The sequence below is a fragment of the Brucella sp. JSBI001 genome, assembly GCF_026014005.1.
Lineage (GTDB): Bacteria > Pseudomonadota > Alphaproteobacteria > Rhizobiales > Rhizobiaceae > Brucella > Brucella anthropi.
The window spans coordinates 4,291,498-4,347,197 of record NZ_CP110339.1 but is presented as its reverse complement, the minus strand read 5'-3'; the positions used below and the strand labels follow the sequence as shown (position 1 = coordinate 4,347,197).

Below are 55,700 nucleotides of genomic sequence, written 5' to 3'. Positions count from 1 at the left end.
GTTCAGCAAGGCGATTTCATCGTCGCTGAGTTTCAGTTCGGCTGCGGTGATCAGCTCACCGAGCTGAGCCGAGCGTGTGGCGCTGGCAATAGGGGCTGTGACTGACGGCTGCGCGATGAGCCATGCGATTGCAACCTGCGCAAGCGTGACATCGAGATTTCGTGCTACGTCATCGAGTGCCGCTATGATCCGCGAACCACGATCCGTCAGATATTTTTCGACTGATTTGCCGCGGGCGCTTTGTCCAAGATCGTCAGCGGAACGGTATTTCCCGGTCAGGAACCCTGCTGCGAGCGAATAATAGGAAATAACGCCGAGTTCGTTTTCGTGGCAGATTTTCTCTAGCCCATTTTCGAAATCTGCTCGATCATAGAGATTATAAAGAGGCTGCAGGCTTTCATAGCGTGGCAGATTGTTGGTCCGGGCGACATCAAGCGCTTCAGTCAGTCGCTCAGGCGTGAGATTGGACGCACCGATGGCGCGCACCTTGCCTGCGTCGATCAGTTCCTTATAGGTACCGAGCACATCTTCGAACGGTGTTTCGGGATCGTCCCAGTGCGATTGATAGAGATCGATATAATCCGTCTGCAGCCGTTTGAGGGAGGCATCGACCGCTTTGCGGATATAGGCCGGGGAAAGACCTTTTTCGTCAGGCCCCATCTCGGACCCAACCTTGGTGGCAATGACGACTTTGTCGCGCAGGCCGCGAGATTTCAGCCAGTTGCCGATAATGGTTTCGGATTCGCCGCCCACATTTCCGGGTGCCCAGGCCGAATAAGCATCCGCTGTGTCGATGAAATTGAATCCGGCATCGACAAAACGGTCGAGAAGCGAAAAAGACGTCGCTTCATCGACCGTCCATCCAAATACATTGCCGCCGAAGCAAAGCGGCGAAACATTGAGTTCGGTACGTCCGAGCTTCCTGAACTCCATAGACCTTATCCCCTTCCTCTGAATACGAATCGCGGGCGATCCGTCGGGTTTCGATTTCGGGAAGAAGGAAGGCTCCGGGAAGAGCCGAAATCAGCTCATGCCAAGCGCATCCATATAAAGCTGCAGCATGGCTTCTTCTTCCTGACGTTCATGGTCTTCTTTTTTACGCAGACGAATAATGGTCCTCACGACCTTGCTGTCAAACCCCGAGCCCTTCAATTCCGCGTAAACTTCCTTGATATCGTCACCGATAGTCTTTTTTTCTTCTTCCAGGCGCTCGATGCGCTCGATGAAAGCACGCAACTGGCCGACAGCAATGGTTTGGGCTTCGCTGGTAATGTCGTCGCTCACGAGGAGTTCTCCAATTCAAAATCTGTGATGATGCGGACACGCATTGCGCGAAAACCGCTTATCGAAAGTCTGGACCGTTTTTCCCGCGAGTCGCAGGCAAAATTAAGAGCCTTTTTCGATGCACGACCCGATTTGGCGGGTCAAGCCCTGTGGATAGCGGGTAAAGCCTCTCCTGACAGGCCTGTTACTCACTGCGATCAGCACGCGAGCCGAAATGCTGGGCCGCATGAATGCCGGGCAAGGTGTTGATGTGCGCGATCATTGGCGCCAGCCTGTCAGCCCATTCAGCTGCTCCTTTGTCATCGGCAATCAGGTCCTGTCGTACCTCGATCAGGACATGGGCGAAGCCCTTTGCCGTCGCGTGGCGATACATGGCATCGTTCTTGAGGGCACCGTCATAAGGTTCGTTGTCGCCAACCGTCAGATCGACGTTTTCACGCAGCAGCGACAAAAGCGGCTTTACGGCGCGGTCGTCCTTGTCCCAGAGAAGGCCGATCTGCCAGGGGCGGGCCTTTTCCTTCCAGCGCGGCGTGAAGGAATGGATCGAGACGATGAAAGGCGCTGCCCCGCTTTCAGCCACCACGCGCTCGCTCGCTCGCGCGACCGTGTCGTGATAGGGACGATAGAAGCGTTCAAGCCGTTCCTCGCGTTCACCTGCCGACATTGGGTAATTGCCGGAAATGACCGCCCCATCGGACAATTGCATGATAAGCGTCGGGTCGTCTTCACCACGATTGGGATCGATCAAAAGGCGCGAAAAGCCGCCAAGGACGGCAGGCACGTTCAGGCAGGTTGCCAGTTTGCGGGTCAGATTCTCGACGCCAATGTCATAAGCGATATGCCGGTCGAATTCACTTGTCCGCAAACCAAGCGTGCCATATTCGGCTGGAACATCACGCCGTGCATGATCGGCGGTCAGGAGCAGGCCGAGACTAAAATCGCCGTCGACACTATGTGCTGGCGAGAACGGCGACGAAGCGGTTGATCCGGATTGAAGCGGCATGGAGCGAAATCCGAGGCTAAATAAGGGGATTATTTCTGTGTTGTGCGGGAAGCTGTTTCAGGTCTGTCATGAGAAAGCCCGGATTGCAACGATCATTCTTTGATGAAGAGTACCTGTTCTCAATGGGATTGCGTTGACATCAAAGGCGAAACTGCCGAAAAGAGAGCGACCCGAAATGGGATTTGCCCGAGATGGGATTTCCCTGTGCAATATAAATTGTTCGATAAAACCGATAGCGGGCTGAAGGGGTTCTGCGTATGCGACTTCCACTATCTCTAGTTTTGTTTGCCGGTGTGCTGATGACTGCGCTGGGCATGACATCCATAGAGGCTCGTGCGGATTTCCGCGTATGCAATGCAACCCAGAACCTGGTTGGTGTGTCCATCGGCTACAGAGCCAAAACCGGCTGGGTGACCGAAGGCTGGTGGCATATCGACGGATCAAGCTGCAAAACCCTCATCGAGGGGCCGCTGACATCGCGCTATTATTACCTCTATGCAGAAGACGCTCAGGGCGGCGGACGCTGGGAGGGCAAGGTCAATATGTGCGTGGCCGAGAAAGAATTCCGTATTACTGGCGTCCAGGATTGCTTCGCGCGCGGTTTCCAGCGCAACGGCTTCCAGGAATACGACACCGGGGAACAATCGAGCTGGATGGTTCAGCTCACCGATGAAACGCCGACAGCAAATCCCACCGTTACAGGAACGAATAGTCAATGAAGCGCAACCGCAAGGTCAAGATTCTCGCCACGCTAGGTCCGGCATCGGGTGAAGAAGCCGTCATCCGCAAGCTGTTTGAGGCAGGCGCGGATGTGTTCCGCATCAATATGAGTCATGCCGACCATGACCTGATGCGCACCCTCGTCAAGCGCATCCGTAATGTGGAAAAGGAACTGGGCCGTCCTATCGGCATTCTGGCCGACCTTCAGGGCCCGAAGCTGCGTGTTGGCAAGTTCAAGGACGGTAAAGCCGATCTCGTTCCCGGCCAGACCTTCACCCTCGACAACAACGAAGCGCCCGGCGATGAACATCGCGTCTATCTTCCGCATCCGGAAATTCTTGAAGCTGTCGAACCGGGTCATCGCCTGCTGATCGACGATGGCAAGCTGCATCTGGTCGCCGAGGCGAGCGACGGCAAGTCGATCCGCTGCAAGGTGATTTCCGGAACGCGTATTTCGGACCGCAAGGGCGTCAGCCTGCCGGACACGACGCTCGGCGTCGGTGCGCTGACGGAAAAGGACCGCAAGGATCTCGATGCCGTCCTGAAGGAAGAAATTGACTGGGTTGCGCTTTCCTTCATCCAGCGTCCGGAAGATCTGGCCGAGGTACGCAAGGTTTCGCGCGGCAAGGTCGGCCTCATGTCGAAGATCGAAAAGCCGCAAGCCGTGACGCGTCTCGATGAAATCATCGAGCTTTCGGACGCATTGATGGTTGCGCGCGGTGATCTTGGCGTTGAAGTGCCACTTGAAAGCGTTCCAGGCATTCAGAAGCAGATTACCCGCAAGGCGCGCCGCGCGGGCAAGCCGGTTGTTGTCGCGACGCAGATGCTGGAATCCATGATCACAGCTCCGGTTCCGACCCGCGCCGAAGTGTCCGACGTTGCAACCGCTGTGTTTGAAGGCGCCGATGCGATCATGCTTTCGGCGGAATCGGCTTCGGGCCAATATCCGGTCGAAGCCGTTGCCACCATGAACCGCATTGCCGAACAGGTTGAAAAGGAACCGACCTATTCGACCATCATCGATGCGCAGCGTGCTGCGCCAGAACCAACGGGTGCCGACGCGATTTCGCTTGCTGCACGCCAGATCGCAGAGACGTTGAAGCTTTCGGCCATCGTCACCTACACCGCTTCAGGCACGACCGGTCTGCGCGCCGCTCGCGAGCGTCCGCGCACGCCGATCATCGCCCTGTCGCCGGTCGTCGATACTGCACGCAAGCTGTCCCTCGTCTGGGGCCTGCATTGCGTGGTGACCGCCGATGCGCATGATTTGGAAGATATGGTCAACCATGCCTGCGAAATTGTCTTCCATGAAGAATTTGGCAAAGCTGGCGACCGCGTCATCATTACCGCAGGTGTCCCATTCGGCACGCCGGGCGCGACCAACATGCTGCGCATCGCCTATATTGGACCAGACGGAAAGTCAGGCATTTAAACTGAAGATATGCCAGCCGTGACGGCCGGCAAATGGCGTTGTTCTGCGCTGCCGGTGCTCATGTGTATTTCTTTGACGCATAGTCTAATCCGAAAATTCTGCGACTTCTCGGGACTATGCGTGGAAGTACATTCCGCTCGGGCTCTCAAACTCCACCAGTTTGGTCGCTAAAGCGCCCATCGTCGATTCCGGCTCGCCACAGCCGCAATCTCATCCAGTTATGGCAGATAGCATTTAAAGAAACGCGCTCCTTCGGAGTGCGTTTTGTTTTGGTCTTGATGAATTTTGAGAATGTTTTGGGGGTAAGCCGGAGCCGTTCTAAGAGCCTGAATCAAAAAGCGATACAGGCGACTTCTGGAACAGGCTCTAAGTCCGCGTATCCGTCAGTTCGTCGGCCAAATCGTTGAAGTTCTTCTGTGCGTCGCGCATCATCGGATAGACGATGAGAGCCTGCTCATAGGCTTTTAGTGCCTGTTCCTTGAGGCCGCGCAAGCGCAAGATGGCCGCCATGCCGGTCAGGGCGCCATAATGGCGCGGTTCCAGCTCCAGGGTACGATTGATATCGTACATGGCGTGGGCGTAGTCTTTTTGCAGAAAATAGACCGTAGCGCGGCGATTCCAGGCCTCCGCATATTCCGGGTCGAGCGCGATCGCTTCATTCAGGAAGTCGATTGCCGAGGGATAACGCCGCTCGAGCATCGCCGCATTAGCCCATTGCATCAGGAGATCGACTGTTGCGCTGCCTGACTGCGACCACAGCGTATTGATCTGTGAAGCAATGCGCCGCGCCTTGGCTTCGTCCGTTGTACGGCGAAGATCGGCAAAGAGCTTGTCGAGACGCTCTTCAGGCGTCTGGGCGGTCGCTGGTGCGGGCTTTTCGGGGGCAGGTTTCTGTTCGCTGTCGGGACCGGTTTGAACGGGTGTCAGAGGTGCGGTGAGCGGTATTTTGCCGGGTGCCACTTCGGCATAAGCAAGCGGCACCGTCGTACCAAGCGACGCGAGCACAGAAAAAGAAACCAGACATGCAAAAACGTTCCGCATGCGCATAGATTTTACCATGCGCAGCGAAACGTCAAATGCAAAATCAGAAATAAGATTAGCCCTGACGAGCCTTGTAGCGCGGGGCGGTCTTATTGATGATGTAAACGCGGCCCTTGCGGCGGACCAGCTGGCAGTCACGATGACGGCCCTTGAGCGCTTTAAGCGAGTTCTTGATCTTCATGTCAATCACCGGTCTTGTTGGCCCGTTGACGTGCAGATGCCGCGGGGCTTCATAAAAACAGGCGCTCGAGGCGCCAATTGATTACAGGCACTGTTAGATGCCCGAAGGGTTGGCCGAAATACACAAGGTTTCAGGCAAATGTCAACTCCTGAGCCGCAGATTCAGGGCACTGGAGCTGAAATTCTTGGCAGGTGGCAAAGATTCATCGGGAATCGACGGGATTCCCGATGAACATTATTTCCCGCAGGGGTGAATGCGCGTCACATGGCCCATTTTGCGGCCCGGACGTGCTTCCTTTTTACCGTAAAGATGCAGCACGGCATCCTTTTCAGAGAGAATCGCTGGCACCTTCTCGACATCGTCGCCGATCAGGTTTTCCATCACGCAATCCGAATGCCGGTCGGTGTTACCCAAAGGCAGACCGGCGATGGCGCGGATATGCTGTTCGAATTGCGAAATGGCGCAGGCCGCTTCCGTCCAGTGGCCCGAATTATGGACACGCGGGGCGAATTCGTTTGCCAGTAGCGTGCCATCCTTCAGGACGAAGAACTCAAGTCCGAGCACACCGACATAATCAAGCCCGTTCAGAAGCTTTGCAGCGGCCTTGCGGGCTGCTTCTGCCGTGTTTTTGGAAACGGCAGCCGGTACGGTCGAAGTCGCAAGGATGCCGTCCTTGTGAACGTTTTCGGCAATATCGAAGATTGCGACATTGCCAGAGCGGTCACGTGCTGCGATCACCGAAACTTCGCGCTCGAAATCGACGAAGCCTTCGAGGATGGCCGGGGCACGATTGATCGCGAGAATCGCCTTGTGAGCTTCGGACTCGTCGAGTGATGTCAGGCGGACCTGTCCCTTGCCGTCATAACCAAGACGCCGCGTTTTCAGGATGCCGCGCTCGCCAAGTGCGCCCAGAGCTGCAATCAGGGTCTCTTCATCGTCCACAAGACGCCAGGGTGCCGTCTCGATGTCGCTGGAGTTGAGGAACTGCTTTTCCGTAAAGCGATCCTGCGAGACTTCAAGCGCTGCCGGGGGAGGAAAGACCAGAGCGATTTCGGCCAGCCTGTCGGCAGCGCTGACCGGCACGTTCTCGAACTCGTAGGTAATGACGTCGGACGCTGCTGCAAGTTCTCCAAGCGCTTTCGGATCGTCATAGGCGGCAATGATCTGGCGATTGGCAACCTGTGCTGCCGGGCAATCGGCCTGTGGCTCCAGGATCACCGTTTCAAAACCGAGACGTGCTGCGGCCATGGCAAGCATTCTGCCGAGCTGACCGCCGCCGATGATGCCGATCGTTGCACCGGGCCGGAGTGCAGAATTGAGTGCGGAGTTGTTCATATCAGGCCTCGTTTGAAGGGCGCTCAGCCACGCTTTCCGTTTGCGCAGTGCGCCATTCATCGAGGCGGGCTGCAAGCGCCTCATCGTAAAGCGCCAGAACGGCGGCGGCGAGAAGGGCGGCGTTGACCGCACCGGCGCGACCGATGGCGAGCGTGCCGACGGGAATGCCAGCTGGCATCTGCACGATGGAGAGGAGCGAATCCTGACCCGAAAGGGCCTTGGACTGGACCGGAACGCCGAAGACAGGCAGCGGTGTCATGGCTGCAGCCATGCCGGGCAGGTGAGCCGCGCCGCCCGCACCTGCGATAACGACCTTGAACCCTTCCGCCTTGGCGCCTTTGGCAAAGGCAACGAGCCGGTCAGGCGTGCGATGCGCGGAAACGATCCGGGCATCGAAGGAAATGCCGAGTGCTTCCAGTGTGTCCGCTGCATGGCGCATGGTTTCCCAGTCGGACTGGCTTCCCATGATGATGGCGACATCGGCAGTAACGCTCATTGATCTTCCTGCTCCGCTTCTTTCGTGCATGTTTCGGGTGATATTAAAATGATAAAGCCGGGCGAACCCCGGCTCTGTCATCGATCATTATGGACATTCAGGCGATGATGTCGGGGATCACCCGATCTTCCATCTCCTGCAGCTTGTCCTTGATTGCGAGTTTTTTCTTCTTCATGCGCTGGACGCGCAATTGGTCGCAGCCAACCGCTATCATGGCGTTTATGGCAGCATCGAAATCCGCGTGTTCCTGTTTCAGTCGTGCGACGGCCAATCTGATTTCGGCCTGTTCCTGATCGGACATGCGGTGCCCCGTTCTGTTGAATAGTTTTACGGGCCGCGCCAAACCATAAAAGGTGCGGCGTCAGCCCGTTTCCGGCGAAGCCCTTATCACATTTTTCGCGTCAGGAAAATGCTACCACGACAAAATCGACTTTGCACCAAACTCATGCCAAACTGTCATGGTTCTGTCATGGACGGCGGCTGTCGAAGGCGACAAATATACCGTATCCCTGGCAGCCGGGACTGCGTGTTTGGCCCGGAATACAGGAGGTGTGCCGGGCGTTCATGCAGGTTGAATGACGGGATAGCGGGTAAACGGACAAACGAGGTCTGCGCTGTTCCGTAAATAAGGGAAATCAACCAAAGGAGATCTGATGATGGCTATCGAGTCCCATCTTGCCACGCTCGAAAAAAAGCACGGCGCTCTGGAGCAGGAAATTTCCGAAGCCATAGCGTCACCGGCAATGGACGACCTGCACGTTGCATCTCTCAAGCGCAAGAAGCTTATGCTCAAGGACCAGATTGAAAAACTGAGATCCCAGGTAACACGTCACTAACAGGGAAGCCGCGCTTAGATCGCGGTTTGATAAGGCGTCTCAAGCCATCGACATTGGAGACCGAACGGCTCTGGCGAGCTGGTATTTCTTTGTCGTGAATGCAGTTTGCATTCCAAAGCGAAGATGCCAAAATTCAGCATTGGCGGCTGTGACACAGCCGCCGAACATATTGATTCAACTATTTAACCGGCTCTATTTATCGACGGTCATTTTCAGCGCCCGTCACCCTTCTGTCTCAGCTCTTGGATCGAGGTTCAGCGCTTCCGGTGTTGCTCCACGTTCGGAAGGCATGCTCTTGAACTGGTCTTTCTCTTCTTTCGGGACGGATGCACGCTTGCGGGAACGGAACAACGCATAGCCGGTGATGGAAATATGCGCGAGCATGGTGATGGCGAAGAGGCCGGATGGCCAGAAAATATCCATGGCTGCTGCTGCCAGCAGTGGTCCGAGCATAGTGCCGAAGCCGTAAAGCAGCAAAAGCCCGCTCGATACTTTCACAAAGCTTTCCGATGTCGCATGATCGTTGGCGTGGGCGACGGCAACGGGATAGAGTGCATAGGCAAGTGCGCCATAGCATCCGGTCATCGTAATGATGACAGGGCCGCTGGATGGAGAGACGAGGAAGGCGATGAGGCCAACCAGTGCCGCCAGCGCCGCAACGCTTGCCAGAACGAAACGCCGGTCGACCAGATCGGAAATGCGTCCGATCGGAATCTGCATCAAGGCACCAGCTGCAATGGTGACACTGACCATCAAGGCGATTTCGGTGGTAGAAATGCCGGACTTCGCACCGAAGACAGCTCCGAGCGTACCCCAGGCGCCATTGGCGATGCCGATCAGGATGCAACCTACGAAAGCTGCAGGTGAGTTATTGTAGAGCGCCTTGAGATCAAGCTGCACTTCCGTCAGTGGCTTGGGGCTGACGGCTGTGGAGATCGCGGTCGGGATGAGAGCCAGGCAGAAGAATATGCCGCTTATCATGAACAGATGATCGGAGCGTACGTCGCCTGCTGCTACCAGCATCTGGCCGGACATGGTGGCTCCGTAGTTGACCATCATGTACATGCCGAAAATCTTGCCGCGCGATTCGTTGGTCGCACGCTCATTCAACCAGCTTTCAATGACCATGAAGGCGCCAGCCATCGAAAAGCCGGTGAAGGCGCGCAGGATCACCCAGATCGTGGCATCCACGAAGATGCCGGAAAGCAGGGCGATGACCGCAGCTGATGCGGCAAAGCAACCGAATGCCCGTACATGACCGACGCGGCGCACAAGACGCGGTGCGAACAGACAACCGGCAACGAAGCCGCCTGCCCAGGTCGTGCCGAGCATGCCGAGCGATGCCACTGAGAAACCTTCCACACCGCCGCGCAGCGGCAATAGAAGACCGTGAAGTCCCGAAGCTATGAGAAGGAAGGCTGTGCCGCAGAGGAGGGCCAGAACCTGAATGTAAATGCGCAAAACTCTATTCCCGAAGTCTGAAGCCGAATTGTCAGTGCTGAGGCTGATGAGTGATCGCTGAGATCAATGATTGTTGTTCCTAAAGCGCGTCGCCCGGAAATGGTTCCGGCTGCGTGCTCCGGTATCCATTTCCGTTGACGACCCCATTCCTATCGAAACAATGCTTCTGCCGCAGCGCGGCTATCGCCCTTCTTGAGGCGTTCTGTCTTCAATCGCTCTATTTCGGATTGCAGCAGGGCTATGCGCTGGTCGATCTCGATGACCGAAAGCAGCGATAGCTCCTCTTCGCTTAGCGCCACGCTGTTGCGGGGCTTTACCACATCCTCATCGAAACCGCTCATAGCCGTCCTCCGTGGTCAATGATGGCTCAGAAAAGATTTAACACCTTGAATCGTCGCATATATATTTGAGAAAATCGATGACGATTTCCCTAACGTGACGTCTTGCATCCGCCGTGCGGCATTTCTGCGACGATGCGTAGGGCCAGAAATCTGAATGGAGTTTTGAATATGATGGCCGACTTGCCTTCCCAGATGACTGCTATCGAAATCTCCGAACCGGGCGGAGCCCATATGCTTCGACCCGTTCAGCGCTCGGTGCCTGAACCCAAGGAAGGTGAAATTCTGGTGCGGGTACGCGCCGCCGGGGTTAACCGACCGGACGTCCTGCAGCGACAGGGACAATATGCGCCGCCACCCGGCGCATCGGATATTCCGGGACTGGAGATTGCCGGTGACATTGTTGCCATGGGCAGCGGGGTCAAGCGGTTCAAGACCGGCGATCAGGTGGTCGCACTGCTGGCGGGCGGCGGCTACGCTGAATATGCCGTCGCGCATGAAACCAACGCACTGCCCTTGCCTGCCGGCTATGGCTACATCGAAGCGGCGGCGATCCCTGAAACTTTCTTCACCGTCTGGCACAATGTGTTCGAGCGCGGCGGGCTGAGGAAGGGCGAGGTTTTTCTGGTTCACGGCGGCTCGTCCGGTATCGGCACGACGGCTATCCAGCTTGCAAAGGCATTTGGTGCGACCGTCATTGCAACGGCGGGCTCGAAAGAAAAATGCGAAGCCTGCCTGAAACTCGGAGCAGATCGCGCCATCAATTACGGGCAAGAGGATTTTGTCGAGGTCGTAAAGGAAGTGACCAGGGGCAAAGGCGCCAATGTGATTCTCGATATGGTCGGCGGCGATTATGTTGACCGCAATTACAAGGCTGCAGCCGAGGATGGCCGCATCGTGCAGATTGCTTTTCTCAACGGCGCGAAGGCCACGGCCAATTTCGCAATATTGATGACCAAGCGTCTGACCCATACCGGCTCCACGCTGCGTCCGCGACCGGTTGACTTCAAGGCTGGCATTGCGCGGGAACTGGAGACAAAAGTCTGGCCGCTTCTGGCGCAACGACGCGTCGCGCCGGTGATGGACATGATCTTTTCGCTGAAAGATGCCTGGCGTGCGCATGAACGCATGGAGGAGGGAAGGCATATTGGCAAGATTGTGCTCGATATCGCTTAAGCTTCAGAGCCATTCTTGCTCTGGCGACAAAAAAACGATATATAGGCCGTGATTTCCCGGAAATTGTGGTTTTGCCCACGTCCCGCGCCACCGGAGCGGACGAACAGAAGGATTATATCTAATGGCCACCCAGCTTCTTATGCCGAAGGCAACGGCCGTTTGGCTTGTCGATAATACGGCGCTGTCTTTTGACCAGATTGCCGCTTTCTGCAAGCTGCACCCGCTGGAAGTGAAGGCTATTGCCGACGGTGAAGCCTCTCAGGGCATCAAGGGTCTGGACCCGGTCATCACGGGTCAGATTTCGCGCGAAGAGATCGCGAAGGGTGAAAAAGATCCATATTATCGCCTGAAGCTTTCCGAACCGAAGGTTCGCGTGCCGGAAGCCAAGCGCAAGGGCCCGCGTTACACGCCGCTTTCCAAGCGTCAGGATCGCCCGAATGCGATTCTCTGGCTGGTGCGCAATCACCCCGAGCTGAAGGATGCCCAAGTTTCACGTCTGATCGGTACGACCAAGTCGACCATCGAACAGATTCGCAATCGTTCGCACTGGAACTCGGCAAATCTGACGGCGATGGACCCGGTAACGCTTGGCCTTTGCTCGCAGATCGATCTCGACATCGAAGTCGAACGCGCCTCCCGCAACCGTCCGGCAACACCGGAATCGGATAGCACTTTGCTGCCAGCCTCCGCGACCGAGAATTTCGACTATCGTGACGAACAGCCTGCAGAAGAAGAGCTCGACGCGGACAAGGTTTTCGCCAAGCTCTCTTCGCTCAAGAGCTCGACGCCGGACGAAGAAGAAGAAGAATAGTCGGGACGGGAAACCGTTTTACCGAGATGCAAAAAAGCCCGGCTTCATAGCCGGGCTTTTTTGTTGGCTCAAGCTGCGGCCTTGCTTCCGGCAATGGGTGTTGTGGCAATCGAGTTTTTCAAGGCATCAGCAGAGCGTCCTGCCACGCCTTGTTAAGAAAAGCGCCGATCTGATCCAGTCTGATCGAAACGCGCTCTAATCGGATCAAGATAAGAAATCAGCCTGTGGTTGATATACCGGTATGAGCACTTCGCATTTTCAGGCGCACGCACCCTGCTCCCCCAACATCTGCGCAATATAAAAGAGAATTATAATATAAATAGATATTTTATAAGTATAAGTAAAATATAATAGAGCTTAAACGGCTTTTTAAGGCATTGACTGCTAGCATCCTTTGATGAAATAACAGGATTATTTTAAAAATAGTGACCATGATTCCGACTTTTATTATGAGCTGGAAAATGATGTTTCACTATATTGTTGATTAGAGATGTCTTTTTGCGCGTTGCAACGCGCTTTGCCAAGGGGCCTTACGGCATGAACGATTGCTGCTTTGCTGGAAAATTCCGCGACGAGAACACCCGGACCCTCGTTTCTCGGGAAGTGTTGATTTTCGCTGAGAACTGACCCGGTTTGGGGCGATATTTCCATTGAGAAGTGACCCATGTTTGAACCTTCCCTCGTGCGTTTTCAGCGAGGGCTATGGAGTGATCGACATGGCATTATTGAGCGTCATCCGGCGCTGGCATTTCCGGGATCAACTATCGATCCGAGAGATTTGCCGCCGTACGGGCTTATCCCGGAACACCATTCGCAAATATCTTCGTCTCGGTAACGTGGAGCCGAAGTTTCAGGTTCCCGAGCGACCAAGTAAACTCGATCCATTTGCCGACCGTCTGGTAATCTGGCTGAGAACAGAGGCAAAGAAGTCTCGTAAGCAGAAACGTACGATAAAGCAGTTGCATGCGGACCTCGCCGCCCTTGGCTATGAAGGTTCCTATGGCCGTGTGGCCGCCTTTGCGCGGGAATGGCGCGCTGATCAGCACCAACAGCAGCAGACAGTAGGCCGAGGGACCTTTGTGCCGTTGAGCTTTGAACCGGGTGAGGCCTTCCAGTTCGATTGGTCGGAAGATTGGGCTATCATCGGCAGTGAGCGAATGAAGTTGCAGGTTGCTCATACCAAGCTCAGCTATTCGAGAGCCTTTATTGTACGCGCCTATCTCCTGCAGACACATGAGATGTTGTTTGACGCCCACAACCATGCCTTCCGGGTATTCGGTGGCGTTCCTCGACGCGGAATATACGATAACATGCGCACGGCCATCGACAAGGTTGGACGTGGCAAGGAGCGTGACGTCAATATACGCTTTCAGGCCATGGCCAGCCATTATTTGTTCGAGCCTGAGTTCTGCAACCCTGCTTCCGGCTGGGAGAAAGGACAGGTCGAGAAGAATGTCCAGGATGCCCGCCACAGGCTTTGGCAACCTATACCGCGTTTTCCATCACTGAACGCCTTGAATGACTGGCTGGAAGAGCGTTGTAGAGCCTTCTGGTCAATGACGCCCCATGGAAAGGTGCGCGGTACTATCGCCGATGCCTGGGCGGAAGAAGCACAATCGCTCATGCCAGCCTCCCGACCTTTCGATGGCTTTGTCGAATACACCAAGCGCGTATCGCCGACCTGCCTCGTCCATCTGGAGCGCAACCGGTATAGCGTTCCGGCGTCTTTCGCCAATCGCCCAGTCAGCCTGAGGGTTTATCCAGATCGTGTTGTCGTCGTCGCGGAAGGCCAGGTCATCTGTGAGCATTTGCGCATCTTTAACCGCTCACATCAAGGACCCGGGCAAACCGTTTATGACTGGCGACATTACCTGGCCGTCGTGCAACGAAAGCCCGGTGCTCTTCGCAATGGCGCTCCTTTCACCGACCTTCCAGAAGCCTTTCGCACACTCCAGCTATATCTCCTGAAGAAGCCGGGAGGCGACAGAGAAATGGTCGATATTCTCGCTCTTGTTCTTCAGCACGACGAACAGGCCGTGCTGGTGGCCGTCGATATGGCGCTGAAGTCCGGCGTTCCGACGAAGACCCATATCCTGAATCTTCTTCATCGTCTGGTGGATGGCAAATCCTTTACGCCGCCCGAGATCAATGCACCGCAGGCACTCACGCTCAGCAATGAGCCCAAGGCCGATGTCGAGCGCTACGATACCTTAAGAAAGAAGGAAACCCGTCATGCGTCATAATCCAGCAAGCGGTGCCATTGTCATCATGCTCAAGCAACTCAAAATGCATGGCATGGCGCAGGCCGTCGGTGAACTAACTGAACAAGGATCGCCGGCATTCGAGGCCGCCATTCCAGTTCTCTCGCAGCTCCTCAAGGCAGAAACGGCAGAGCGTGAAGTCAGATCGGTCGCGTATCAGCTCAAAGCCGCTCGCTTTCCAGCCTATCGCGATCTCAATGGATTTGATTTCGCAAGCAGCGAGATAAACGAAGTACTGGTCCGGCAACTTCATCGAGGTGACTTTCTCGATGATGCAAACAACATCGTTCTCGTTGGCGGACCCGGTACGGGCAAGACCCATATCGCTACGGCCATCGGAGTGCAGGCAATTGAGCACCATCACAAACGGGTCCGCTTCTTCTCAACCGTCGAACTGGTCAATGCGCTGGAGCAGGAGAAAGCTCAAGGCAAATCCGGACAGATCGCTAATCGGCTCATCTATTCCGATCTCGTCGTTCTCGACGAGCTCGGATACCTGCCATTCAGTGCGTCTGGTGGTGCGCTTCTATTCCATCTGCTGAGCAAACTCTACGAGCGCACGAGCGTCATTATTACCACCAACCTCAGCTTCAGTGAATGGGCGAGCGTATTCGGGGACGCAAAAATGACCACTGCGTTGCTCGACAGGCTCACCCACCATTGCCACATCCTGGAAACCGGAAACGACAGCTTCCGTTTCAAAAACAGTTCAGCGCATGAACCCCAAAAAGCAAAGGAGAAAACCGGAACCTTGACCAATACCGCAGACCCAAACAATACTTAAAGAGCGGGTCAAATCTCGGTGGAAAAACCGGGTCAGTTCTCAGCGAAAATCAACACAACCGGGTCGGCCTCGACAATTCAAACAGCCTGACGGCGCGTCTTGGCCTTGCTGCAAACTACCGCAACGACTGGACGGGTGAAGACGGCCTCATGGTCAACACCTCGGTCTATGGTGTCGCCAACCTTTACCAGTCCTTCCTTGGCGGAATGCGTATCAACGTGGCCGGTGTTGATATCGACACCGACAATGACAAGACCTGGGCAGGCATCGGCGCCGGTGGCACCTATGCATGGGCGGACCAGAAATACGCCGTCTATGGTGAGGGCTCGATCAACACCTCGCTCAATCACTTCGCTGACAGCTATGCTCTTAAGGCAACCGTCGGCTTCAAGTTGAAGTGGTAAGACCCAGGCTTGGGCTACGAGCTCTGCAATCTGAGGCTCCCGAAACTCCAATGGAGGACTGGGAGCCTCACTTTGAATGCCAGAAAGGAAAGACCGATGGCGACCTTTGTTGACGCGGGAGATGACCTTATCCGGTCCGAGCCGTTCGTCGATCTGAGGTGGCGGCCTGGCACGCGCCTGACCATATCCAAGATTTGTACTGCCGGCATTTGCCCCTCTGATCGAGGATATTTCTGGACAGTTGCCTACGCTGAAAGCTTTGCTGTAGTTCGCAGGCATCAGCACGGCCGGCATCGTTAGCATCGCGTAGTACGGGGTGCCCTGTATTGAGAGCGTGATCATCGCAACGGACAAGGTTGCGCGGGGCCGCGGATTGATTTCCATACTTGAATTCAACACCAGCCAGTCAGGATAAAACCATGACCGATATTGAACACCTTCATCAATTGATTCTGAACCTTGCAGCGCGTCTGCAAGCAACCGAGGCGATAGCCAATGCGGCGATCTCGATGGTTTGCGCCATAGATGAAAAGAAGGGTGGCGCCCGGGAAAAGTTCCTCAAGGAAACCTTTCCGCTTCTTCTGCTGAATGCCGCTAATGCGCCGTCTCAAGCGACCAAGCCGGAACTGGACCAATGGCTGCGCCAGCGTGAGCAGGACTTCCTCAACGAGGATTTGAGCAAGATCACAGCCCAGATTGAGCAACTGCGTGGGCAAACGAAAGCTACTGTCAATTAGAGCGTATCTCGAAAAGTGTGAAGCGGCTTTCGGACAAGATGCGCTTTAAAATAAACAAAGTGTCGATCTGAATCGATCAAATCGAAACGCGCCCTAACCCATTCGCCAGTCGCATGGAACTTCCACCATCGTCTGTATGCGATGAAAACAATCAAGTGTCCCTGGCATTCATTACAGGGGCGCATCAAAACAATATTTTCACAAAGGCATTTCTATGAACTATCGTTATTCGTTCTTCTCCGCCGCCGCATTCTTGGCTCTCACGGCAACAGCTTCCGCAGCGCCGTTACCCGGAGGCGCCAGCACCCTCACAGAAACCTATCAGGACTGGTCCATCTCCTGCCAGGCGCAGAAAGAGAGCACAAACTGCATCATGAACCAGATGCAGAACTCCTCCCAGACTGGCCAGCGTGTCCTGACGGTCGAACTGCGCAATGTCGCTGGCGGCAAGGTTGAAGGCGTGCTTTTGATGCCGTTTGGATTGAATCTGGCGAAGGGCGCCACATTGAAGATCGACGAGGGAGAAGCACCGGCGCTCACCTTCTCGACCTGCCTGCCGCAGGGTTGTCTGGCGCCACTTTCTTTCGATGCCAAGCAAGTCGGTAAGCTCAAGACGGCAGCTAATCTCAATATCACTGCCACCGCACTTGAACCCAGCCAGCCAGTCGCTTTCAAGGTCTCGCTCAAAGGTTTTGGAAGCGCTCTTGATCGCATTGCCGCTCTGACGAAATAAGCCGGGTTCAAAAATTCCTCTCTAGTTTCGCGCGTCGATCTGCTTCAAGCATATCGGCGTGCGAAGCAGAGCCGTTCCACATATTCTGAGTGTGACACCGGTAGAAACAGCAGCAAGGACGCGGATTCAAAGATCAACCGAACGGGCATTTTGCCATATCTGTCGACCGTCAACGTTAGCCAGATCGCTTCAGAACCGAACTCATTTGAAAGTTCATACAATTCATTCTGCTCGGAAAGCGGTAGAAGAGCCAGTCCCAAAACGGCTTAGCGGTCATCTTGGGCTTGGAAGGCAATGATCAGTCTTTAAAAGCGTTATATTCGCTCAGTTCCATGAGGCGGTAGAAATCGCCCAGCGTTTTGCCGCGTTCGGCCCGGAAGAGGCGGCCTGCGTCGCTGGCCTCAACGATACGGTCGGTCCGGAATGTGCGGAAAGCATTGCGCAATTCGCACCAGCCGATAACCGTCCAGACCTTACCCCAGAACCACAGACCAAGCGGGCGAATATCACGCTCGCTTTCGCGCGATTCCAGATCTCGATAGCGGATATTGAGTACATTGCCCTGATCGACGGCGCGTTCCACCGCGTCGATGATGCGGCGTTCGTCCATGCTGATGCGGGCAGTTGGCGCATGTATCTGGGTGCTCGTGATGCGCGCGCGTTCTTCCTTGGGCAGAACAGCTTCGATCTTCACCAGAGCCTCTTCTGCACCACGCGCCATGGAAACGCCGCCCCAGGCGCGGATGAGGCGCGCCCCGGCAACCAGAGCGACGATTTCATCGCGCGTGAACATAAGCGGCGGGAGTTCGAAGCCCTGCCGCAGAATATAGCCGACACCGGCTTCGCCATCGATGGGGACGCCAGTCGACTGCAGATCGGAAATATCGCGATAGATGGTGCGTTCGGAGACTTCCAGCCGCTCGGCCAGCTGGCGCGCGGTGACGAGCCTGCCACCGCGCAGGTGCTGAACAATCTGGAAAAGGCGGTCTGCACGGCGCATTCCGTTCTATTCTCCGTTGCAGTATTTGGTGTTACGCTGTTCCAGATAGCGATCCGGCCAGCCCAGATCCTTGCGCAGGTCTTTCGGCAGTCCGTCGATCACACGCTCGGTGCGAATGAAACGACGGCGTTCATCATGCCTGCGCCTGTATTCCTTCAAAACTGCGATCAATGGTGCGATTGCGAGTGCCATGGTGAAATCTCCCTCATCCTTGGATACGCAGTATCGCACACCCCTCCTGACAGCTTTCTGTCAGGAGCAAATCCTTATTTCATTATCTTCCTAATATAGCGAAGCCGCAACATCATGCCTTATAGCGTGGTGCTGCTGTATAGCTGAGGGGCAGGCGTCCACCATCCGCATAGATGGTCTGGCCTGTTACATAGCTCGCATCCCGCGATGCCAGAAACGACGCTATCGAAGCAATTTCAGAGGCTTGGCCTATGCGACCGAGTGGTGTTCTTGATAAAATCCTGTTGCGGGCATCGGCGTCTGTGTTTACGGCGGAAAGCATGTCGGTCTCGATGGAGCCGGGGCCGATGGCATTGACGCGAATCCCCCAACGGGCGAGCGCTACTGCCATGGTACGTGTCAGCTGGTTCAATCCGCCCTTGGAAACGGAATAGGCAAGCTGTTCCGGTAGACCGAAGATTGCGTTGACAGATGACATGTTGATGATCGTGCCTGGATCACCGCCCGATTCGACTCGCTCCACCATGCGTTTTGCCACGGCCTGTCCGCACAGAAACGCGCCTTTGAGATTGACACGCATGACACGGTCAAAATCCTCTTCCTTGAGGTCAAGGAAATCCGCCTGATGCACGATACCCGCGTTGTTGACGAGAATATCAACCTCACCCAGATTGGTGATGGTGAAGGTCAGGAGATTGTGGACATCGAGCTTATCCCCCACATCCGCCGCCATATGGCGAACCGGGCCGAATTGCTCCAGATCCTTGGCTGCGCGCATGGCGGCGGCGTTGTCGATATCGGACAGGACTACGCTTGCGCCATCCATCAGGAAGCGCTTTGCTATGGCATAGCCAATACCGCGGGCAGCGCCGGTGACAATTGCCACCTTGCCTTCTAATTGCATGATCGATCTCCAATTTGCATGGAGAGTGGACCGGCGGAAACCGCCGGTCAATAGTCGGGACGGTTAAGATCAGGCGAAGGCGAGACCGGTGTGACGCTCGCGCAGAACGGTGCTGATTTCGTCCAGAATAGCCGGATCGTCAATTGTGGCCGGCATCTTCCATTCTTCGCCGTCGGCAATCTTCTGAATGGTTGACCGTAGAATCTTGCCGGACCGCGTCTTGGGCAGACGCTTTACGGTCAGCGCCAGCCGGAAGGCTGCAACGGGTCCGATGACGTCACGCACCATGCTGACGCATTCCTTCTCGACCTCTTGCGGATCGCGGTCGATGTTGGATTTCAGCACGAGGAAGCCGCAAGGCACCTGACCTTTAACCGGGTCGGAAATACCAAGCACCGCACATTCGGCAACATCGGGATGGCTGGAGAGTACCTCCTCCATCGCCCCGGTCGACAGGCGATGGCCAGCGACATTGATGATGTCGTCAGTGCGGCTCATGATGTAGAGATAGCCATCTACATCCATGTAGCCGGCATCGGCGGTTTTATAGTAGCCGGGGAACTCGTTCAGATAGGCTTTGCGGAAACGCTCATCGGCGTTCCAGAGTGTTGGCAGGCAACCGGGCGGCAGGGGCAGCTTGATGAGAACATTCCCGAGCTGGCCGCGCTCGACCTCGTGGCCTTCATCGTCCAGCACGCGGATATCGTAACCCGGAAGACAGACAGCGGGTGAGCCGTATTTGGTTTCGAGAAGACCGAGGCCGAGCGGATTGGCGACCATCGGCCAGCCGCTTTCCGTCTGCCACCAGTGATCGATCACCGGGCAGCCCAGCAGATTTTCTGCCCAGTGGATCGTGTCGGGATCGGCGCGTTCGCCAGCGAGATAAAGGGCGCGGAACTTTGAAAGGTCGTAGTGACGTACGAAATTGCCGTCCGCGTCGTCTTTCTTGATTGCACGCAGCGCCGTTGGTGCGGTGAACATCACTTCAACGCCATGTTCGGCGATGATGCGCCAGTAGGTGCCAGCATCGGGTGTGCCGATAGGCTTGCCTTCGAACAGGATGCTGGTCGCGCCATGGATCAACGGGGCATAAACGATGTAGGAATGGCCAACCACCCAACCCACATCGGATGCGGCCCACCATACTTGTCCCGGTTCCACGCCGAAGACATTCTTCATGGACCAGTCAAGCGCCACCATGTGTCCGCCATTGTCGCGCACGACGCCTTTCGGCTCGCCGGTCGTGCCGGATGTGTAGAGTACGTAAAGCGGGTCGGTAGCATCAACCGGCGTGCAGGGAACATGACGACCGCGCGCGGCATCAACGGCCTCGCGATAGTCGATGTCACGTCCTGCTACCGGTTCGTGCCGGTGCTGCTCGCGCTGCAATATGATGCAATGATCGACTTTGTGCTGCGCAAGTGAAATCGCCTTATCGAGCATGGCCTGATAGGGCACGATACGGGTAGGCTCGATACCGCAGGAACCGGCGATGATCATCACTGGCTTGGCGTCGTCAATACGGGTTGCGAGTTCAGTGGCGGCAAATCCGCCGAAGACGACGGAATGGACGGCACCGATACGGGCCGATGCCAGCATGGCGACAGCCGCTTCGGGAACCATCGGCATATAGATCAGAACGCGGTTGCCTTTCGATACACCATTGTCGAGCATGACGGCGGACAGCGCTTCCACTTCTTCCAGCAGTTCGCGATAAGTGAATTTGCGCACCTTGCCGGTGACAGGGCTTTCATAGATGAGCGCAACCTGTTCACCGCGCCCTTTGGCGACATGGCGGTCGAGCGCATTATAGCAGGTGTTGCACTGCGCACCCTTGAACCAACGTCCATAGACACCTTCGTCGCCCGCAAAAACCTGGTCCCATGGCTTGAACCAGTCGATTGCCTGCGCCGCTTCAGCCCAGAAGCGTTCAGGATCGGCCTGCCATGCGGCATAGGTTTCGGCATATTTTGAAGTCATGCTCTTCCTCCCAGAAGCACGCGCAACGCCACCCGTCGGGCGGTTGTCGCTTCCTGATTAGTCTGCTGATGAAAGCGCAAGATCGACCTGTTTTGGTCTATCTCCTCCATGCGCTTTTCATCACCTCCGCATGCAGTTTACGCCGCCCGGCGGCGGCTCGTCCATGAAACTTAAGATGAAGATGGAACCTTGTCGGTAAAAGGGTTGTGTCTGTTGCACGCATCTTGCAGCGACGACCTGTCTGCGTCACAAGGAGGCAGAGAGGTGATTTGTGACCAAAATCCTACCTGTGCTGCTTGTTCTTCTGATGGGACTGCACATCATCAAACCGCTTGGCCTGCCGGGCCTGAAGCAGCGCGGCGATTTCTGGAAGATCGCAGCGTTCGCAATATTTGCCATGGCACTGGCAGTCGGATTCCATCTCCGTGATGTTTGATTAAATTTAATAGCTAATAATTTCGACCCGATTTTGGGGAATTGTTGCGCCCGCTTTTATTTGTCATAGCACCAGTTAGTGAGACTGCATTTAGAGCGGGGATTATGAAATGCGTTTTGTCGGCAACGTTATCTGGTTTGTATTCGGTGGCGCTATACTGGCGCTGGTCTGGCTTATGGGGGCGGTTGTTTTTGCAATCTCCATTGTCGGACTGCCACTTACACGTGCTGCGCTTGAGATGGCCAAGATGTCAGCTTTTCCATTTGGAAAGACCGTAGTTCATGTACGGGAGTTGGATGGTAAGGAACTTTCCGCCACGACTGCTGCAACAGGCACTATTGGCTTTATCTTTAATATTCTTTGGGCATTTACGTTCGGCATTACCCTTTTCTTTGGCTACATCATTGCGGGCATTTTCAATTGCCTGACGATCATTGGTATTCCATTCGGTCTTCAGGCATTTAAACTGGCTGCCATCTCTTTATGGCCAGTTGGTCGCCGCGTTGTCAGTCTCGAATTGGCGGATGCGGCGAGGAATCGTAATGCATTGAAACAGCTAGATGCAATTCGCGGAACTTGATTCCGACAACAAAGGCCCGGTTGTAAACCGGGCTCTTTGCTATTCAGTAGTAAATCAGGCTGCTTTCTCTAGATCTTTTTTCCAGCCGCCGGTGGCAGCCAGACCGTTCATCTTTGCTCGATGGGCAAAAGCCCGCTGACCGGCAGCGATGTTTTCATCCTTACCGCCCCAGGCGTCCAGCGCTGCCGCCTGCAGGGCACGGCCATAGGAGAAAGTCATTTTCCACGGCATGTCGAAGCTCGCATTCATCGCAGAAAGGTGGGCGGTCGCTTCCTCACCGGTCTGACCGCCGGAAAGGAAAGCAATACCGGGCACTGCTGCCGGAACCGTGTTGCGGAAACAGCGGACAGTTTTCTCCGCCACTTCCTCGACGGAAGCCTTGCGTGCCTTTTTGCCGTCGATGATCATATTCGGCTTCAGGATCATGCCTTCCAGCCGAACGCGAGCATCGTAAAGTTCCGTAAACACCGTCTTGAGAACCCATTCCGTCACGTCATAACAACGGTCGATGGTGTGATCGCCCGGCTGGCCGTCCATCAATACTTCCGGCTCAACGATAGGGACGATGTTTGCTTCCTGGCAAAGCGCTGCATAGCGGGCGAGCGCTCGTGCATTCTGTTTCACCGCCCCCAGCTGGGCAGGCCATCGGAAATTGAGATCACTGCGCGCCATTTGGCGAAACGGGCGCCAAGTGCGTAATATTCATTGAGCCGTTCGCGCAGACCGTCCAGCCCCTCTGTGATCGTTTCACCTTCGAAGCCCGCTAGCGGCTTCGCACCCGCATCGACCTTGATGCCCGGAATCGACCCCGCCCTTCGGATGATTTCGACAAGCGGTGTACCGTCCTTGGCCTTCTGTCTTATGGTTTCGTCATAGAGAATGACGCCCGAAATATAGTTCTTCATCGCTTCGTCCGAGCGGAACAGCATCTCGCGATAGTCGCGGCGCGTGTCTTCCGTCGATGCGAGATGGATTGTGTCAAAGCGCTTCTTGATGGTGCCCGAACTTTCGTCGGCAGCGAGAATGCCTTTTCCTGCCGCCACCAGTGCAATCGCAATATCCTCAAGACGTTCAGTCATATGCAATGCTCCTTCTATCAAAGCGATGAGGAGTGTTGGTTAAAACTATGAAGAGCGCAAGTCATTGAAACGTTTGAAAGATTTTTCAAACGGTTTAGATGAGACAAGTTATCTTACGAGCGGTCAGATTGGTTATCTCAGGTTTTTCCCGAAACTCGTTTTGATATCCGCCTCTCAACCCCATGTAAGAAACCAGTGAGAAAAACCTCGCCTGTTTTCCATTGTCCAGATTTGAGGAGGAGATATGCGACGCGCCGTTTTGAGCCTGCCGTTTGTTCTGGCAGCATCAATGGTTGCCCTGCCGGTGCTGGATGTTTCGGCTGAGAGTATCAATGCCGGTGGCAGGAAGGCCGAAGCACGTGCTCCGTTTACTGCAACGTCGGTTGCCGAATTCGATACGCCCTGGGCTATCGCCTTTCTGCCCGATGGCAGACTTTTATTGACGGAGAAGGGCGGCAAGATTTTCATCGTCACGCAATCGGGTGACAAAACTGCTGTCGATGGTGTGCCGGAAGTGGCATTCAGTGGCCAGAACGGCCTGCTCGATATTGCGCCTGCCCCGGATTTCGAAAGGGTAAGGCAGTCTACTTCTCCTATAACGAACCGGCGAAGAACGGCAGCAGTGTCGTTCTGGTGCGCGCTATGCTGGATGAAGGTGACGGCAAAGCAGCGCTACAGGACAAGACCACGATCTGGAAACAGGATGCGGCGGCTCGCGGCGGACAGCCGGGCGGCATTATTGCATTTGCGCCGGACGGCAAACATCTGTTCCTTTCCGTCGGCGACCGCATGTTGCCTGCAACCGCGCAGGACGATGAGGCTCCCATGGGGAAAATTCTCCGCATGAATCTCGATGGTTCCGTGCCGAAGGATAATCCGCACGCGGATGCGGGAGGTGTACGGGCATTGACCTGGTCAACCGGCCATCGCAACCCGTACGGACTGGCCTTCGGTCCCGATGGAAAGCTCTGGGAGCACGAGATGGGCCCGCGTGGCGGTGACGAGTTCAATCTCATCAAGCCCGGTCTTAATTATGGCTGGCCTGTTGTTTCCAATGGCGACAATTATAGCGGCAGACCGATCCCGCGCCATAGCACACGTCCGGAATTCGAGCCGCCATTGGTGTACTGGACGCCGGTTATCGCTCCGGCCGGGCTTGCCTTTTACGAGGGAGACATGTTCCCCGAATGGCGCGGTTCGGCTTTGATCGGAGGGCTTTCGGTCATGTCGCTGGTGCGTGTCGTGATCGACAAGGATGGCAAGGCGGACGAAGCCGAGCGCTTTGAAATGGAAAACCGTATCCGCGATGTGGCTGTCGGTCCCGACGGGGCCATCTGGCTGATCGAGGATGACAATCCGGGACGTCTCCTGAAGTTGACCCCCAAAGCATGAAGAAAAGCCCCGGATTTCCGGGGCTTTATTTGTTCTCATACATTCTTCCGTGCAAACCGCTTCACGCTTTTGCTGGAAATGCTCTACTTCTTCAGCACATCAACGCCGGGGAGGGGCTTGCCTTCCATCCATTCGAGGAAGGCGCCGCCTGCGGTCGAGATATAGGTGAAGTCGTCGGCCACGCCAGCATGATTGAGGGCTGCGACCGTATCGCCGCCGCCGCCGACCGAAACCAGCTTGCCAGCCTTGGTGCGGGCGGCGACGTGTTTTGCGGTCTTGACCGTCGCGGTGTCGAACGGACGCAGTTCGAACGCACCGAGCGGACCGTTCCAGACAAGCGTGGCCGCATCATCGATGGCCGAGGCGATCAGATCGGTCGAGAGTGCTCCGGCATCGAGAATCATGCCGTCGCTTGGAACTGCATCGACTCCATAGGTCTTGTTCGGCGTGTCGGCTGCAAAGTGCCAGCCCACGACAGCATCGACCGGAAGGATGATCGCGCATTTGGTGGTTTCGGCCTTGGCCATGATTTCGCGGGCGGTGTGGGCCAGCTCATGCTCGCAGAGCGATTTGCCGACATCGTGTCCCTGTGCTGCCAGGAAAGTATTGGCCATGCCGCCGCCGATAACGAGCGCATCAACCTTTTCGATCAGGTTGGACAAGAGGTCGAGCTTGGTCGAAACCTTTGCGCCACCGACGATGGCGACAACCGGACGAGCCGGATTGCCAAGGCCCTTTTCCAGCGCTTCAAGCTCGGCCTGCATGCCGCGACCCGCATAGGCGGGCAGGACGTGTGCGAGGCCTTCGGTCGAAGCATGGGCGCGGTGGGCAGCCGAAAACGCGTCGTTCACATAAAGATCGCCATTGGCTGCCAGAGCCGCGACGAATTCCGGATCGTTCTTTTCCTCGCCCTTGTGGAAACGGGTGTTTTCCAGAAGCAGGACATCGCCGTCCTTCAGTGCATCAACGGCGGCCTTGGCGTGCTCGCCGATGCAGTCTTCGGCAAAATGGACACCGTGTCCAAGCACCTTGGAGAGCGGCTTCACGACATGCTTCAGCGAATTTTCGTCCGAAGCAACGCCCTTGGGGCGACCGAAATGAGCGAGCAGAATTACCTTTGCGCCTTTCCTGGAAAGCTCGGCAATGGTTGGAACGATACGCTCGATACGGGTCAGGTCGGTGACTTCGCCATTTGCCATCGGCACGTTGAGGTCAACGCGGACCAGTACGCGCTTGGACTTGACGTCGGCATCGTCGAGAGTGCGGAAACTCATGATCTTTCTCCCAGAACTGTCTTTCGGGTGCCGGTGGAGCAGGAGAGCTCAAACAGGCAGGCGCCGGAAAAGGGTTGGATAATCGGTGACAAGCCCGTCCTCGTCGACGGGCAATTCGGCGGTGAAGGTGCGGTCGGCAGCCTCGTAGCGATAGCGCCGCCCTTCCTCAAGGCAGGTATAACGCTGCTGGTCGCGCAGCGGACGGAAACTGTCGAACGGCACGTAAAGCATGTCGAGCTGAACGGTGCCGCTTTCCGGTGTGAGGCCAAGGCGGCGGATGGGCAGCGTGTTGGTGAAGGGCGTTCCTGCCAGATCGATATCGATGCAGCCATCGAACTCGGGCAATGCATCGCCAGCCATCGTGCTCCAGCGACCGTCGCCGTCGGAAACAAGCTCCAGCCGGTGCCCGGCTGTAGTTTCGATCAGGAAATGGAGGACATGCCAGACGCTGTTGCAGTCGATGCTGTAGCGCACGCCGTAGGGATTGTCTCCGCGGTCGCCAATCACCACGCTTTCAGCACGGATCGTGCGGCCGGCGGGGCCGATATTGAGATGTTCGAGCCCTTCTCCTTCCAGCGGACGCCAGCGCGCAACGGTGGGGAGAAGGGCGCGAAACATGGTCGGAGGCTTAGATCAGCTTGCCAAAGGCGACAGCGGTATCGCCCATGCGGCTGGAGAAGCCCCACTCATTGTCGTACCACGACAGGATGCGCACCATGGTGCCTTCCATGACCTTGGTCTGGTCCGTGTGGAAGACCGAGGAATGGGAGTCGTGGTTGAAGTCGTGCGAGACGAGTGGCTCATCTGTGTAGCCGAGGATACCCTTGAGGCGGCCATTGGCGGCTTCACGGATCGCGTTGTTGACTTCATCGACGGTCGTTGCGCGCTTGGCGATGAAGGTCAGGTCGACGACCGAGACGTTCGGGGTCGGAACGCGGATGGCAACGCCGTCGAGCTTGCCCTTCAGTTCCGGCAGAACGAGGCCGACAGCCTTGGCTGCGCCCGTCGAGGTTGGGATCATCGAAAGAGCTGCTGCGCGCGCGCGGTAGAGATCCTTATGCATGGTGTCCAGCGTCGGCTGGTCGCCCGTGTAGGAGTGGATCGTGGTCATGAAGCCCTTTTCGATGCCGATAGCATCGTTGAGAACCTGAGCCACCGGTGCAAGGCAGTTGGTGGTGCACGAAGCGTTCGAAATGACCAGATGATCCTTGGTCAGCTTGTCATGGTTGACGCCATAGACGACAGTCAGGTCCGCGCCGTCGGCAGGAGCCGAAACGATGACGCGCTTTGCACCAGCTTCAAGATGAAGTGCTGCCTTGTCGCGCGAGGTGAAGATGCCGGTGCATTCCAGAGCGATGTCGACGCCTTCTTCCTTCCACGGCAGTTCAGCCGGGTTGCGAACGGCATGAACCTTGATCGGGCCGTAGCCGACGTCGATGGTGTCGCCTGCAACCTTAACTTCCTTGGGGAAACGGCCATGAACGCTGTCATAACGCAGAAGATGTGCGTTGGTTTCGACCGGGCCGAGGTCGTTGATAGCCACGACCTGAATATCGGTGCGGCCCGACTCGACGATGGCGCGAAGGATGTTGCGGCCGATGCGGCCAAAACCGTTAATTGCGACGCGAACTGCCATTTTCTCTTAATCTCCCGATAGGGTACTGCACATGCAGTGCTTCAAAACTCCGTCGGAACGGACAAATCGAACAGGATTCGTCCGGCCGGACTGGAATGGAAACTCAAACGCCGGCGTTTTTACGACGCCGGCGTTCTTAAAATCATGCGGCGTTGAGCTTCTTCTCCGCAGCTTCGGCGGCATGTTCTGCCGTGATGCCGAAATGCTTGTAAAGATCGTTGATCTCGCCCGAAGCGCCGAAGCCCTTCATGCCGATGAATATGCCGTTCTCGCCGATGAAGCGTTCCCAGCCGAGTGAGATTGCCGCTTCGATCGCCACCTTGACCGGCGCATTGCCGATGGTCGCGGTCTTGTAGGCATCGCTCTGCTGTTCGAAAAGCTCGAAGCAAGGAACCGAAACGACACGGGTGGCAATGCCTTTGCTTTCCAGCAGGTCGCGGGCCTTGAGTGCGATTTCCACTTCCGAACCGGTCGCGAAGATCGTCACCTTGGCATCCTTGCTTGCCGCAGCAAGTTCATAGGCGCCGAAAGCCGAAAGGTTTTCGTCGCGATGCTCGGTACGAACCGTTGGCAGGTTCTGGCGAGTGAGAGCCATCGTCGATGGCGTCTTCTTCGATTGCAGGGCAATCTGCCAGCATTCAGCCGCTTCGACAGCGTCGGCAGGACGGAACACATTATGGTTCGGAATGGCGCGCAAGGCGGCAAGCTGTTCTACCGGCTGGTGGGTCGGGCCGTCTTCACCAAGACCGATGGAGTCATGCGTCATCACGTAAACGACGCGGATGCCCATCAGCGAGGAAAGGCGCATGGCCGGACGGCAATAATCCGAGAAGGTCAGGAAGGTGCCGCCGTAAGGGATCAGCCCGCCATGCAGCGTCATGCCGTTCATGGCTGCTGCCATGCCGTGCTCACGGATACCGTAATGGACGTAACGCTGGCCGTAGTCTTCCGGCGTTATGGCCTTGGTCTGGCTCGTCTTGGTGTTGTTCGAACCGGTGAGATCGGCGGAGCCGCCGATGGTTTCCGGCACGACACCATTGATGACTTCCAGTGCCATTTCCGAAGACTTGCGGGTTGCGACCTTCGGCTTGTCTGCGGACAGCTTCTTCTTGTATTCGATGATGGTTGCATCGAAGTTGGAAGGCAGGTCGCCACGCATCCGGCGCTCGAATTCAGCGCGGGTGTCCGCGTCGACGGCAGCAAAGCGCTTTTCCCATTCCTGACGCTTCCTGGCGGCATTCAGACCGGCAACGCGCCAGCCGTCCAGCACTTCTGCCGGAACGACGAAGGGTTCAGCACTCCAGCCGAGCGCCTTGCGGGTTGCAGCGATTTCTTCAGCACCGAGCGGCGAGCCATGCACCTTGTTGGTGCCAGCCTTGTTTGGTGCGCCGAAGCCGATGGTCGTCTTGCAGGCGATGAGCGTCGGCTTGTCGGAAACCTTGGCCAGTTCGATTGCCTTGGCAATCGCATCCTGATCGTGACCATCAACAGCCATGGTGTTCCAGCCGGAAGCGGCAAAACGGGCTGGCTGATTGGTATTGTCGGAAAGCGTGACCGGGCCGTCGATCGAGATGTTGTTGTCATCCCAGAACACGATCAGCTTGTTCAGCTTCAGATGACCGGCAAGCGCGATGGCTTCCTGGCTGATGCCTTCCATGAGGCAGCCGTCACCGGCAATCACATAGGTGTAATGGTTGACGAGGCTGTCGCCGAACTGTGCATTGAGGATACGTTCGGAAAGTGCCATGCCGACGGCATTGGCGATGCCCTGTCCGAGCGGGCCGGTCGTCGTCTCGATACCGGCGGCGTGACCATATTCCGGATGGCCTGCGGTGCGCGAACCGAGCTGACGGAAATTCTTGATCTCGTCGATGGTGATGTCTTCGTAGCCCGAAAGATAGAGCAGCGAATAGAGCAGCATCGAGCCGTGGCCTGCGGAGAGCACGAAACGGTCGCGATCCGGCCAGTGCGGGTTCTGCGGGTCGTGCGAGAGAAAACGGGTATAAAGCGTCGTCGCTATATCGGCTGCACCCATCGGCAGGCCGGGATGGCCCGAATTGGCTTTCTCTACCGCGTCCATAGAGAGGAAGCGGATCGCGTTGGCCATCTGGTTTTGTTTGTCGGAATTGGTCATGGTCTCAGCCGTCTTTCCTTGGGAGGGGTTAACGGGGTTGCGGCGATGCCTTTTGCCTGAGCACGATCCGTGTCCAAAACGGCTTCATGCGTTTCGGGATCACGCTCCAGAAGGCATCGGGACACATAGCACCTGCGTATAAGGAGTCAATAAACCGATGACTTTTGGGCAATAAACTGTCCGCGACTAATCGATTGAGTTGTGTGGAAAGCTGTAGAACAATCACCGAAAAGCCGTTTTGCACCGATAACGGTGCATGAACGTTTAGATGTGCCCCTCATTTGTTGCTTATCGGGCGGGTGATTATTACAATCTTTTCAAAGATGCCCGTCCCGCAGGCGCGATTCGATCCCCATAAGTTGGCCCGCGAATTGGCATTGGAAAGGATATGGATGGCACCCGAAACGACCCTCAGGCAAGTCTTGGAACGGCTGGAAAAGGCACTCAATACGCTTGAACAAGCGGTCGATCTGCGGCTGGACAAAGAAGGCGACTTCGCCGAGGCCGAGGAGGAGGTGCAGCGTATGAATGCGGATCGCAGCCGTCTCGCCCAGGAACTCGATCAGTCGGAAGCGCGCGCCGAGCGGCTGGAAGCTGCTAATCGCGAGGTTTCACGCCGCCTTGTGACTGCGATGGAGACAATCCGCGCCGTTCTGGACCGATAGGAGGCTACCATAGCGACCGTAACCGTTACCATTGATGGCAAGGCCTACCGCATGGCCTGCGACGAAGGACAGGAAGAACATCTGTCCGGGCTTGCCGACCGTTTCGATCAATATGTCACGCATCTCAAAACGTCCTTCGGGGAGATAGGCGATCTGCGCCTGACCGTCATGGCCGGGATCATGGTGATGGACGAGATGGCCGAGATGCAGAAACGTATCAACGGTCTGGAAAGCGAAGTTGAAACGCTGCGCCGTGCACGTGATGAAGCGCTTGGTCGCGCTGATAGCAACGATGCTGCCTTGACAGGCATGCTGTCGGATGTGGCGTCGCGCATCGAGCAGGTGGCTTCGCGCATTGCGCCACGGAACAGCTGAACTTCGTCCAGATTTTTCTGAAAAGTTTTCCTGTTAAGCCGGTGTAAGCCACTGGCGTTCCCATCGGGCAGGTACTATATTGGGCCTTGGCGAACTGCGCTTCCCGACAGGTGTAACAGCATCCCCGGGGCCTTATTGATCTCTAAGGGAGCTGTCCCTGTGAAGGCTTGCGGGCTTTCGCATATGGCGCCCACCTACTTTGTAGGTTCCCGGGATCAATCACTACCATCGGTCGTCGTGGTCGCCGCTTTCTTTTCCTCTGGCTGTCGCAGGATAGCTATGAGCTTGATCTAACGGACAATTTGTTCGTAAACATGCGCAATGCTCCAACGATTTGCGCATCTTGATGAAATCTCCTGAAACAGCATCGCCCGATTCATCGGAAAGACTGGCCGTCGCGGTACCCATCGCATTCGTCTACGGCCTTCTGCTTTATGTCATGATCTGGTCGGGCCAATATGCGGATGCGATGCCCGTCATTGCGGGCCTGATGCTGTTACCGATGGCTGTTGCCAGCCTTGCTTCGAGCCTTTCCGACCCGCGTGCGCAAAAAAGCCTGTGGCGGCATGTCCGTATGGGATGGGCTATCATCGCCGGGCTTGTCGTTACCAGCATGGTCTTTTTCCATGAAGCAGGAATTTGCGTGGCCATGGCCGCTCCGTTTTTCATGGTGTTCTCGGCGCTCGGTTCGACGGTGACCTTGTGGATCATCCGGCAATTTCGTTCGCGTCGCACCACGACGCTGGTGATTGCGCTGCCGCTGCTCGTTCTGCCAGCCGAACTTCAGATGTCCTACACCCCGCATGATGGCGCTGTAACCACGGTGATCGAGATCGTAGCGCCTCCGGAAGTCGTCTGGCAGCAGACGGTTGAAATCCGCAATGTGCGCCCGGACGAACTGTCGTGGACATTCAGCCATGGCGTTCTTGGCGTGCCGCAGCCCGTGGGTGCAAGGCTGAACGGTACTGGTGTTGGAGCGGTACGCGACTTGCAGTGGACGCACGGCGTCAATTTTCAGGAAATCGTCACGCAATGGGAAGAAAATCGGCTTCTGGCGTGGGATTTCCGCTTCGGCCCTGGCTCCATACCGCCCGAGGTGGAAGCGCATATCAAGGTCGACAGCACCTATCTGAAGCTTGCGCAGGGTGATTATCGTCTTGAGCCTCTCACGAATGGTCACACACGTCTCACGCTGACGACCCATTATCAGATCGCCACGCCGATCGATTTTTACTGTGACCTGTGGGGCAAACTGTTCCTCAATGACTTCCACGGCGTTGTTTTGAAGGTCATTCGTGACCGCTCGGAGAAGATCGCGTATGGCGCGGGCGGGATCACTTGACGGATTGGCTCTTTGCGGTTCCACTGCATGGTGAAAGACGGCAGCAGGGAGTGGCTTGGAATGGCAGCAACGGAGCGCAGCCCCGGTCTGGAAAAGCAGGAGCTTAGACGCAAGGTTCTGGCGGTCCGTGATGCGCTTGATCCGCGTTTTCATTACGAGGCTTCGCTGGCGGCAGCCAAAAAAGGTGAAGCTGCAATTGACGTTCCCAAAGGCACCTTGATTGCTGGTTATTGGCCGATCCGTTCCGAAATCGACCCACGCCCATTATTATCGGCGCTTCGCGCCAAGGGTGCCCGGCTTTGCCTCCCCGTTGTTCTGGACAAGGAAACGATTGCCTTTCGTGAATATCTGCCTGATGCCAGATTGCGTCAGACTGGTTTCGGCACGATGGGGCCGGGAGCAGATGCGCCGATTGTCGATCCTGCGATCCTGTTGATGCCGCTTGCAGGCTTTGATCAACGTGGGCATCGACTTGGCTATGGTGCAGGACACTACGACCGCGCGCTGGCGCGGTTCACCGAACGCGGTCTGCAGCCGCTTTTGATCGGCATGGCTTTCGACTGCCAGGAAGTCGAGCATGTGCCAAATGAGCCGCATGATATCGCGCTCAACCAGATCCTGACCGAGAGCGGCTTGCGCCCGGTTGGAACCGAGCTGCCGCTCTAGATTTTGTTTTCATGTATGTCTCCCAAAACCGGTTCGCGCTTTTGGGAGACATACATTAGTTTTCTTCTGCATTTATGCGAGGTCAGGCAATTCCGCCTGACTGCAAAATGCCCTGATCTGCTTGCGTTCGCTTGGCGCAAGTTTATAAGGCATTCTCATGAGATTGCTTTTTCTTGGTGATATGGTGGGCCGGTCGGGCCGCACCGCAGTATATGAAAAACTGCCGGGGCTGATTTCCGATCTGAAGCTGGACTTCGTAATCGTCAACGGCGAGAACGCCGCAGGCGGTTTTGGCATTACGGAAGAGATTTTCCACGATACCATCCGTGCTGGCGCCGACGTTGTCACGACCGGCAACCACGTGTGGGATCAGCGCGAGGCGCTGGATTTTTCCAAGCGCGAAGACCGCTTTCTGCGCCCGGCAAACTTCCCGAAAGGCACAGCCGGAAAAGGTGAGGGGCTTTATATCGCCAAAAATGGCGCCCGCGTTCTCGTGTCAAACGTCATGGGCCGGGTGTTCATGCATCCCGATCTCGATGATCCGTTCATCGCCGCCGAGAAAATTCTGGAAGCCTGCCCGCTTGGCGAGCAGGCCGATGCCGTCTTCTTCGATTTCCATGCTGAAGCGACGAGCGAAAAGCAGTGTTTCGGTCATTTTGTCGATGGTCGCGCCAGCGCTGTTGTCGGGACTCACACGCATGTCCCGACCGCCGACTGCCAGATATTGCGCAATGGCACAGCCTATATGTCTGATGCAGGCATGTGCGGTGATTATGATTCCTCACTGGGCATGGATAAGGAGGAACCACTCAACCGCTTCCTGTCGAAAGTGCCCAAAGGACGGTTCGAAGCGGCGAATGGTCCGGCTACCGTCTGCGGTGTGGGCATAGAGATTTCGGATCGCACGGGGCTTGCAGAAAAGGCCGCTCCCTTGCGCATCGGTGCGCATCTGGAGGAAACCATTCCGGCATTCTGGCGATAACGTCTTATTTTAGCTTGAAGTATGATGTTATCTATAACTAGGCCGCTATTTTAATCTGGCAGCTTTCTGCCAGTTGAATGGATTTTCCAGACTACTATCTCCTTGCAACGAGTTTTTTTGCAAGGGGACGCAACTCAATGGATTTTTTTGCCGAGTATCTGGGATTTCTTTCGACCCCCGCCGGCTGGGCCGCGCTGGTTACGCTGGTGACGATGGAAGTCGTCCTCGGTATCGACAATCTGATCTTCATCTCGATCCTTACCAACAAGCTGCCCGCCTCGCAGCAGGCGCGCGCCCGCCGCATCGGCATTGGCGCGGCGCTCATCCTGCGCCTGGCGCTTCTTTTCACGATCTCGATCATCGTCCAGCTCAAGGATCCGATCTTCGAGGCGTTCGGCCATGGCTTCTCCTGGCGTGACATCATCCTGATTGCCGGTGGCCTGTTTCTTGTCTGGAAGGCGACCAAGGAAATTCACCACACGGTCGATCCCGATGATGGCAAGGAGAACATCGGCGGCAAGGTGGCCCAGCTCACCATGGGTGCCGCCATCGTGCAGATCCTGATCCTTGATCTGGTTTTCTCGGTCGATTCGATCATCACCGCCGTCGGCATGACCGACGAGATCGCCATTATGGTCATTGCCGTGGTCGCAGCCGTTACTGTCATGCTGCTTGCAGCCGATCCGCTTTCGCGGTTCATCGCGGCGAACCCAACCATCGTCATGCTGGCGCTGGGCTTCCTGCTGATGATCGGCATGACGCTGATTGCCGATGGTTTCGGCTTCCACGTGCCGAAGGGCTATATCTACGCTGCTATGGGCTTCTCAGCGCTGGTCGAAGCGCTCAACATGCTGGCGCGGCGAAAGCGCAAAAGCCAACAGTAAAAGCCAGATACAACAAGGCCACCCGTCTCATCCTGAGGCGGGTGGCCTTGTTATTTTAACGCCGTGAAACTGGTCTGTTGTGGCAATTCTCGTGCAGAGGTTCGACCATTCGCAACGCTCGCAGGCTTTGCGTAACGTGCCTTCTGCAAAAGCGCCGCGCATTACGGCAAGCCGCTCTGCGTCGAGCCCGAGACGGTTCTGCGTGGAAAGCGTCTGGCCGAGAAGTTCGCCTACGGCCTCCAATGCCAGCCGGTCGCGCTCGCGAACACTCGCTTCGTAACAATGGCAATCGCCCCCGCAGAGCAGGGGCGCACAAATGTCGTCAGGGCCATCGACCAGAAAAATCTCTTCACCTTTGCTGAGCCGCCCGGCAATCCTGTCGTAGTTTTCGACGAAAGCCGGGCTGTAGCCTTTGCCGACATAAGTCAGCATGCACAGGAGATGATGGCCGCGCAGGCGTACTGTCACCTGGCAGATCAGGCCTTGCCGTCGCGGGCGATGGCCTTGAGGATCGCAGCGCCGAGAGCCGACTTGATGAGGGCGCCGACGAGGAACGGCGTCACGCCGAAGGCAACGGCCTTTTCAACGCCAATGATGCTGGACAGCCAGGCTGCGCCAAGAGCAAGGCAGACCACATTGGCGGCAAGGAACGAAACGAAGGCGAGGCCGACGCGGTTACCGTTCCAGCCGCGTTCGGCCAGATAGCCGGTCAGCGCCGCGATGATCGGGAAGGAAACGAGATAGCCTGCGGTCGGGCCTGCGAAATGCGGAAGACCACCAGCGCCGCCTGCAAGGACCGGAAGTCCGAGCATGGCTTCGCCGAGCCAGGCCAGAACCGTGGCCATGCCAAGACGCCAGCCATAAAGCGCGCCGATCAGCGGAACGATCAGGGTCTGCAGTGTGATCGGGACCGGAATCATCGGAACTTCGATCTGCGACGAGACGGCGAGAACCAGCGTGCCAAGCGCAACGGCTGCAAGGCGCATTGCAGGGGAACGGGATTCCAGATTGAGCGGGCTGAAGGATGGGCGCGTCTGGGTGATGGTCGTCATGGCTTCCTCAAATTATAGATAAAATTGAGATTCGATCTATATCTTCTTAAAGCTCCTGACGATAAACGCAAGAGGCGGAACAGGCAGCATGGCGTGTTGCTGTGGGAGTCGCGCAGAGACCCGGTCGTGCAGATGAAAATCTGTGCGAATAATCCGTCACTACAGCCTGGAATGGGGACGCCGAAAATAAGATGCTTATCTGTGCAATCGCCTGATCAGCCGACAATCGCAAACGAATCGCGCGTCTTGCCCGATGCGGTCTTGACCGGACGGTGCCCGATCCATTGCACATGCCGGGCGAGGATAGTGACTGCGCTCTCGACATCGTTCTGGCGCAGCGCCCGCAATATGGCACGATGGTCGTGGTCGGTGCGGGTTTCCCACTCCGACCGCCAGGTGGCGAAGAGAAACCGGGCGCTGGCAGCGTGAAGATCATCGATAGCCGCAAGCAGGCGCGGCATCTTGCACGGTTCGAGGATGAGCCGGTGGAAACGGCGGTTGGCGTCTTCCCAGCTTCTGACATCGCGTGACTTGTCGCCTTCCAGCGTGGCCTGCTCTGCGGCATCGAGCGTTGCCTGCGTGATATGGGGCGCGGCATGGCGTAGCGCCAGGACTTCCAGAGCGGTCCGCATTTCCGCCACTTCCCTGATTTCGCCGATGTCGAACGATGCAACCCGAACGCCACGCCGAGGCTCGGAAACAGCAAGTCCCTGAGCCTCCAGTCGCCGGAATGCTTCGCGCACCGGCACATGGCTGGTTTCGAACTCTTCGGCAATGTGATCCTGTCGCAGTTTCGTGCCGGGCTCGATCTCACCGGCGATGATGCGGTCGGCGAGAATGCGGCTGATACGGGCTGCGATGGTTTCGCTGGGGGTGTTCTGGGCGGGCTGAATCATGAATTTATAGATAATCCGCTTTGCCTGACGGGTCGAGCAATATTGCTTTTGTTGACAGAGATTCGGGGGACAGCGGCGCTTTTGCTGGACGAATGGGCCTGAATTCCTTATAACGCCGCCATTCTGCACGGAAAGCACTGTGGCCCAACCTGCGGCCCTTCTCTGCTTGATCTCTGTTTCATGCGTGACGCTTTCTCCGTGCACAGCATTTTAAACAGAACAGGGGTGCCATGGCCGGCCATTCACAGTTTAAGAATATCATGCACCGCAAGGGTCGTCAGGATGCGGTGCGGTCGAAAATGTTTTCCAAGCTCGGACGCGAAATCACCGTCGCTGCCAAGCAGGGTCTGCCTGACCCGACGATGAACCCGCGCCTGCGTCTGGCGATCCAGAACGCCAAGGCGCAGTCCATGCCGAAGGACAATATCGAGCGCGCCATCAAGAAGGCTGCCGGTAATGACGGCGAGAATTATGATGAAGTGCGCTACGAGGGCCGTGGCCCCGGCGGCGTATCGGTTATCGTGGAAGCACTGACGGACAATCGTAACCGCACGGCATCGAATGTGCGTGCAGCCTTCACGAAGTCGGGCGGTGCGCTGGGCGAAACCGGTTCGGTGTCCTTCATGTTCGACCGTGTTGGCGAAATCGTCTACAAGTCCTCCGTCGGCGACGCCGACAAGGTTATGGAAGCGGCCATCGAAGCCGGTGCTGACGATGTGCAGTCCGGTGAAGAAGAACACGTCATCATCTGTGCGTTCGAAGATATCGGCGAAGTGTCGAAGGCTCTGGAAGCTGCTCTCGGTGAAGCCGAATCGATCAAGACGATCTGGAAGCCGCAGACCAATACCGAGCTGGACGAGGAAAAGGCGCGTTCGGTTCTCAAGCTTCTCAACGTGCTCGAAGACGATGACGACGTGCAGAACGTCTACACGAACTTCGAAGTCAGCGACGAAGTGATGGAAAAGCTGAGCGCCTGATTTCTCGTGCTCACAACAATGATGCAAAACTCCCGGTTATCCGGGAGTTTTTGTGCCCTGATGAATGAAATTCAGGCATAAAAAAACCCCGCCGAGGCGGGGCTTTTCAACCAGATGCAATATCGGATTAGATGCCGAGATTGCCGAAACGGTTCTTGAATTTCGTAACGCGACCACCGCGATCGAGCAGGGTCTGCGAACCGCCCGTCCAGGCTGGATGGGTGGTCGGGTCGATATCGAGGTTCATCGTATCGCCTTCTTTGCCCCAGGTCGAACGGGTCATGTATTCGGTGCCATCGGTCATCACGACCTTGATGGTGTGGTAGTCGGGATGGATATTGGCTTTCATCTTCTCAATCCTGAAAGTCTGGGGTGAAAAGCGCAGCCTTGACTATCGAAACTGCGGCACTTTCGCCCAATGGCAGATATGAAGACCCATTACCTACAGGCAACGGCTTCCAAAAGGGTTGGCGAGCCTATACATCAGGCGCACGGCAATAACAAGGGCGCAAACACAAGAATGGCCGACCGGGATACTGAAATTGATATGAATCACGAATTGACTGCAGAAGATGGCCGCAAACGCCGCACGCTGAAGCCGCTGAAGAGAGTTTTGCCGTTTCTGGCACCCTATAAGGTCCTGGTTGCAGGCGCGCTCTTTTCGCTGGTGCTGGCCGCTGTAACGACCCTTGCCGTGCCCGTCGCGCTGCGTCGTATGATCGACCATGGCTTTACGGGATCGAATGCGATCTTCGTTAATAATTACTTCGGCATGCTCGTGTTGCTGGCGCTCATTCTCGCGCTGGCATCGGGCCTGCGCTATTTCTTCGTGATCTCGCTCGGCGAGCGAGTGGTCGCGGATTTGCGCAATGCGGTCTTTTCGCATGTGACGGCGCTTTCGCCGGAATTCTTCGACCGGTCACAGTCGGGTGAAATCGTTTCGCGCCTGTCGTCCGACACGACGCAGATCAAGTCGGTGGTGGGCGCTACGGCCTCTGTCGCGCTGCGCAACATGATTCTGGGTGTCGGCGCGCTGGCGATGATGGTCGTGACCAGCCCGAAGCTTTCTGCGCTGGTCATTGCTGCCATCCCGATCATCGTTGTGCCCCTGATCGCCTTCGGACGCTCTGTGCGTCGCCGTTCCCGTATGACGCAGGACATGCTGGCGAAGGCCAATGCCTATGCCAGCGAACAGATCGGCGCGATGCGCACGCTGCAGGCCTTCACCAACGAGAATATGGTGGTCGGGCGTTTTGGCAGCGCGGTAGAAAAAGCCTTTCAGGCGGCGCGTTCCTCCATTCAGGCGCGTGCGATCCTGACGGCCTTTGCCATTTTCCTGATCTTCTCCAGCATTGTTGCGGTGCTCTGGTTCGGTTCGCGTGATGTGCTGGCCGGCACGATGTCTGCCGGTACGCTCGGTCAATTCGTGCTTTATGCCGTGTTCGCAGGCAGCTCCTTCGGGGCCTTGTCGGAAGTGGGTGGGGAACTGGCGCAGGCAGCAGGGGCTACGGAGCGGCTTGTCGAAATTCTGGACGAGCAGCCGGGTATTGCCGCGCCTTTGAAACCTGTTGCCATGCCGGTGCCGCCACGCGGTGAGGTCGTGTTCGATTCCGTGCATTTCTCCTATCCGACGCGTCCGGATGCACCGTCGCTCAATGGCGTCAGCTTCACCGTGAAGCCCGGCGAGACTGTTGCGATTGTCGGTCCCTCGGGTGCAGGCAAGAGCACGATCTTCGCGCTCGTCATGCGCTATTACGATCCGCAGTCAGGCAAGATCCTGATCGACGGCGTGGCTTTGCCTGATGCTGACCCGCAGGCCGTTCGGGCGCGCATCTCAACCGTGCCGCAGGATGTGGCGATTTTCGCCACCAGCGTGCGCGAAAACATCGCCTTCGGTAGACCCGGAGCGAGCGACGAGGAGATTGTGGCAGCGGCAAAGGCAGCCCTTGCGCATGATTTCATCATGGCGCTCGACAAGGGCTATGACACGGAAGTCGGCGAACGCGGTGTGACGCTTTCAGGGGGCCAGCGCCAGCGCATCGCCATTGCGCGGGCAATCTTGCGTGCTGCGCCCATCCTTCTTCTTGATGAAGCGACATCGGCGCTTGATGCTGAAAGCGAGATGCTTGTGCAAAAGGCCCTGGACAGTCTGATGGCTGATCGCACGACGCTTGTCGTCGCGCACCGGCTTGCGACCGTGCTCAAGGCCGACCGCATTCTGGTGCTCGATCATGGCCATATTGTCGAAGAAGGCACACATCAAAGCCTTGTCGAGAAGGGCGGCATCTATGCCCGTCTCGCCAAGCTGCAATTCGAGGCAGGTGCTGGAGCCTTCGCTGCGAAGTGAAACGGGGGGCGTTGCCCCCGTTATTTCTTCTTATCGTTCGGTCAGCTTCAGCTCGATGCGCCGGTTCTTGGATCGGGCATCGGCTGTGTCGGAGGCGTCGAGCGGTTGATATTCCCCGAAACCTGCTGCAACGAGCCTATTGGCGGGGACGCCATTGGCGATCAGGAATTTGACCACTGCGGTTGCGCGGGCTGACGAAAGCTCCCAGTTGTCGCGGAAGCGTCCCGTGCCAGTCAGAGGCACATTATCCGTGTGACCGTCGACACGGAGTACCCAGTTGATGTCATCCGGGATTTCCTGATTGAGCTGGATCACCGCGTCGGCAAGTTTCTTCATCTCGTCCTGACCGGCAGGATTAATGTCCGCCGAGCCTGTCGGAAAAAGAACTTCCGACTGGAAGACGAAACGGTCACCGACGATACGGATATTCTCCTTGTCCGACAGGATTTCACGCAGGCGTCCGAAGAAGTCGGAACGATAGCGGTTCAGCTCCTGCACACGCTGCGCCAATGCGACATTCAGGCGGCGACCGAGATCGGCGATCTTGGCGTTCGATTCGCGATCGCGGCTTTCTGAAGCGTTGAGCGCATCTTCAAGTGCTGCGATCTGGCGGCGAAGGGCTGAAATCTGCTGGTTCAGCAGTTCCACCTGACTGAGTGCGCGGGCGCTGACCTGCTTTTCGGCATCAAGGCTTTCGGACAGTTCGCCAGCGCGCTTTTCAGCGGCAGCACCTGCGCCGCTGCCTTCGTTCAAAAGGCTTTGCAGACGTGAACGCTCGCTTTCCGTGCTGGACAGCGAAGCCTGCAGATTGGCGATGGTGTCCTGCATGTCCTGCGAATTGCTGCGCTCCAGCGACAGAAGCTGTGTCAGTTCCTGTATCTGGCTATTGAGTCGTGCGAGAACGCTATCCTTGTTGTTCACCTCGCGGCTGAGCAGGAATTGCGCCAGCACGAAGACGGTAAGCAGGAACATGATTGCGAGCAGTAGTGTCGTCAGGGCATCGACGAAGCCCGGCCAGTAATCGACATGCCTCTGGGAGCGGCGGTTGCGGGCGAGGGACATGGCTGCTTACTCCGCCTTGTCCGTGCGATCGGATTTGCGGTCGTGCGAGCGCTCGCCGATGGCCTTGGTGAGACGATCAAGCGTCTGGCGGATAGCCTTCTGCTCGTCCGCCTGTTTTTCCACCCAGTCGCGCATGATCTGCTGCTCGTTGCGCATGTTCTTGACGAGGCCCTGTATGCCTTCGGCAAGATTGGCCAGCGCTGCCGTGGTGCGCTGCGTGGATGCGTCGCCGCCATGCAGGTTCTGCAACCGGTCGGCCAGAACGCGGATTTCTTCCGTGCCTCCGTTCTGGTCGGCACCGATATCGGAACCGAGATCGGTGACTGAAGAAAGCCAGTTTTCCAGTTCCGTATAGAAGCGGTTTTGCGCGCGGCCCGCCTGAAGGTCGAGGAAGCCGAGAATCAGCGAGCCGGAAAGACCGAACAGCGAAGACGAGAAGGCTGTGCCCATGCCGGAAAGCGGAGCTTGCAAGCCTGCCTTCAACGCATCCAGCACATCGCCGGTGCTTCCTGAATTCGGGTCGAGGGTCTGAATAGTGCGCCCGATGGAGCCGACCGTTTCGAGAAGGCCCCAGAATGTTCCGAGCAGACCAAGAAAGACCAGAAGTCCGATCAGATAGCGCGATATATCCCGGCTTTCATCAAGACGTGTCGCGATGGAATCGAGGATCGAACGCATGGAGGCAGTGGAAAGCGCCATCGACTGGCGGCGGCCGATCAAAGCCCGCATCGGTGCAAGCAGGACGGGCGGTCGCGTGGTGCCGTCGCGGTCACCGTCGCGGAATGAGTTGACCCAGCGAATCTCTGGCAGAAGTCGCAACACCTGTCCGAAGGCCAGCAGAATACCGACCAGAAGAACGCCGAGAATGAGCCCGTTAAGGCCGGGATTGGTGACGAAGAACGTATGGATCTGCCGCATCAGGATCGCGGCCAGAAAAGCCACGATAATAAGGAAGATCGCCATGGAGAGAATGACAATGCGCGGGCTCGACAGGCGGTAGGGGTCGTAATCGCGTCCCTCGTCCAGACGGTCCCGGGAAACTCTCAAATCGCTCATGCGTTCCGCTCCATGGTCGCGTGTTTGAAAAGAAGCCTACTTCATTAATTCGTGAAGCGGAATCATTGGAACAAGAAAATTACGCGGATTTGTGGAGTGTGCTGTCAGGCTCGCGGGATGGTCTGAATATCGTAGAGCAAAAATTTTATAATATTAAATCCCGTGATCTTAATATAATTTATTTCTTATATATACCTATATAATTGATGGTAATAAATAAATTATAAGTTGCTATTTTTAAGTTTTCTAATTTTGATAATTATTGCTTCGTACACTCAACTTTGTGAGAGGGACTAAGCATGAATTGGTGGAATATTCTTGGGAATATACTTGAGGCTCTGGGAAAGTTTCTCGGCCAACTGTAGCATAATTTTCTATAGATACGCTCTAAATTAATAAAAAGGCCGAGCCATTTAAGCGCTCGGCCTTGTTTTTAGATTGCTGGAGATGACCCAGGTGAAACAAACCATTGGATCGACAAAGCAGCAGGTCTTTTTTAGATCGGTTTGTTGATCGTTTTCAGCAATGCCTTCTGAATGATTTCATTGCCTGCAACGATGGTCTTGGTGCCGAAAATGTCCTGACCGCCATTCTTGTCCGAGACGAAACCACCGGCTTCGCGGATCATAAGAATGCCTGCGCCGAGATCCCACGGATGCATGCCATCTTCCCAGAAACCATCCAGACGGCCGCCTGCAACATAGGCGAGGTCGAGTGCAACAGCGCCCATGCGGCGAATGCCTGCGGTTTCGGCCATGACATTGCGCAGTTCGACCAGATAATGCCCGTGATGGCCGCGACCCAGATGCGGGATACCCGTGCCGATAACGGAATCGACCAGCTTGTTGCGTGATGCGACGCGCAGGCGACGGTCATTGAGGAATGCGCCACCGCCGCGCTCTGCGGTGTAAAGCTCATCCATGGCCGGATTGTAGATGACGCCGGCGACAATCTGCCCCTGACGCTCGAGAGCGATGGAGACTGCGAAAACTGGAATGCCGTGCAGGAAATTTGTGGTGCCGTCGAGAGGATCGATCAGCCAGCGGTGCTGTCCGTCCTTGGATTCAACCTCGCCGGATTCTTCCATCAAGAAGCCATAATCCGGGCGGGCGCGGCTCAATTCCGTATAGATGATCTGTTCGGCGCGGCGGTCTGCCTGGCTGACATAGTCGCCGGGGCCCTTGAGAGAAACCTGAAGATTCTGGACTTCACCAAAATCGCGAGCGAGGCTGCGGCCGGCCTTCATAGCGGCCTGTACCATAACGTTGAGAAGGGCTGAGCGGGCCATTTCATTGTCCTTGTAAGCACGATCCCGAAGCGTGGATTTTGAAAGGGATCAAGCAGTTAATCATAAACAGAATGTCGAACATCCGAACCGAAACACATTCGGTGGAGGTCGAGGAATTGAGCGATCTGAGAAAGAACGGTCGCAATCTTTGCGACATGGATAAAGTGGTGCCTGATCCAGGCACCACAAATCTCGTTTTTCGTATTAAGCGCGGCTGACGTAGGTCAGTTCGTTGGTATCAACGATCACGCGTTCGCCGGATGCGATGAACGGCGGAACGAGGATGCGGATACCGTTTTCAAGCACAGCCGGCTTGTAGGACGAAGCAGCGGTCTGGCCCTTGACGACCGGATCGGCTTCGGTGATGGCAAGCGTGACCTGATCCGGAAGGCGGATACCGATCGGCTTTTCTTCATAGAGTTCGACAGTAACCATCATGCCGTCCTGCAGGAAAGCGGCACGGTCACCGACGAAATCCTTGGCCAGCTCAAGCTGTTCGTAGGATTCAGTGTCCATGAAGATCAGCGCTTCGCCCTGTTCGTAGAGGAACGAGAAATCCTTCTGTTCCAGACGAACGCGCTCGACGGTTTCTGCAGCGCGGAAACGTTCGTTGAGCTTGGTGCCGTTGATGAGGTTCTTCAGTTCGACCTGATTATAAGCGCCGCCCTTGCCAGGCTTGACGGCGTTGGTCTTGACCGCAACCCACAAGCCGCCAGCATGTTCGATGACATTGCCGGGGCGGATTTCGTTACCATTGATCTTCATGAGCTTGATCCGGAATGAAAATGTGAAACCATGTGCGGTTCGACGCATGACGACGAAAAGGCAACCGTCCGGCATTATTCCGGAGATTGCGCACCTGCCTTATACTCGAACCACGATAATCGGCGTCTCAAGACCATAAAAAGGCGCTTGGCGCAAGCCTGAGCGCGAAAAGAGAGCCAATCCAGCCTCAAAATTCGCCCAAAAATCAGCGGACGCGCAGATTGTTGGCGGTTTCTATGGCCTGTTTAATCTGGTCATCAGCCAGTCCGTCCATCATGTCGTTGAGGTCTGGTGAGCGAAAACCGGCGCGCTGGGCAACAATATACCAGGCCGCTGCTTTGACGAGATCGCCTTCTGTGCCAATGCCATCGCGATAGAGGCGGGCGAGCCAGGCCTGTGCCATCACCATGCCGCGCTGTGCGCCAAGACGCATCCAGCCAAACCCCTGTTCGTAGTCGCGGTCGCCACCGCGGCCCTCAATCAGCCAGCGGCCCAGATCGAACTGCGCCGTATCATAACCCTGTGCGGCAGCAAGCAGGAGATAGACGCGCGCTTTCTTGTCGTCGCGGGGGATGGTCGGGGTACCGTTGGCATAAATCTGGCTGAGTGCATATTGTGCATCGGCCAGCGTGGCCCCGGCCGCCTTCTCGAACCACGGGAAGGCGAGATCGATGCCCGGCTTGCCCGGCGTTTTTTCCATCAGCATCTGGCCGTAGTTGAACTGCGCCATGGCATTGCCACCCTCGGCAGCCTTCTTCATCAGTTCCTCTGCCTTGACGGGGTCTTTCCTGGCGTAGGTGCCCTGAAGCAGAAGTGCGGCATAGCGGAACTGCGCTTCTACAACACCGTTATTGGCTGCTTTCTCGTACCATTCCGCCGCCAGTTTCTGGTTGGCGGGGATGCCAAGGCGCGCGCATAAATTTCTGCAATGAGTGTCTGCGATGCCGGATCGCCCTTTTCAGCCTGTGGCTTGGCCAGATTGAAAGCGGTCAGATAAAGGCCACGCTGAAATGCACCGAAAGCCTCGTCTGCCGGTTTGTCGCCGAAACGGCTTGGGTCGATGTGGGGCATCGGTTCGGTCGTTGCCGGTTGCGGCAGCATCACCGGCTTGGCAGGCTTGTCGGCTTTCTTATCCTGATGATCGCCCTGATGGCTGTTCTTTTGACCGCGCACCGGCTCGCCCGCTGCCAGAGCAGGCAGGACCGGCAGCGCGATTGTCAAAATGGCAGCGAGAAGAAGTTTGTTCTTCATGGGCATCGGCAAGACCTTGATGAAGGGATCAGTTTTCAAAGCGTGGCGCGTTCTCATCGAGAAGCCGGTTGGCTTCCGCGACAGCTTTTGCAGGGTCTTCGGCGTCGAAGACCGCCCGACCGAGCGCAACGAAATCCGCGCCGGTTTCGGCTGCGGGGATGATGCTTTCCAGCGTGCTTCCGGCTTGCGCGATGCTGGGAATTTCCACCATCTGCGACCACCATTCGGCCAGCGACAGGTTGCGCGGATGGGCATCCGGCTTGTTATCCGCACCGATCTTGCCGAAGAAAACATAATCGGGCTGCAACTCGCCGATTTCCATTGCGCCATGGCGGTCGCGCAGATTGCCGGTGCCGACGATCATCTTCGGCGTATGTTTTTCGATCGCATCTGCCAGATCGGCAGCCTTGCCTTCGATATGAACGCCATCTGCACCGACGCGACCCGCGATGCGCGTATCGTTCAGGATAAGCGCGGCGGCGCCTTTTTCCTGAATGACGGGGATGACCTTTTCAGCCGTGGCCTGAAAAGTGGCTTCGTCGAGATCGCCGGTGTCGAGAATGACGCTTGCAACGTCACCGCCCGAGAGCGCAGCCGTCAAAAGCTTTGCGAGGGCCGCGCCGTCGGCAAGTGGAGGCGCAACCAGCACGATGCGGCAGCGTTCGGTTTCAGTCTGGTGAGCGGGCGTGTTCATGAGCCAAGCCTAACGGGAAAAACGTGATGGAATTCGGGCAATAGAGGCGTTCTGTTTACCGGAAACGGAAGCGGGGCTCTATCTATTTGTTTTGTCGCATTTATGCGACGCAACCGGGCTTCGGCAAGTATTCATTGGCGAAACCTTCTCGGGCCCGCGCCTGTCCGGGCTGGCATAATGTTATCCACTGGAACGAAAGTTGATCGGAACCAACCCGGTTCTGCCGGGATTAACGCGTATATAAGCCACACCAAGACCGGGCGCTGAATGCTCCGGCAGAACGTGTGAAACTGTTCCGGCACCCATCCGGAATGACACGAAGAAAAGTGGAAAGGCTCGCAATCCCAAGTGCAGGCACTTTCCTTCAAAGATAGGCAGGCTGGTAAATGAATATTGCGACCGCTAGAGAAGCGATGCCCGCACAACCGACGAAAATGCGCGACACGCGCATCGACGTGTTTCGTGCGCTCGCGCTGCTAACGATCTTCATCAACCATGTGCCCGGCACGATCTACGAGCATTTCACGCACAAGAATCTGGGCTTCTCCGATTCGGCTGAAGCTTTCGTGCTGATTTCCGGCATGGCCGTGGCGCTTGCCTATGGATCTAAATTCGCTCCCGGCAATCGCCTGCTTCTGTCGCTGAAAATGTGGCGCCGCGCTGGTGTGCTCTATACGACGCACATCATGACGACCATGGCGACCATCGCCATTTTCGCCGCTGCCGCTATCTTCCTGAAGCGTTCGGAGTTGCTTACGCAGATCAACATCGCGCCGCTGGTCAAGCACCCGGTCGAAGCGCTGTTCGGCATCGTCACGATGGGTCACCAGCTCGGCTATAACAACATTTTGTCGATGTATGCCGTGATGCTGGTTTTGACTCCGATCCTGCTTCTGCTGGCGCGCATCAGCCTGCCGCTCATGCTCGGTGTTTCCGGCACGGTCTGGTTCCTGTCAGGCCTCTATCACGTTGCGCCGGTAAATTATCCGACCGAAGGCGTCTGGTTCCTCAATCCGCTGTCGTGGCAGTTCCTGTTTGCAATCGGTATTGCAGGCGTGATTCATGTACGTCGCGGTGGCGAACTGCCGAAGCATCCGCTGCTGATCGGCCTTGCCGTTGGCTATCTGGTGCTGGCGCTGGCATGGGTGCGTATTCCGCTTTGGGGCATCGACGCGTCGATGGGCCTGCCCATGGTTCTTACCGGCTTCGACAAGACTTTCCTGTCGGGGCCGCGTCTGCTGCACGTGCTGGCGATTGCCTATCTCATCGCCGTCGTTCCGACGCTGAACAATATTGCCCGGACGGCGCCGGATAATCCTCTCGCCGTTCTCGGCAAGCATTCGCTGCCGGTCTTCATTGCCGGTACGCTGCTGGCAATGGTTGCGCAGGTGATGAAGCTCGTGAACCCGGGCGGCCTGCCTTATGACACTTTGCTGATCGCAACCGGCATCGTGATGCAGTTCGCACTGGCCTATTATCTGGAATGGCTGCCAACCATCGGTTGGGGCAAGAAGGGGGCTCCCGTTTCGGCAAAGCCCGCTGTTCCTGCTGCCGAACCCGTCAAGATGCAGGTTGCGTCAAACTCCAAACCCGCGATGCAGCGCTATTAAGCACCACTGATCAGCCGCCCATTTCGGGCGGCTTTTCTTTGAGTGAAAAGTGCCGGATTGCGTGAGATTATCCACAGCGCTACGCAGAAATTAACCATTCATTAATCTTAAGAATGTTAAATGGTTTACATCCAGTTCGGCTGGATTCTTACCGAGTGGTTTAGCCACTCTGTTTGACGCCTCCCTGTTAAACTCCTGAGAGCCGCCATTGCGGCTCTTTTTTTTGTGCGCTTTTTGCTGCATATCGGGGGAATATCGCTTTCCACATGCAGGCGCGCGGAACGGAACAACTGCCCAATCCGTTCTATTTACAAGCTTTCGTCAAAAGCCTCTGAAAATGTTAACCGAATGTTAAACATAAACTTGCGCGACGGTGTATGAAGGTGCAGTTTATCGTGGACTTGTTTAGCACAGCTGTTCCGTCTCAGCCTCCCCCATGGTCGAACAGCGGTTCAATGGTTTCATTCGTATCCGTCTGGCATATCCCACTGGACGAATACGGCAACGGAATGGGCCGCCGATACAGGCGGTCATGCAAGGTGGCAGAGCAGTGATTAGCGAACAGAGCCAGATGCCGAGCAATATGATCAGCCTCGCAGAGCGCATGGTTTTCTCGGATTCGTTCAAGCCGATCTATGCAGAAGGCATGGATATGGTCGAGGAAGCGGCAAGCTATCTCGACGGCGAAGGCCGTGAGGATGCGCGCAATCTTTCGCGTGTGGCTGCGACGCTCTATGCCGCCGAATCGATGCGTCTGACCACGCGCCTGATGCAGGTTGCTTCGTGGTTGCTGCTCCAGCGCGCGGCGCGGAACGGTGAAATGACCCGTCAGCAGGTTGCAGCCGAGAAAGCCAAGGTGCGTCTTGATACGCCATCGGCGGGTGAAATCGCACAAGGCTGGTCCGAACTGCCTGCAGCATTCATGGAGCTGGTCGAACGTTCCATGCGCCTTCAGGCGCGTGTGCGCCGTATGGACCGCGAAGTTTACGGTGAAGTGGTCTCGCTGCAGGGCGTCCCACGTGGCAATCCGGTTTCCGAACAGATCGTATTGCTCAAAACTGCTTTTGGCGCTTCATAACGATCGATCATGTGCGCCCTTCGTGGCGCATGTTTCTCTTTTGTTCACTTTTCTGCTGTCAAGTGAATCCGTCTGAGGATAGGGTTCGCTTATGAAAGAAACGATTCGCATCATTGGTATCGATCCGGGCCTGCGCCGTACCGGCTGGGGCATTGTCGAATCGTTGGGCAATTCACTGCATTTCATCGGTTCGGGGACTGTGACCTCGAATGCCGAGATGGATCTTGCATCGCGCCTCTGCCAGCTGCATGAAGGTCTTTCCAAAGTCCTGCATGAATATATGCCGCATGAGGCGGCGGTTGAACACACCTTCGTCAACAAGGATGCAACGGCGACGCTCAAGCTTGGTCAGGCGCGCGGCATTGCCTTGTTGGCTCCCGCGCAGGCTGGACTGCCCGTTGCCGAATATGCGCCGAATGCCGTGAAGAAGGCTGTAATCGGCGTTGGACACGGTGAAAAACAGCAAATCCATATGATGGTGAAAGTGCTGATGCCGCGCGCATCGTTCGATACGAGCGATGCCGCCGATGCTTTGGCCATTGCCATTTGTCATGCGCATCACCGGCAAAGCATCGCAAGTGCGCGCCGGTTGCAACAACTTATCGCGTAGGTGGCCATGATCGGTAAGCTCAAGGGTGTGATCGATGAAATTGCCGAGGATCATGCTGTCATCGACGTGCATGGTGTCGGCTATGTTGCGTTTTGTTCGGCGCGCACGCTCGGCAATCTGGGCGGTGCGGGCGAGGCGGCCATCCTGTTTATCGAAACCTATGTTCGCGAAGACATGATCCGCCTTTATGGCTTTGCCAATCAGCTTGAGCGCGAATGGTTCCGCCTGTTGCAGAATGTGCAGGGCGTTGGCGCCAAGGTGGCTCTCGCCGTGCTCGGCACGTTGTCGCCGTCGGAACTCGCCAATGCAATTGCACTGCGCGACATCGCCATGGTTTCGCGCGCGCCGGGTGTCGGCAAGAAGGTTGCTGAGCGCATCGTGACCGAACTCAAGAACAAGGCGCCTGCCTTCGCCGGTGATGCGAGCGGCACGATCGGGCTCAAACAGGAACTTGGCGCGGGCGCTGCCCCGGCGCCGGTTGCCGATGCGGTGTCGGCGCTTTCCAATCTCGGCTACTCGCGTGATCAGGCCGCTAATGCTGTCGCCGCGGCCTTGAAGGAAGCGGGGGAGAATGCCGATTCGGCCAAGCTCATCCGCCTGGGTCTGAAGGAATTGTCGCGGTGATTTACTTGCCTGAGCGATATGTTCATGCGAGGAGGATGGCATGAGCGACCGCAACCCTCTCATTGATGCTGACAGACGCGTAGACGAAGACAATACGCTGCGCCCGCAGACGCTTGACGATTTTGTCGGGCAGGCGGCAGCGCGCGCCAATCTGAAAGTCTTTATCGAGGCCGCCAAAGTGCGTGGCGAGGCGCTTGACCACGTCCTGTTCGTTGGCCCTCCGGGTCTAGGCAAGACGACGCTGGCGCAGATCATGGCCAAGGAACTGGGCGTCAATTTCCGTTCCACATCCGGCCCGGTTATTGCCAAGGCGGGTGATCTTGCGGCTCTGCTGACCAATCTGGAAGAGCGCGACGTTCTGTTCATCGATGAAATTCATCGCCTGAGCCCGGCAGTGGAAGAAATCCTCTATCCAGCCATGGAGGATTTCCAGCTCGACTTGATTATCGGCGAGGGGCCTGCCGCGCGTTCGGTGAAGATCGATCTTGCGAAATTTACGCTGGTTGCGGCAACGACCCGTCTCGGGCTTCTGACCACGCCGTTACGGGATCGCTTCGGCATTCCGACACGGCTCAATTTCTATACGGTCGAGGAACTGGAATATATCGTGCGGCGTGGTGCGCGCATCATGCAGATGGGTATTTCGCCGGATGGTGCGCTGGAAGTCGCCCGCCGTTCACGCGGCACACCACGTATTGCCGGACGGTTGTTGCGTCGCGTGCGCGATTTCGCGCTGGTCGCCGGCGCCGATGTCATCGATCGCAAGATCGCTGATGAGGCGCTGTCACGCCTTGAAGTGGACAACCGCGGGCTGGATCAGCTCGACCGGCGTTACCTCAATATTATCGCACGCAATTTCGGGGGCGGTCCGGTGGGGATCGAAACCATTGCCGCCGGCCTGTCTGAGCCGCGTGACGCAATTGAAGACATTATCGAACCCTATCTGATCCAGCAGGGTTTCCTGCAGCGCACGCCACGCGGCCGCGTTTTGACGGCCATCGCATGGCAGCATCTCGGATTGCCCGCGCCTGCCGAAATCATCCAGCAGTCGCAATACGGCCTCTTCATGGAAGACGAATGACGGAACGACAGGAACAATCGGCGCAGGCTGCTGTGTCTGGCGAACTGAAAGACGGCGTGCATCTGCTCTATGCGCGCATCTATTATGCCGATACGGATTTTTCCGGCTTCGTCTATCACGGTCGCTATCTGGAATTCTACGAACGCGGACGCACGGATTTCCTGCGTTTGCAGGACGTTCATCATATCGAATTGGCTGAGGGCGCGCTTGGTGAAGAAATGGTCTGGGTCGTTCGCCGCATGGAGATCGATTACAAATCGCCCGCGAAGATGGATGATCTTATTCTGATTGAAACCCGCGTCAGCGAAATTCGCGGCGCGCGGGTCATCATGGCGCAGAAAATTACCTGCCGGGAGCGTCTGCTTTCGGAGGCGAAGGTAGAGGCCGTGATGATAACCAAAGAAGGCCATCCGCGCCGCATTCCCGACGAATGGCGGGAAGCTTTCACCAACAACCGCAAGAACTGAGTCCCAGGACCGCTCCAATGACTGTCTTCACTGGCATGTTCGTGCGGAATTCGATGCGCTAGCGGCAAATATACCTATTTGGGCGAATGCTAACGCATCTTTAACCATAATATTCCATTAATCACCCTGACGGAATCGGTGGAGAGGCAGGCTTGAAGCGCAGCGCCTTCCTTTCACCAAAATTAACCGTAACAAGCGCGTGATGGATTTAAAGTTGAAATCCGGAATGGCGGTTGCGGTGCGAAGTGTCGGCCGCTCGTCGGGCAGGTACGGCTTCAAGTTGAAAAGCTGCGCAGGTTTGGAGCGTCTGTTTTCAGACGTTGAGTAACGGATTTGCGATACCGCCCGGTCATGTGGCCGGGCGTTTGGATTCGAGGACGGTAGATCGATGGAAAATGTTGCGTTAGCGGCCCCCGCCGCCGATGTTACCCTCTGGGGCCTGTTCATGCAGGCGAACTGGGTCGTCAAGCTGGTTATGCTTGGCCTGCTGTTCGCCTCGATCTGGACTTGGGCTATCATCGTGGACAAGACGATTGCTTACGGACGGGCACGGCGCGCGATTGATCGCTTCGAGCAGACGTTCTGGTCCGGCCAGTCGCTGGAGGAGCTCTATCGCAATCTCGGCGAACGCCGTACCACCGGCATGGCGTCCATCTTCATGGCCGCGATGCGTGAGTGGAAGAAATCATTCGAGAAGGGCGCTCGCTCGCCCATTGGCCTGCAGATGCGTATCGACAAGGCCATGGATGTCGCGCTGGCGCGCGAAAGTGAAAAGCTCGACTCGCGTCTGGGCTTTCTGGCGACCATCGGCTCTGCAGCCCCCTTCATCGGTCTGTTCGGTACGGTTGTCGGTATCATGACCTCGTTCCAGGCAATCGCCGCTTCCAAGAACACCAGTCTTGCCGTTGTGGCGCCGGGTATCGCCGAAGCACTTCTGGCAACGGCAATCGGTCTTCTCGCCGCTATTCCTGCCGTTATTGCCTACAACAAGCTGTCGGCGGATGCGGGCAAGATCGGCGGACGGCTGGAAGGATTTGCGGATGAGTTTTCCGCCATACTGTCGCGCCAAATTGATGAGAAGCTGACGCCGCGTAATTAAGCGGCTTCAAGCATCGAGTGTAGTTTCAGCCTTCGGGAATCTTGCAATGGGCATGTCGGTAGGAAATCAGGGAATGCAGTCGGGCGGGCGCCGCAGGCGCGGCCGCAAGAAGGCATTGATGAGCGAAATCAACGTGACGCCGTTCGTCGACGTGATGCTCGTTCTCCTCATCATCTTTATGGTCTCCGCGCCGCTGCTGACGGTTGGCGTGCCGATTGACCTGCCCGATACGCAGGCCAAGGCGATGAATGCCGATACGCAGCCGATCACTGTTTCGGTCAACAGCGAAGGCAAGATCTTCCTGCAGGAAACCGAAATTCCGATCGATGAAGTGGTGCCGAAACTCCAGGCTATCGCCAAGACAGGCTATGAAGAGCGCATTTTCGTGCGTGGTGACAAGGCTGCCGATTACGGCACCGTCATGAAAGTCATGGCCCGCATTTCCGCCGCCGGTTTCAAGAATATCGGCCTTGTGACCCTCCAGGAGCAGGATAGCTGACGCCATCATGAAGGCTGGCCTGACATCTTCTGTTGCCTTGCATGCCGTTGCGGTCGCGCTGGCAGTGGTTTCGTTTTCCTCGCCGAAGGCTTTCGACGTGCAGGATTCGGAATCGTTCCCGGTTGATATCGTACCGATCGAGTCGATGACGCAAATCCAGCAGGGCGAAAAGACTGCGCCCATGAAGGAAAAGTCGGCTCCTGTGCCGACAACCAAACCGCAGACTGTTCCAAACGCCGAGAATTTTGGCGATCAGGATATCGATACCCAGACACCGCCAAAGCCCGATGCAAAGGCGAAGCCAATTGAGGCGGCGGAAGAACCCAAGGCGCAACCGGAACCGGTAAAAAAGCCGGAACCGAAGCCTGATCCGAAACCGGAACAGAAGCCCGAGACCAAGCCAACGCCGGTTCCGGCGACGGAAGTTCAGGCCAAGCCGGAAGAAAAGCAGGAAGTGAAGCCTGATCCGGTGGCTGAAGCCATCGAAAAACAGGCGGAAACCCCTGACGCTGAAACGCCGAAGCTGCCGGACAAGGTGCCAGCGCCCGACGCCAAGCCGAAGCCGCCGCAGGCGCAGACAGCAAAGACGCCGGACCGCAAACCGACGGAAGACAAGAAGCCGACGCAGAACGCCGCTCAGACTTCGAAATCGAAGAATGATGCGATTGCCGATGAGGTTGCTGCCCTTCTGAACAAGCAGAAGGCGGCAGGCGGCGGAGCCAAGCGTTCCACCGATCAGGCATCGCTGGGCGGCAAGAAGAATACTGGCGGCTCCAAGCTCAGCCAGAGCGAAATGGATGCGTTGCGCGGTGCGATTTCCAAATGCTGGAACGTGCCTGCCGGTGTGGCCGACGCGCCGGGACTGGTCGTGACCGTCAAGATGAAGCTGAATCAGGATGGCTCCATTCAGGGCTCTCCGGAAGTGACATCGGGTGGTGGCGGCGATGGTGTTGGTCGTGCAGCAGCCGAGAGCGCCAAGCGCGCTGTCGCACGCTGCGCGCCGTACAATCTGCCAGTCGACAAATATGATTCATGGTCGGAAGTGATCGTCAACTTCGACCCAAGCGAAATGTTCTGACCGGGTTTCCGGTCGCCAACCAACTTACTGCAAGGACAAAGAGGTCCCAGAAGACATGAAAATCGGCATCATCAATACAAAGATCCGGACGGTCTTTTCGGCTTTCGCGTGTATGATTGCCGCAAGCCTTGTCTGCACCATGCCGCGCGCGCCGTCGTGGAAATCAACATCAACAAGGGGGTGATCGAGCCGTTGCCGATCGCCATCACCGATTTCCTTTCGGCTGATCAGCTCGGACCGAATATCACGTCGGTCATCGCGGCCGATCTTGAGCGGTCTGGTCTTTTTGCACCGATCGACAAAGGCGCCTTCATCGAGAAGATCTCCAATCCGGATGCGGCTCCGCGTTTCGAGGACTGGAAGGTCATCAATGCGCAGGCGCTTGTCACGGGCCGCATCACCAAACAGCCGGATGGCCGTCTCAAGGCTGAGTTCCGCCTGTGGGATACGTTCGGTGGCCAGCAGATGATCGGCCAGCAGTTCTTCACCACGCCGGACAACTGGCGCCGCGTCGCCCATATCATCGCTGACGCCATCTATGAACGCCTGACCGGTGAAAAGGGCTACTTCGATACGCGTGTTGTTTTCGTCGATGAATCCGGCCCGGCACAGAAGCGTGTGAAGCGTCTTGCCATCATGGATCAGGACGGCGCCAATGTGCGTTACATTTCCGACGGTCGCGCCATTTCGCTGACGCCGCGTTTCTCGCCGAACCGTCAGGAAGTCACCTATATGTCTTTCGAAGGCGGTTCGCCGAAGGTGTATCTGCTGCAGCTCGAAACCGGCCAGCGTGAACTCGTCGGCAATTTCCCCGGCATGACCATTGCTCCGCGTTTCTCGCCCGATGGCCAGAAGGTTGTGATGAGCCTGCTTCAGGACGACGGCAGCGCCAATATCTATACGATGGACCTGCGCAATCGTTCGACCACACGCCTGACCAACAGCCAGGCGATCGATACGAGCGCGTCCTATTCACCGGACGGATCGCAGATTGTTTTCTCCTCCGACCGTGGTGGACGTCCGCAGCTCTATGTCATGGGTGCTGATGGCTCCAATCCGCGCCGTATCTCGGCCGGTGACGGCAGCTATTCCACGCCGGTTTGGTCTCCGCGCGGTGATCTCATCGCCTTCACCAAGCAGTCGCAGGGCCAGTTCTCCATTGGTGTGATGAAAACTGACGGTTCGGGCGAACGCCTGCTGACCTCGGGCTTCCACAATGAAGGCCCGACCTGGGCTCCGAACGGTCGCGTGCTGATGTTCTTCCGCAAGGCGGCGGGTGCAGGCGGTCCGAAGCTCTTCACCATCGACCTGACTGGTCGCAACGAGCGCCAGATCCAGACGCCGAACTTCGCATCCGATCCGGCCTGGTCGCCGCTGCTCGAATAGCGGATTCGCGGATAGTTATGGAAAGTGAAGGCGCGAAACTCCAGTTTCGCGCCTTTTTCATGGATAGAACGGTTCCGGTTCAAGCGGAAACGGGAAACCGTTCTATCTCCTTGTTTTATCGCATTATCCTCACGCAAAACCGCTTCGCACTTTTGCAGGAAATGCTCAAATTGCCACAATCATTGCCAGGAAGCCGTGTTTCTGCCGTATTTTGCCCCCAAGGGCT

Annotated in this window: 56 protein-coding genes, 1 other RNA gene and 5 pseudogenes (2 of these 62 only partly in view); 33 read left to right on the top strand and 29 right to left on the bottom strand. The window is 56.6% G+C overall.

The features are described from left to right. The 3 genes from LJ361_RS20865 to LJ361_RS20855 all read right to left on the bottom strand — a co-directional run. Nucleotides 1-933, bottom strand: the 5' portion of a protein-coding gene (locus LJ361_RS20865; protein WP_036581627.1) for an aldo/keto reductase. The gene continues 15 nt to the left of window position 1, outside the view; only the first 933 of its 948 coding nucleotides appear in the window; its start codon is at nucleotides 931-933; its stop codon lies off the left edge, out of view. A gap of 90 nt (nucleotides 934-1,023) precedes the next feature. After that, on the bottom strand, nucleotides 1,024-1,284 hold the full coding sequence (locus tag LJ361_RS20860; RefSeq protein WP_002964837.1) for a DUF2312 domain-containing protein: 261 nt from the start codon (nucleotides 1,282-1,284) through the stop codon (nucleotides 1,024-1,026). A 184-nt stretch (nucleotides 1,285-1,468) separates the two neighbouring features. Further along, nucleotides 1,469-2,287 carry an N-formylglutamate amidohydrolase gene (locus LJ361_RS20855; RefSeq protein WP_010661426.1) on the bottom strand — a complete coding sequence of 273 codons (819 nt, stop codon included), beginning with the start codon at nucleotides 2,285-2,287 and terminating at the stop codon, nucleotides 1,469-1,471. A 257-nt stretch (nucleotides 2,288-2,544) separates the two neighbouring features. Between LJ361_RS20855 and LJ361_RS20850 the strand changes: the two genes are divergently transcribed. Together LJ361_RS20850 and pyk are read left to right on the top strand one after the other, a co-directional pair. Then, complete coding sequence (locus tag LJ361_RS20850; RefSeq protein WP_010661425.1) at nucleotides 2,545-3,006, top strand: DUF1036 domain-containing protein; 462 nt, start codon at nucleotides 2,545-2,547, stop codon at nucleotides 3,004-3,006. After that, nucleotides 3,003-4,439 (top strand): pyruvate kinase, encoded by a 1,437-nt coding sequence (gene pyk, locus LJ361_RS20845; protein ID WP_010661424.1) that lies wholly within the window; start codon nucleotides 3,003-3,005, stop codon nucleotides 4,437-4,439. The genes LJ361_RS20850 and pyk overlap by 4 nt, the downstream gene beginning before the upstream one ends. Before the next feature lie 366 nt (nucleotides 4,440-4,805). On the opposite strand, the gene LJ361_RS20840 is transcribed toward pyk, so the two are convergent. The 5 genes from LJ361_RS20840 to LJ361_RS20820 form a co-directional block, all read right to left on the bottom strand. After that, nucleotides 4,806-5,498 (bottom strand): tetratricopeptide repeat protein, encoded by a 693-nt coding sequence (locus LJ361_RS20840; RefSeq protein WP_010661423.1) that lies wholly within the window; start codon nucleotides 5,496-5,498, stop codon nucleotides 4,806-4,808. A gap of 37 nt (nucleotides 5,499-5,535) precedes the next feature. Continuing rightward, complete coding sequence (gene ykgO / locus LJ361_RS20835; RefSeq protein WP_010661422.1) at nucleotides 5,536-5,661, bottom strand: type B 50S ribosomal protein L36; 126 nt, start codon at nucleotides 5,659-5,661, stop codon at nucleotides 5,536-5,538. Nucleotides 5,662-5,895: 234 nt separating this feature from the next. Next, a complete protein-coding gene (locus LJ361_RS20830) occupies nucleotides 5,896-6,996 on the bottom strand; it encodes a 5-(carboxyamino)imidazole ribonucleotide synthase (protein WP_264812254.1) in 1,101 nt (366 codons plus the stop codon). Between the two features lies 1 nt (nucleotide 6,997). Further along, complete coding sequence (gene purE, locus LJ361_RS20825) at nucleotides 6,998-7,492, bottom strand: 5-(carboxyamino)imidazole ribonucleotide mutase (protein WP_010661420.1); 495 nt, start codon at nucleotides 7,490-7,492, stop codon at nucleotides 6,998-7,000. A gap of 97 nt (nucleotides 7,493-7,589) precedes the next feature. Beyond that, nucleotides 7,590-7,793, bottom strand: a complete 204-nt coding sequence (locus tag LJ361_RS20820; protein ID WP_006471281.1) for a YdcH family protein — start codon at nucleotides 7,791-7,793, stop codon at nucleotides 7,590-7,592. Between the two features lie 352 nt (nucleotides 7,794-8,145). Between LJ361_RS20820 and LJ361_RS20815 the strand changes: the two genes are divergently transcribed. Then, on the top strand, nucleotides 8,146-8,328 hold the full coding sequence (locus LJ361_RS20815; RefSeq protein WP_012091308.1) for a YdcH family protein: 183 nt from the start codon (nucleotides 8,146-8,148) through the stop codon (nucleotides 8,326-8,328). Nucleotides 8,329-8,550: 222 nt separating this feature from the next. On the opposite strand, the gene LJ361_RS20810 is transcribed toward LJ361_RS20815, so the two are convergent. Both LJ361_RS20810 and LJ361_RS20805 read right to left on the bottom strand, forming a co-directional pair. Next, a complete protein-coding gene (locus tag LJ361_RS20810) occupies nucleotides 8,551-9,789 on the bottom strand; it encodes an MFS transporter (RefSeq protein WP_010661418.1) in 1,239 nt (412 codons plus the stop codon). A 149-nt stretch (nucleotides 9,790-9,938) separates the two neighbouring features. Continuing rightward, nucleotides 9,939-10,130, bottom strand: coding sequence for a DUF1192 family protein (locus tag LJ361_RS20805; protein WP_010661417.1), 192 nt, complete (start codon nucleotides 10,128-10,130; stop codon nucleotides 9,939-9,941). A 168-nt stretch (nucleotides 10,131-10,298) separates the two neighbouring features. Between LJ361_RS20805 and LJ361_RS20800 the strand changes: the two genes are divergently transcribed. From LJ361_RS20800 to LJ361_RS20770, 7 genes and pseudogenes are all read left to right on the top strand, one after another. Continuing rightward, nucleotides 10,299-11,303, top strand: coding sequence for an NAD(P)H-quinone oxidoreductase (locus LJ361_RS20800; protein ID WP_029376277.1), 1,005 nt, complete (start codon nucleotides 10,299-10,301; stop codon nucleotides 11,301-11,303). Nucleotides 11,304-11,424: 121 nt separating this feature from the next. Further along, entirely contained in the window at nucleotides 11,425-12,114 is a 690-nt protein-coding gene (locus LJ361_RS20795) for a DUF1013 domain-containing protein (RefSeq protein WP_010661415.1), read from the top strand. A gap of 716 nt (nucleotides 12,115-12,830) precedes the next feature. After that, a complete protein-coding gene (istA, locus tag LJ361_RS20790) occupies nucleotides 12,831-14,357 on the top strand; it encodes an IS21 family transposase (RefSeq protein WP_151652607.1) in 1,527 nt (508 codons plus the stop codon). Continuing rightward, nucleotides 14,347-15,159 (top strand): IS21-like element helper ATPase IstB, encoded by an 813-nt coding sequence (gene istB, locus LJ361_RS20785; protein WP_151652608.1) that lies wholly within the window; start codon nucleotides 14,347-14,349, stop codon nucleotides 15,157-15,159. Before istA ends, istB begins: the two co-directional genes overlap by 11 nt. Before the next feature lie 62 nt (nucleotides 15,160-15,221). After that, nucleotides 15,222-15,563, top strand: a pseudogene (locus tag LJ361_RS20780) (autotransporter outer membrane beta-barrel domain-containing protein); the annotation flags it as partial. A gap of 419 nt (nucleotides 15,564-15,982) precedes the next feature. Then, complete coding sequence (locus tag LJ361_RS20775; protein WP_010661413.1) at nucleotides 15,983-16,300, top strand: hypothetical protein; 318 nt, start codon at nucleotides 15,983-15,985, stop codon at nucleotides 16,298-16,300. A 214-nt stretch (nucleotides 16,301-16,514) separates the two neighbouring features. After that, on the top strand, nucleotides 16,515-17,033 hold the full coding sequence (locus LJ361_RS20770; protein ID WP_010661412.1) for an invasion associated locus B family protein: 519 nt from the start codon (nucleotides 16,515-16,517) through the stop codon (nucleotides 17,031-17,033). A 298-nt stretch (nucleotides 17,034-17,331) separates the two neighbouring features. Here LJ361_RS20770 and LJ361_RS20765 read toward each other — a convergent pair whose 3' ends face one another. From LJ361_RS20765 to LJ361_RS20750, 4 genes are all read right to left on the bottom strand, one after another. Further along, nucleotides 17,332-18,033 (bottom strand): helix-turn-helix transcriptional regulator, encoded by a 702-nt coding sequence (locus LJ361_RS20765; RefSeq protein ID WP_010661411.1) that lies wholly within the window; start codon nucleotides 18,031-18,033, stop codon nucleotides 17,332-17,334. Nucleotides 18,034-18,039: 6 nt separating this feature from the next. Next, on the bottom strand, nucleotides 18,040-18,225 hold the full coding sequence (locus tag LJ361_RS20760) for a hypothetical protein (protein WP_012091315.1): 186 nt from the start codon (nucleotides 18,223-18,225) through the stop codon (nucleotides 18,040-18,042). Nucleotides 18,226-18,337: 112 nt separating this feature from the next. Then, a complete protein-coding gene (locus LJ361_RS20755) occupies nucleotides 18,338-19,129 on the bottom strand; it encodes an SDR family NAD(P)-dependent oxidoreductase (protein ID WP_010661409.1) in 792 nt (263 codons plus the stop codon). Nucleotides 19,130-19,198: 69 nt separating this feature from the next. Beyond that, nucleotides 19,199-21,109, bottom strand: a complete 1,911-nt coding sequence (locus tag LJ361_RS20750; RefSeq protein ID WP_010661408.1) for a propionyl-CoA synthetase — start codon at nucleotides 21,107-21,109, stop codon at nucleotides 19,199-19,201. A 271-nt stretch (nucleotides 21,110-21,380) separates the two neighbouring features. Here LJ361_RS20750 and LJ361_RS20745 point away from each other — a divergent pair, with 271 nt between their 5' ends. Next, nucleotides 21,381-21,545, top strand: coding sequence for a hypothetical protein (locus LJ361_RS20745; protein WP_010661407.1), 165 nt, complete (start codon nucleotides 21,381-21,383; stop codon nucleotides 21,543-21,545). A gap of 109 nt (nucleotides 21,546-21,654) precedes the next feature. Further along, nucleotides 21,655-22,125, top strand: a complete 471-nt coding sequence (locus LJ361_RS20740; protein WP_010661406.1) for a YccF family protein — start codon at nucleotides 21,655-21,657, stop codon at nucleotides 22,123-22,125. A gap of 54 nt (nucleotides 22,126-22,179) precedes the next feature. Here LJ361_RS20740 and LJ361_RS20735 read toward each other — a convergent pair. Next, nucleotides 22,180-23,204: pseudogene (locus LJ361_RS20735) on the bottom strand (class I fructose-bisphosphate aldolase). Between the two features lie 244 nt (nucleotides 23,205-23,448). Here LJ361_RS20735 and LJ361_RS20730 point away from each other — a divergent pair. Next, a pseudogene (locus tag LJ361_RS20730) lies at nucleotides 23,449-24,596 on the top strand (PQQ-dependent sugar dehydrogenase). Between the two features lie 83 nt (nucleotides 24,597-24,679). Here LJ361_RS20730 and LJ361_RS20725 read toward each other — a convergent pair. The 4 genes from LJ361_RS20725 to tkt all read right to left on the bottom strand — a co-directional run bounded on the left by LJ361_RS20725 (nucleotide 24,680) and on the right by tkt (nucleotide 29,640). Next, on the bottom strand, nucleotides 24,680-25,870 hold the full coding sequence (locus tag LJ361_RS20725) for a phosphoglycerate kinase (protein ID WP_010661403.1): 1,191 nt from the start codon (nucleotides 25,868-25,870) through the stop codon (nucleotides 24,680-24,682). 48 nt (nucleotides 25,871-25,918) lie between these two features. Then, entirely contained in the window at nucleotides 25,919-26,488 is a 570-nt protein-coding gene (locus tag LJ361_RS20720; protein ID WP_010661402.1) for a putative glycolipid-binding domain-containing protein, read from the bottom strand. 10 nt (nucleotides 26,489-26,498) lie between these two features. Beyond that, a complete protein-coding gene (gene gap / locus LJ361_RS20715) occupies nucleotides 26,499-27,506 on the bottom strand; it encodes a type I glyceraldehyde-3-phosphate dehydrogenase (protein WP_010661401.1) in 1,008 nt (335 codons plus the stop codon). Between the two features lie 142 nt (nucleotides 27,507-27,648). Beyond that, nucleotides 27,649-29,640: a transketolase gene (gene tkt, locus LJ361_RS20710; RefSeq protein ID WP_010661400.1), complete on the bottom strand. Its 1,992-nt coding sequence runs from the start codon at nucleotides 29,638-29,640 to the stop codon at nucleotides 27,649-27,651. Between the two features lie 392 nt (nucleotides 29,641-30,032). On the opposite strand from tkt, the gene LJ361_RS20705 reads away from it, so the two are divergent. The 7 genes from LJ361_RS20705 (at nucleotide 30,033) to LJ361_RS20675 (ending at nucleotide 34,554) form a co-directional block, all read left to right on the top strand. Next, a complete protein-coding gene (locus tag LJ361_RS20705; RefSeq protein WP_010661399.1) occupies nucleotides 30,033-30,305 on the top strand; it encodes a DUF4164 domain-containing protein in 273 nt (90 codons plus the stop codon). 9 nt (nucleotides 30,306-30,314) lie between these two features. Continuing rightward, nucleotides 30,315-30,680: a cell division protein ZapA gene (locus tag LJ361_RS20700; RefSeq protein WP_029376275.1), complete on the top strand. Its 366-nt coding sequence runs from the start codon at nucleotides 30,315-30,317 to the stop codon at nucleotides 30,678-30,680. A gap of 88 nt (nucleotides 30,681-30,768) precedes the next feature. Continuing rightward, nucleotides 30,769-30,927, top strand: a non-coding RNA gene (gene ssrS / locus LJ361_RS20695) — 6S RNA. 99 nt (nucleotides 30,928-31,026) lie between these two features. Beyond that, nucleotides 31,027-32,022: an SRPBCC family protein gene (locus tag LJ361_RS20690; protein ID WP_010661397.1), complete on the top strand. Its 996-nt coding sequence runs from the start codon at nucleotides 31,027-31,029 to the stop codon at nucleotides 32,020-32,022. A 60-nt stretch (nucleotides 32,023-32,082) separates the two neighbouring features. Continuing rightward, the gene (locus tag LJ361_RS20685) at nucleotides 32,083-32,688 is read left to right on the top strand and encodes a 5-formyltetrahydrofolate cyclo-ligase (protein WP_010661396.1); all 606 of its coding nucleotides are present in this window, start codon (nucleotides 32,083-32,085) and stop codon (nucleotides 32,686-32,688) included. 157 nt (nucleotides 32,689-32,845) lie between these two features. Then, nucleotides 32,846-33,670 carry a TIGR00282 family metallophosphoesterase gene (locus LJ361_RS20680; protein WP_010661395.1) on the top strand — a complete coding sequence of 275 codons (825 nt, stop codon included), beginning with the start codon at nucleotides 32,846-32,848 and terminating at the stop codon, nucleotides 33,668-33,670. Between the two features lie 137 nt (nucleotides 33,671-33,807). Continuing rightward, nucleotides 33,808-34,554 carry a TerC family protein gene (locus tag LJ361_RS20675; protein WP_010661394.1) on the top strand — a complete coding sequence of 249 codons (747 nt, stop codon included), beginning with the start codon at nucleotides 33,808-33,810 and terminating at the stop codon, nucleotides 34,552-34,554. 27 nt (nucleotides 34,555-34,581) lie between these two features. On the opposite strand, the gene LJ361_RS20670 is transcribed toward LJ361_RS20675, so the two are convergent. The 3 genes from LJ361_RS20670 to LJ361_RS20660 all read right to left on the bottom strand — a co-directional run bounded on the left by LJ361_RS20670 (nucleotide 34,582) and on the right by LJ361_RS20660 (nucleotide 36,502). Continuing rightward, entirely contained in the window at nucleotides 34,582-35,022 is a 441-nt protein-coding gene (locus tag LJ361_RS20670) for a DUF1284 domain-containing protein (RefSeq protein ID WP_010661393.1), read from the bottom strand. 8 nt (nucleotides 35,023-35,030) lie between these two features. Further along, nucleotides 35,031-35,606, bottom strand: coding sequence for a biotin transporter BioY (locus LJ361_RS20665; RefSeq protein WP_010661392.1), 576 nt, complete (start codon nucleotides 35,604-35,606; stop codon nucleotides 35,031-35,033). A gap of 215 nt (nucleotides 35,607-35,821) precedes the next feature. Then, nucleotides 35,822-36,502 (bottom strand): GntR family transcriptional regulator, encoded by a 681-nt coding sequence (locus LJ361_RS20660; protein ID WP_010661391.1) that lies wholly within the window; start codon nucleotides 36,500-36,502, stop codon nucleotides 35,822-35,824. A gap of 230 nt (nucleotides 36,503-36,732) precedes the next feature. Here LJ361_RS20660 and LJ361_RS20655 point away from each other — a divergent pair, with 230 nt between their 5' ends. Beyond that, nucleotides 36,733-37,479, top strand: a complete 747-nt coding sequence (locus tag LJ361_RS20655; protein ID WP_010661390.1) for a YebC/PmpR family DNA-binding transcriptional regulator — start codon at nucleotides 36,733-36,735, stop codon at nucleotides 37,477-37,479. Nucleotides 37,480-37,606: 127 nt separating this feature from the next. On the opposite strand, the gene rpmE is transcribed toward LJ361_RS20655, so the two are convergent. Then, nucleotides 37,607-37,828 carry a 50S ribosomal protein L31 gene (gene rpmE / locus LJ361_RS20650; protein WP_002964804.1) on the bottom strand — a complete coding sequence of 74 codons (222 nt, stop codon included), beginning with the start codon at nucleotides 37,826-37,828 and terminating at the stop codon, nucleotides 37,607-37,609. 69 nt (nucleotides 37,829-37,897) lie between these two features. On the opposite strand from rpmE, the gene LJ361_RS20645 reads away from it, so the two are divergent. Next, nucleotides 37,898-39,826, top strand: a complete 1,929-nt coding sequence (locus LJ361_RS20645) for an ABC transporter transmembrane domain-containing protein (protein WP_029376274.1) — start codon at nucleotides 37,898-37,900, stop codon at nucleotides 39,824-39,826. Between the two features lie 30 nt (nucleotides 39,827-39,856). Here LJ361_RS20645 and LJ361_RS20640 read toward each other — a convergent pair whose 3' ends face one another. The 6 genes and pseudogenes from LJ361_RS20640 to LJ361_RS20615 all read right to left on the bottom strand — a co-directional run bounded on the left by LJ361_RS20640 (nucleotide 39,857) and on the right by LJ361_RS20615 (nucleotide 45,942). After that, entirely contained in the window at nucleotides 39,857-40,888 is a 1,032-nt protein-coding gene (locus LJ361_RS20640) for a peptidoglycan -binding protein (RefSeq protein WP_010661388.1), read from the bottom strand. A gap of 6 nt (nucleotides 40,889-40,894) precedes the next feature. Next, entirely contained in the window at nucleotides 40,895-41,944 is a 1,050-nt protein-coding gene (locus LJ361_RS20635; protein ID WP_010661387.1) for a MotA/TolQ/ExbB proton channel family protein, read from the bottom strand. A gap of 496 nt (nucleotides 41,945-42,440) precedes the next feature. After that, nucleotides 42,441-43,232 (bottom strand): inositol monophosphatase family protein, encoded by a 792-nt coding sequence (locus LJ361_RS20630; protein ID WP_010661386.1) that lies wholly within the window; start codon nucleotides 43,230-43,232, stop codon nucleotides 42,441-42,443. Nucleotides 43,233-43,436: 204 nt separating this feature from the next. Then, the gene (gene efp, locus LJ361_RS20625; protein ID WP_010661385.1) at nucleotides 43,437-43,997 is read right to left on the bottom strand and encodes an elongation factor P; all 561 of its coding nucleotides are present in this window, start codon (nucleotides 43,995-43,997) and stop codon (nucleotides 43,437-43,439) included. 205 nt (nucleotides 43,998-44,202) lie between these two features. After that, nucleotides 44,203-45,248 (bottom strand): annotated as a pseudogene (locus tag LJ361_RS20620) (tetratricopeptide repeat protein). A 28-nt stretch (nucleotides 45,249-45,276) separates the two neighbouring features. After that, entirely contained in the window at nucleotides 45,277-45,942 is a 666-nt protein-coding gene (locus LJ361_RS20615; protein WP_010661383.1) for a thiamine phosphate synthase, read from the bottom strand. A gap of 386 nt (nucleotides 45,943-46,328) precedes the next feature. On the opposite strand from LJ361_RS20615, the gene LJ361_RS20610 reads away from it, so the two are divergent. The 11 genes and pseudogenes from LJ361_RS20610 to LJ361_RS20560 all read left to right on the top strand — a co-directional run. Continuing rightward, entirely contained in the window at nucleotides 46,329-47,552 is a 1,224-nt protein-coding gene (locus LJ361_RS20610; protein WP_085982332.1) for an OpgC family protein, read from the top strand. A 571-nt stretch (nucleotides 47,553-48,123) separates the two neighbouring features. Then, nucleotides 48,124-48,630 carry a DUF1465 family protein gene (locus LJ361_RS20605; RefSeq protein WP_010661381.1) on the top strand — a complete coding sequence of 169 codons (507 nt, stop codon included), beginning with the start codon at nucleotides 48,124-48,126 and terminating at the stop codon, nucleotides 48,628-48,630. Nucleotides 48,631-48,721: 91 nt separating this feature from the next. Then, complete coding sequence (ruvC, locus tag LJ361_RS20600) at nucleotides 48,722-49,240, top strand: crossover junction endodeoxyribonuclease RuvC (protein ID WP_010661380.1); 519 nt, start codon at nucleotides 48,722-48,724, stop codon at nucleotides 49,238-49,240. Nucleotides 49,241-49,246: 6 nt separating this feature from the next. Next, nucleotides 49,247-49,864, top strand: a complete 618-nt coding sequence (ruvA, locus tag LJ361_RS20595) for a Holliday junction branch migration protein RuvA (protein ID WP_010661379.1) — start codon at nucleotides 49,247-49,249, stop codon at nucleotides 49,862-49,864. Nucleotides 49,865-49,904: 40 nt separating this feature from the next. After that, complete coding sequence (gene ruvB / locus LJ361_RS20590) at nucleotides 49,905-50,945, top strand: Holliday junction branch migration DNA helicase RuvB (RefSeq protein WP_010661378.1); 1,041 nt, start codon at nucleotides 49,905-49,907, stop codon at nucleotides 50,943-50,945. After that, nucleotides 50,942-51,412 (top strand): YbgC/FadM family acyl-CoA thioesterase, encoded by a 471-nt coding sequence (locus tag LJ361_RS20585; protein WP_036581835.1) that lies wholly within the window; start codon nucleotides 50,942-50,944, stop codon nucleotides 51,410-51,412. The genes ruvB and LJ361_RS20585 overlap by 4 nt, the downstream gene beginning before the upstream one ends. Nucleotides 51,413-51,800: 388 nt before the next feature. Next, on the top strand, nucleotides 51,801-52,511 hold the full coding sequence (tolQ, locus tag LJ361_RS20580; RefSeq protein WP_010661376.1) for a protein TolQ: 711 nt from the start codon (nucleotides 51,801-51,803) through the stop codon (nucleotides 52,509-52,511). 46 nt (nucleotides 52,512-52,557) lie between these two features. Further along, nucleotides 52,558-53,010: a protein TolR gene (tolR, locus tag LJ361_RS20575; protein ID WP_010661375.1), complete on the top strand. Its 453-nt coding sequence runs from the start codon at nucleotides 52,558-52,560 to the stop codon at nucleotides 53,008-53,010. 7 nt (nucleotides 53,011-53,017) lie between these two features. Beyond that, entirely contained in the window at nucleotides 53,018-54,088 is a 1,071-nt protein-coding gene (locus LJ361_RS20570; RefSeq protein WP_010661374.1) for a hypothetical protein, read from the top strand. A gap of 55 nt (nucleotides 54,089-54,143) precedes the next feature. Beyond that, nucleotides 54,144-55,474, top strand: a pseudogene (gene tolB, locus LJ361_RS20565) (Tol-Pal system beta propeller repeat protein TolB). A 17-nt stretch (nucleotides 55,475-55,491) separates the two neighbouring features. Beyond that, on the top strand, nucleotides 55,492-55,700 hold the 5' portion of the coding sequence (locus LJ361_RS20560) for a hypothetical protein (protein ID WP_010661372.1). It continues 70 nt past the right edge of the window; the window shows 209 of its 279 coding nt (coding positions 1-209); its start codon is at nucleotides 55,492-55,494; its stop codon lies off the right edge, out of view.

Bases quoted from the DNA above. Each gene is read 5' to 3' on its own strand.
- LJ361_RS20855 (WP_010661426.1), bottom strand. From the start codon at position 2,287: ATGCCGCTTCAATCCGGATCAACCGCTTCGTCGCCGTTCTCGCCAGCA.
- LJ361_RS20850 (WP_010661425.1), top strand. From the start codon at position 2,545: ATGCGACTTCCACTATCTCTAGTTTTGTTTGCCGGTGTGCTGATGACT.
- pyk (WP_010661424.1), top strand. From the start codon at position 3,003: ATGAAGCGCAACCGCAAGGTCAAGATTCTCGCCACGCTAGGTCCGGCA.
- LJ361_RS20840 (WP_010661423.1), bottom strand. From the start codon at position 5,498: ATGGTAAAATCTATGCGCATGCGGAACGTTTTTGCATGTCTGGTTTCT.
- ykgO (WP_010661422.1), bottom strand. From the start codon at position 5,661: ATGAAGATCAAGAACTCGCTTAAAGCGCTCAAGGGCCGTCATCGTGAC.
- LJ361_RS20830 (WP_264812254.1), bottom strand. From the start codon at position 6,996: ATGAACAACTCCGCACTCAATTCTGCACTCCGGCCCGGTGCAACGATC.
- purE (WP_010661420.1), bottom strand. From the start codon at position 7,492: ATGAGCGTTACTGCCGATGTCGCCATCATCATGGGAAGCCAGTCCGAC.
- LJ361_RS20820 (WP_006471281.1), bottom strand. From the start codon at position 7,793: ATGTCCGATCAGGAACAGGCCGAAATCAGATTGGCCGTCGCACGACTG.
- LJ361_RS20815 (WP_012091308.1), top strand. From the start codon at position 8,146: ATGATGGCTATCGAGTCCCATCTTGCCACGCTCGAAAAAAAGCACGGC.
- LJ361_RS20805 (WP_010661417.1), bottom strand. From the start codon at position 10,130: ATGAGCGGTTTCGATGAGGATGTGGTAAAGCCCCGCAACAGCGTGGCG.
- LJ361_RS20800 (WP_029376277.1), top strand. From the start codon at position 10,299: ATGATGGCCGACTTGCCTTCCCAGATGACTGCTATCGAAATCTCCGAA.
- LJ361_RS20795 (WP_010661415.1), top strand. From the start codon at position 11,425: ATGGCCACCCAGCTTCTTATGCCGAAGGCAACGGCCGTTTGGCTTGTC.
- istA (WP_151652607.1), top strand. From the start codon at position 12,831: ATGGCATTATTGAGCGTCATCCGGCGCTGGCATTTCCGGGATCAACTA.
- istB (WP_151652608.1), top strand. From the start codon at position 14,347: ATGCGTCATAATCCAGCAAGCGGTGCCATTGTCATCATGCTCAAGCAA.
- LJ361_RS20775 (WP_010661413.1), top strand. From the start codon at position 15,983: ATGACCGATATTGAACACCTTCATCAATTGATTCTGAACCTTGCAGCG.
- LJ361_RS20770 (WP_010661412.1), top strand. From the start codon at position 16,515: ATGAACTATCGTTATTCGTTCTTCTCCGCCGCCGCATTCTTGGCTCTC.
- LJ361_RS20765 (WP_010661411.1), bottom strand. From the start codon at position 18,033: ATGCGCCGTGCAGACCGCCTTTTCCAGATTGTTCAGCACCTGCGCGGT.
- LJ361_RS20760 (WP_012091315.1), bottom strand. From the start codon at position 18,225: ATGGCACTCGCAATCGCACCATTGATCGCAGTTTTGAAGGAATACAGG.
- LJ361_RS20755 (WP_010661409.1), bottom strand. From the start codon at position 19,129: ATGCAATTAGAAGGCAAGGTGGCAATTGTCACCGGCGCTGCCCGCGGT.
- LJ361_RS20750 (WP_010661408.1), bottom strand. From the start codon at position 21,109: ATGACTTCAAAATATGCCGAAACCTATGCCGCATGGCAGGCCGATCCT.
- LJ361_RS20740 (WP_010661406.1), top strand. From the start codon at position 21,655: ATGCGTTTTGTCGGCAACGTTATCTGGTTTGTATTCGGTGGCGCTATA.
- LJ361_RS20725 (WP_010661403.1), bottom strand. From the start codon at position 25,870: ATGAGTTTCCGCACTCTCGACGATGCCGACGTCAAGTCCAAGCGCGTA.
- LJ361_RS20720 (WP_010661402.1), bottom strand. From the start codon at position 26,488: ATGTTTCGCGCCCTTCTCCCCACCGTTGCGCGCTGGCGTCCGCTGGAA.
- gap (WP_010661401.1), bottom strand. From the start codon at position 27,506: ATGGCAGTTCGCGTCGCAATTAACGGTTTTGGCCGCATCGGCCGCAAC.
- tkt (WP_010661400.1), bottom strand. From the start codon at position 29,640: ATGACCAATTCCGACAAACAAAACCAGATGGCCAACGCGATCCGCTTC.
- LJ361_RS20705 (WP_010661399.1), top strand. From the start codon at position 30,033: ATGGCACCCGAAACGACCCTCAGGCAAGTCTTGGAACGGCTGGAAAAG.
- LJ361_RS20690 (WP_010661397.1), top strand. From the start codon at position 31,027: ATGAAATCTCCTGAAACAGCATCGCCCGATTCATCGGAAAGACTGGCC.
- LJ361_RS20685 (WP_010661396.1), top strand. From the start codon at position 32,083: ATGGCAGCAACGGAGCGCAGCCCCGGTCTGGAAAAGCAGGAGCTTAGA.
- LJ361_RS20680 (WP_010661395.1), top strand. From the start codon at position 32,846: ATGAGATTGCTTTTTCTTGGTGATATGGTGGGCCGGTCGGGCCGCACC.
- LJ361_RS20675 (WP_010661394.1), top strand. From the start codon at position 33,808: ATGGATTTTTTTGCCGAGTATCTGGGATTTCTTTCGACCCCCGCCGGC.
- LJ361_RS20665 (WP_010661392.1), bottom strand. From the start codon at position 35,606: ATGACGACCATCACCCAGACGCGCCCATCCTTCAGCCCGCTCAATCTG.
- LJ361_RS20660 (WP_010661391.1), bottom strand. From the start codon at position 36,502: ATGATTCAGCCCGCCCAGAACACCCCCAGCGAAACCATCGCAGCCCGT.
- LJ361_RS20655 (WP_010661390.1), top strand. From the start codon at position 36,733: ATGGCCGGCCATTCACAGTTTAAGAATATCATGCACCGCAAGGGTCGT.
- rpmE (WP_002964804.1), bottom strand. From the start codon at position 37,828: ATGAAAGCCAATATCCATCCCGACTACCACACCATCAAGGTCGTGATG.
- LJ361_RS20645 (WP_029376274.1), top strand. From the start codon at position 37,898: ATGGCAGATATGAAGACCCATTACCTACAGGCAACGGCTTCCAAAAGG.
- LJ361_RS20640 (WP_010661388.1), bottom strand. From the start codon at position 40,888: ATGTCCCTCGCCCGCAACCGCCGCTCCCAGAGGCATGTCGATTACTGG.
- LJ361_RS20635 (WP_010661387.1), bottom strand. From the start codon at position 41,944: ATGAGCGATTTGAGAGTTTCCCGGGACCGTCTGGACGAGGGACGCGAT.
- LJ361_RS20630 (WP_010661386.1), bottom strand. From the start codon at position 43,232: ATGGCCCGCTCAGCCCTTCTCAACGTTATGGTACAGGCCGCTATGAAG.
- efp (WP_010661385.1), bottom strand. From the start codon at position 43,997: ATGAAGATCAATGGTAACGAAATCCGCCCCGGCAATGTCATCGAACAT.
- LJ361_RS20615 (WP_010661383.1), bottom strand. From the start codon at position 45,942: ATGAACACGCCCGCTCACCAGACTGAAACCGAACGCTGCCGCATCGTG.
- LJ361_RS20610 (WP_085982332.1), top strand. From the start codon at position 46,329: ATGAATATTGCGACCGCTAGAGAAGCGATGCCCGCACAACCGACGAAA.
- LJ361_RS20605 (WP_010661381.1), top strand. From the start codon at position 48,124: ATGCCGAGCAATATGATCAGCCTCGCAGAGCGCATGGTTTTCTCGGAT.
- ruvC (WP_010661380.1), top strand. From the start codon at position 48,722: ATGAAAGAAACGATTCGCATCATTGGTATCGATCCGGGCCTGCGCCGT.
- ruvA (WP_010661379.1), top strand. From the start codon at position 49,247: ATGATCGGTAAGCTCAAGGGTGTGATCGATGAAATTGCCGAGGATCAT.
- ruvB (WP_010661378.1), top strand. From the start codon at position 49,905: ATGAGCGACCGCAACCCTCTCATTGATGCTGACAGACGCGTAGACGAA.
- LJ361_RS20585 (WP_036581835.1), top strand. From the start codon at position 50,942: ATGACGGAACGACAGGAACAATCGGCGCAGGCTGCTGTGTCTGGCGAA.
- tolQ (WP_010661376.1), top strand. From the start codon at position 51,801: ATGGAAAATGTTGCGTTAGCGGCCCCCGCCGCCGATGTTACCCTCTGG.
- tolR (WP_010661375.1), top strand. From the start codon at position 52,558: ATGGGCATGTCGGTAGGAAATCAGGGAATGCAGTCGGGCGGGCGCCGC.
- LJ361_RS20570 (WP_010661374.1), top strand. From the start codon at position 53,018: ATGAAGGCTGGCCTGACATCTTCTGTTGCCTTGCATGCCGTTGCGGTC.